The following is a 55,314-nucleotide window of genomic DNA, read 5'->3' as shown; positions in this document are numbered from 1 at the left end:
GTCGCCGACCTGCTTGGGCGCCTTGCCCGCGAACGCGCGCGCGTGCGTGCCCTCCAGCACGATGCCGAGCTTGAAGCAGGCGAGCACCGTGTACCACGGGACGGCGCTGAGGTCGCGGTCGGAGAACTGCCCGTAGTGGGCGACCATCTCCTCCGGCGTCGGCAGCCCGCCGACGGCGCCGAGCTTGCCGATCAGCGCGGCGCCGGTGGTGCCGGGCTCCGGCCGGGTCGCGATCTGCCAGCCCAGATCGAGCAGCGGATCGCCGATGGTGGACATCTCCCAGTCGACCATGGCCGCGACCTGCGGGCCGTCGTAGGAGAACATCATGTTCGCTAGGTGGCAGTCGCCGTGCAGGATGCCCGGGGTCCACTGTGTGGGCCGGTGCCGATCCAGCCACTCGCCGGTCTGCTCGACGCCGGGAATCTGCGGCCCGGGGTAGCCCTCGTTGGCCGCGTACGACTCGAGCTCGCCGAGCCAGCGCGGGACCTGACGCTCGAGGAAGCCGTCGGGCTTGCCGTAGTCGGACAGCCCGAGGGCCTCGTAGTCGAGCGCGCCGAGCCGGGCGATGGCCTCGACCGCCGACAACCCCATTCCCTTGCGTATCGCCGGATCGCCCGCGTGCAACTCCGGCAGCTCGTTGGACGGGTTGAAGCCGGTGATCGGCTCCATCAGATAGAACACCGCGCCGATCACCGACTCGTCGGGGCAGGCGGCGATCACCCGCGGCGCGCGCACATCGGTGCCGTTGATCGCGCCGAGCAGGCGGGCCTCGCGCCGGATCACGTCGTTGCTCTTGGCGCGCAGATGCTTCGGCCCGCGACGCAGCACGTAGTCGGTGCCGCCGCGGCGGAACCGCAGCATGACGTTCTGCGTTCCGCCGCCGAGCGAGCTCACATCCTCGAATTCGCCTGGGGGCAGGCCCTGTTCATCCATCCACCCGCCGACGAGGGCGAAGTCGACGAGTTCACGATCCACGCCTACCGGCTGCGCAACAGACATCCCCACATTGTGCACCACCCGCCGCACCCAACTGACGGCGCTAGACAACAGTTGGGGCCGAACCGGCGCGGCGTAGGGTTTCGGGCACCATGCGCACGTTGTTGATCGACAATTACGACTCGTTCACCTACAACCTGTATCAGCTGATCAGCGAGGTGAACGGCATCGAGCCGACCGTCGTGCGCAATGACGAGGCCGGCGAGCTCGAACTGGCCCGCTTCGACAACATCGTCATCTCGCCCGGACCGGGCAGACCGGACGTCGCCCGCGATGTGGGCATCTCCGCGGCGGTGATCGCCGAGACGGATCTGCCGCTGCTCGGCGTGTGCCTCGGGCACCAGCGCATCGTGGTCGCCGAGGGCGGGACGGTCGACGTCGCGCCGGCCGCGCGGCACGGTTACCTCGACCGAATCGGGCACGACGACCGGGACCTGTTCGCCGGGCTCCCGCAGCGCTTCACCGCCGTCCGCTACCACTCCCTCTGCGCGCAGCGGCCGCTGCCCGACAGCCTGGAGATCACCGCGACGGCCGCCGACGGGGTGATCATGGGGGTGCGCCATCGCACCCGGCCGCAGTGGGGCGTGCAGTTCCATCCCGAGTCGATCGCCAGCGAGTTCGGCACCGCGCTGCTGCGCAACTTCGCGAGACTCACTGCGGCGCACCGGACCAGGGCCACCGGACGCGACACGACGGCGCGGCGAGCTGACCCGGTGACGATGCGGCTGCGGCCCGTCACCGTCACCCGGCCCCGAACACGTTCGGCGCCAACGCCATCGACCACCTCCACGCTGGCCCACGAGCAATTCCCCGCGCTGGTCGAGCAATTCGGCGCGCAGAGCACCGGCCCGTTCAGCGAGGTCGCGCGCACGGGCGTGCCGGATCGCGACCCGCCTCGGCATTGGCAGTTGCGGCACACCGTGATCGAGCGCGCGATCGACACCGAGAGCGCGTTCGTCCGGCTGTACGGCAACTCCCCCACCGCCTTCTGGCTCGACAGCGAGCACGTCGAGCCGGGCCTCGACCGGTTCTCCTTCCTCGGCGACGCGAGCGGGCCACTGGCGGAGGTGGTGCGCTACCGGGTCGGCACGGGCGAGGTGACCGTCGAGTCGTCGGACGGGAACCGCCGCCTGGTCGCCGGCGGGGTGCTCGACTACCTGGCCGCCCAGCTCCGGCTGCGCGAACTCGAAACACCCGACCTGCCATTCGATTTCGCGGGCGGGTACGTCGGTTATCTGGGCTACGAGATCAAGGCCGACTGCGGCGGGCAGACTGTCCATCGGGCGCCGACCCCGGACGCGCAGTGGATCTTCGCCGACCGCATCGTGGTGGTCGACCACGTCGCCGGCCGCACTTACCTACTGTCGCTGACGGATTCGACCGCCGAGTCGCTGCGCGCGGGCGCCGACTGGCTCCGCGACACCGGCGAGACCCTGGAAACCCTTCCGACATGGGCGAATCCGCCGACGCTCGACATACCGTCGGACGGCGACGCCGTCGAACCGCTGCTGAGCAGGGGCCGGGAACGCTACCTCGCCGACATCGCGGTGTGCCGGGAGCGGCTGCTCGCCGGCGAGTCCTACGAGATCTGCCTGACCGACGGCGTGACCGTGCCCGCCGTCGAGGACGGCGGACTCGACTTCTATCGCACCCTGCGGCGGTGCAATCCGGCGCCCTACGCGGCGTACCTGCGCTTCGACGACCTCGAGATCGCCTGCTCCTCCCCGGAGCGCTTCCTGAAGATCGACCGGAGCCGCACGGTGGAGAGCAAGCCGATCAAGGGCACCGCGCCGCGCGGCGCGACTCCCGCCGAGGACGAGCGGCTCGCCCGTGAACTGGCCGACAGCCCGAAGACCAGGGCCGAGAACCTGATGATCGTCGACCTGCTGCGCAACGACCTCGGCCGGGTCTGCGAGATCGGCAGCGTGCACGTGCCGAAGCTGATGGCCATCGAGTCGTATATGACCATGCACCAACTGGTCTCGACCGTGCGCGGCACGCTGCGCCCCGGCGTCGGCGTGATCGACTGCCTGCGTGCGTGTTTCCCCGGCGGCTCGATGACCGGCGCGCCGAAGCTGCGCACCATGGAGATCATCGACGAGTTGGAGACCGAGGCGCGCGGAATCTACTCCGGCGCCATCGGTTTCCTCGGGCTCGGCGGCACCGCCGACCTCAATATCGTCATCCGGACCGCCGTGCGCTACGGCGGCCGCTGGCGGATCGGCGCGGGCGGGGCCATCGTGCTCGACTCCGATCCCGAGGACGAGTACCACGAGATGGTGCTGAAGGCCGCCGCCACCCTTCGCGCGGCGACCGACCGCGTCACCGGCTGAGGAGTTCCCGCGGACGGCGCGGCTTGCCGAGTAAAGGGGTCGGCGGAGTCGGCGTGTCGGTGGGGCGTGGCATAGTTCGAGCACGATGAAACTCAGCAAAGGCGCCAACGCGGGAGTACCGACATCCCTTCTTGCCGTGGTTGTTTCGTGGCGGTCGGACCATGCGGTAGACGCGCACGCCCTCCTGCTCGGCGAGTCCGGCACGGTGCGCACGGACCGCGATCTCGTGTTCTACAACGCGCCGCGCCACGTCTCCCAGGCGGTGACGATCGATCAGGAGCCCGCGCCGCGGACCGCCCGGCTCAGCGTCTCGCTGCCGCGCACGGAGCAGGACGTGCACCGGATCGTGATCACCGGCTCGGTGGACGACGGCACCTTCGCCGACCTCACCGGCCTGTCGCTCACCATCCACGACGCGCACGGGCCGATGCACGGCTTCACCATCGAGGACGCCGACCCGGTCACCGCGCTCATGTTCGGCGAGTTCTACCGCAGGGACGGGCAGTGGCGGTTTCGGGCCATCGCGCAGGGCTGGTCCACCGGATTGGCCGGGCTGGTCACCGAGTTCGGGGTGAGCGTCGACGAGCAGCCGCGCACGCCGCACCCCGCGGACCCGTTCGGCGACGGGCGCGCGCCGCTCGTTCCGGCCGGCGACCCGTACCGGAGCGACCCGGCGGAGGACGCGAATCCGGCTCTGTCCCACACGGATCTGCTCGACCAGCCGCCCGCGCCCCGCTCGAACGGGCGGCCGGTCGACCTGGGCCGCCGCCCGGCAGACCCGGCTCCCCCGCCGCCCCCGCCGCCGAATCCCGAACTGGCCGACTGGCATTCGGACCCCGAGAATCCGGCCGGGCTGCGCTGGTGGGACGGCAACGAGTGGACCGGCGCCACCCGCCGTCGGCCGCCGCCGGGCGAGCGGCACTGCGCACGGTGCGGAAACCCGCGCCGCCGCAAGCTGTTCGGCGGACTCGCACCGTGTCATCCGTGCGCGACGGAGACCGAGGAGTTCCTGACGCACTGGCACACCCAGGCGTGGCGGGTGCTCACCGCCAACGGCCCGCGCGGCCCGGAGTGGGCGGCACTGTGGGCGTCGCTGCGGTATCAGCGCATCGATGAGAACGCGGGGCGCGAGGCGCTGCGCGACGCCGCCCTGAGCTACGTGGAGCGGCTGGTCGCGTTCACCTTCGCCGACGGCGAGGTCGAGCACGACGAGCTGGCGGCGTTCGAGCACGCCGTCAAGGAGTTGGCTCTGGCGGGCCCGCTGATCGAGGACCTGCGCCGCCGAATGCACCGGGGCCGCACGCTGTCCCGGCTGCGGTCGGGTGATCTGCCGGTGATCCGCACGCCCGGCCTGCACCTGGACCCCGAGGAGAAGGTGCACCTCGATCTGCCCGCCGTGCACGTGCGCCAGCTGGCCCGCGGTCCTCGGCTCACCGAGGGCAGGCTGATCGTCAGCAACAAGAAGCTGCGCTTCGTCGGCGACGGCACCGGCACCGAATTGCCTTGGTCCCGCGTGGTTTCCGTGCAGACCGAGCAGGACACGGTGGTACTCGCGGCGACCTCGGCCCGCGGCGGCGCCACCTTCACCGTCGGCGACCCGGACTACGTCGCCGCCGCCCTCGAGGGCGCGCTGCGGGTGGCCAAACGCCTCATCCTCACCCCCGGCCAGCGCGACACCCGCAGCATCCCGCAGGAGGTGAAAGCCGAAGTGTGGCAACGCGACGGCGGCAAATGCGTCGAGTGCGGCGACAGCCACTACCTCGAGTTCGACCACATCATCCCGCTCAGCCGCGGCGGCGCCACCAGCGCCACGAACCTCCAGATCCTCTGCCGCGCCTGCAATCGCGCGAAGGGAGCGCGCATCTGAACGAGCCACACCCTCGCAGCGGCGGATTCAAGAGGCGTGCGGCTCCTCGCTCAGCAGGCCCGCCGCGCGGCCGAGATCGACCAGCATGGCGTCGAAGAGGATCTCGGGATTGGACAGCGGGATAGGGTAATTGCCGAAGACCTCCAGGGTGACGTGGCCGTACAGGCGCGCCCACATCTGGATCATGAGGTACACGACGCCGAGGTCGAGTTTCTCGGCGGGGAACTTCTGGCCCGACTCCGACAGTGCCGCAAGCAGTTCGGTTTGGAAGTGCACGAGATCCTCGCGCAGTTCGGGCGGGATGACGTCGGTCGGCGGGGTGACGATGTCGTAATTGGCGAGCAGCCGGCCCGCGGCGGCGAGGAAGATCCGGCCGAACGGCTCGTCGAAGCGGCGCAGCGCGCGGGCCTCGCCGCCGCCGGGCGAGGCGAACACCAGGGTGAACTCCCTGGTGTGCGCCAGCGCCCAGCGCCGAAAACCCTTGCAGATGGCGAAGAACTGCACCACCCCGTCGTCGGGCAGCGTCGCGATCTCGGCGGCCAACTCGCCGGCGAGCTCGGCGCAGAACTCCAGCCGCAGCCGCTCCAGCAGGTCGTCCAGCGACCCGTAGTAGCGGTACAGCGCGGGTGCGGTGATGCCGAGTTCGCGCGCGATCGCGCGCAGACTCACCGCAGCCTGTCCATGGTCGACAAGCAGGGTCCTGGCCACCCGCCGGATCTCAGCGTCGGTCACGATCGGCGAGCGCCCCCGGGGTTTGGGGTTACTCATAGGCTGATTCAAGCGTATTCGACATCCCAGCGCTTGATGCCGTTCAACCACCCGGAACGCAGCCGCACCGGCTCGGCGACCTGGCGCAGGTTCGGCATCGCGTCGGCGATGGCGTTGAACATCAGATCGATCTGCAGGCGGGCCAGGTTAGCGCCGACGCAGTAGTGCGTGCCGGTGCCGCCGAACCCGACGTGCGGATTCGGGTTGCGCAGCACGTCGAAGCTGAACGGATCCTTGAACGCCTCCTCGTCGAAGTTCGCCGAGCCGTAGAACAAGCCGAGCCGCTGGCCCTTCTTGATCTGCTGGCCGCCGAGCTCGAGATCCTGGGTCGCGGTGCGCTGGAAGGCGTTCACCGGGGTGGCCCAGCGGACGATCTCGTCGGGCGCGGTGCGCGGGCGCTGCTCCTTGTAGAGCTCCCACTGGTCCGGGTTGTCCACGAAGGCCTTCATGCCGTGGGTGATCGAGTTGCGGGTGGTCTCGTTGCCGGCCACCGACAGCAGGATGACGAAGAAGGCGAACTCGTCGGAGGCCAGGCCCTCGCCGTCGATGTCGGCGTTGACCAGCTGGGTCACGATATCGTCGGCCGGACACTTGCGGCGGTCCTCGGCCATGTTCCACGCGTAGCCCATCACCTCGGCCGTCGCCACCTGGTGATCGCCCTCGAACTCCGGATCGTCGTAGGAGATCATTTGGTTGGACCAGTCGAAGATCTTCTTGCGATCCTCCTGCGGGATGCCGATGAGTTCGGCGATGGCCTGCAGCGGCAGTTCGCACGCGACCTGTTCGACGAAGTCGCCGCTGCCGTTCTTCTTGGCCTCGTGCACGATCTTGGCGGCCCGCTCGGTGAGCGCGGCGCGCAGGCTCTCGATCGCGCGCGGCGTGAAGCCCTTCGAGACGATCCGGCGGACCTTGGTGTGCTTGGGCGGATCGAGGTTGATCAGCAGCATGTCGTTGAGCATGCCGATCTGCTCCGGGGAGACGTCCTCGTTGAACCGGATGATCGAGCCCTTCTCGTGCGAGGAGAACAGCTCCGGCTGCTTCGAGATCTGCTTGATGTGGTCGAGCTTCGACACGACCCAGTAGCCCCCGTCGTCGAACCCGCTGGCCCGCCCGGACTGCTCGCACCACCACACGGGCGCGGTCCGCCGCAGCTCGGCGAACTCCTGGACGGGCAGTCGGCTGGCGAGCACATCGGGATCGGTGAAGTCGAATCCCGCGGGAATCGCGGGCGTGGTCACGGTCACGGCTATCTCCTACCGGTCTGAACTGCAGACCTCACAACACTGTGTGGAACACGTTCCACAAGCATGGAACCACAGACCCCCACCCAGTGAACAGTGTTTAGTAAAACCCGTTTACTGAATTTTTCGCCCCGCACCCCACGCCGAACGAGCGCAGCCACCGGCAGAGCAGCGCGATCTCGGCGCGGCAGTCAACCGCACACTCGACCGACTGCTGCGCGCTCATACCCGCTCGGCGCGTAACCGATCCGGCGCGCCGCGACACACGCGTGCATGACACTTGATCCGCAGCGGCCTTCAGGACACCGGGGTCAGCGGTGGGGGCTGCCAATGGCCTTGGATGGCTTCGTCTTTCGGGGCGTACAGGCGCATGGTGAGGGAGAATTGGCCGGAGGCGGGGATGGGGAGCCAGTTGCCGAGGGGCACCGCGGGGCCGGGGTCGTCGTGTTGGATGGCGAGGTCGACGGAGCCGTCGGGGTTGGGCACCACGGGCGTCTGGTGGCCGATGGCGTAGATGCCCGCGGGGTTGGGCATCAGGTAGCTGTCGGCGTCGTAGGCGGTCAGGGACCAGAAGGCGGCTACGGGCGGGGTTTGGCCGGGCGGGAAGTGCAGGCGGAAGCGGCCCGTGGTGCCGTTGGCGCCCGCGGTGGCGAAGAGGGTGGGATAGATGGCGTCCTCGGGCAGGTTGGCGCCGAGGCCCTTCCACGCGACGGTGGCGCGCTGGAGGTAGGTGGTGCCGTAGGTGCCGATGGCGGGGTCGAAGGTCCAGCCGTTCTCGTTGATGGACTTGGGATCGAGGTAGACGGGAATCTGCTGGCGCGCGGTGTCGACGGCGGCGGCCAGTTCGCCCTCGGACAGGCCGACGACCTCGCCGCCGGGCGTGATCCCGATCGTCGCAAAGCGTTTCATGGCCGGCGCGTCGTCGGGGGCGGGCGGGTTGGTCGCCATCAGCGCGCACATCCGATCGAAGAAGTCCCGCGCGCCCAGTTCGGCGACCTGCTTGGCCGGCGGGGTCGAATCCCCTTGCGGCGCGGGCGAAGCGGTGGGTGCCTGCCGCCCCGCGGTCCAGTCGCTCAGCGGAGCCAGCCGCAACTGCTGCTGGATCGCGCGCACCGCGGGCAGGTCCGCCGCGCCGTCGACCTGGATCCGCCCGACCAGCCACACGGTCGGCGTCGGCACCGGCAGCGGCGTGACACCGTCGGGCAGCGTCCCGGACCAGCCGGGCCCGACGACCGCGTAGGTGTACGGCGCGCCCGACTTCGCCTGCGGCCGAACGCTACTCGGATTGTGCACGGTGTTCGTCCAGGCATCCATGAACTGCATCAGCCAATACCGGCCGTCCATGGCGGGCACCTGCAACACCATCGGCTCGGCCCGCACGTCGAGCCACGCGGCCGAGTACAGCGTGTCGAGGTTGAGCCGCACAACATCCCGGCGCTGCGGCGTCGGCAGCGCCGCGGCGTGCTGGAACCGATTCGCCGGCGTGGCCGCCTCGGCCGCGGCCCTGGTGACGTCCATGAGGACCAGCGGGAAGCCGAAGATGTAGGCGTCCTTGGCGATCGCCTCGGCCTCGCTCGGCGCGGCGGTGTCGGGTCCGGACGAGGCGTCGTCGGATCTGCCGCACGCCGACAGTCCGACCGCCACGGTCGCCGCCAACCCGAACACGCTGCGGCGGGACAGTCCGCCCTCGGTACCGCCCATAGGCCTTTCCCCTGCTCCCGATCGGACATTTGCAAGAGATCCGGGCAGGAGTATAGCCAAGCGGTTGCCGAACAATGGCTAAGTGCCGAGCACCGCGTTCATGATGGTGCCCGCGCTCGTCGCGACGACACCGCCGAGCATGGCGCCCGCGATCATCTTCGGCGATTGCAGCGCCCCACCCTGCCACTTCTCCCAGGCGAACTTGCCGCCGGCGAAGATGATGGCGAGGATCCCCGACAGCAGCGCGAACCAGGTGAGGTACCGGACCATCTGTAACAGCTTGTCCGACAACGGCGGCGCCTCCGGCGTCGGGTTGCTGACCTGCGCCAGCGTCGTGAAACCATCCCCGATCGACGTCAGAATGATGCTCACCGTCTACTCCCTACGCTCCACTACAACTTTGCCGCCGCCGAGCTGCCACGCGAAAGCTGTTCAACCGCCGATGGATTCGATCTTGTACGAGGATACGGGCAGGCCGGTGATCGCGTGGCCGCCGCGTGGGGGGCCGACCACGATCGCGAGCTCACGCTCCGCGGCGCCACCTGCGCAATCGCCCCCAAGCGGTAGTAAGCGACAACCCGCCGACCTCGATCGGCGGTGCGCGGCGACCGGGTCTTCGAGCACCCCGCCCCTCCCATCATCCCGACCATCAGCAACCCCGGCAAGTGCGTGGCGACGCCGAACTCCACTGCGCCGCACCCGACCCGACTGCATTACAGCGAACAAACCGATACCATCGCAGTCAGCGAATCTCACCCCGTCCCGAATCCAGAATGAGCTGACCACGATGATCCTGCTCGCCGTGCACGACACACTGCTTGCTCAGATCGGCAATCCCAGCCCCGAGGCTCCGCCGGTCTCCGACAAGTTCCTCCAACTGGTCCGCTACTTCACCTGGTTCGTCCTGCTGGCGGGCATCACCGCGATCATCTACGCGGGCGGCAAGTTCGCCTGGGAGAAATGGACCGGTGGCGGACTCGACTCCCCGAAGATGGTGGCGGGCGCCATGATCGGCGGTGTCGTCGCCACCAGCGCGGGCACAATCATGAACGCCGTCATCGGCTGATCCCCGCCCACACCCAGAACCCCGCTCCCCCATCACCTCTCCGGCCGCACGCTCCGTCGTCGGCGCGTGCGGGAAATTCACCCTTGAATCCGACGCTACGTCAGGTTCTAGCGTGAATTACGCGCACCGAGAGGAGGGCCGATGGGCGAGACGCAGCGCAGCTGGCGGATCGGTGAACTGGCAAGGGAAACCGGGATCACCGTCCGGACACTGCATCACTACGACCGGCTAGGCCTGTTGTCGCCGTCGAACCGCACGTCCGGCGGGCATCGCTGCTACACCGAGGCCGACGTCCGGCGGCTGCACCGGGTGATCGCCCTGCGCAGCTTCGGTTTCGCGCTGGACACGATCGGCGCGGTGCTCGACACCGCCGATCAGGACCCGCGCACGCTGATCCTCGACCAGTTGACGCTGGTCGAGGAGCGGATCGGGCAGGCCATCGCCTTACGCACCCGCCTCCTCGGTGTGCTCGACGGACTCGACCGCCTGGTCGAACCGTCGGCCACGCAGTTCCTACGGTTGATCGAGGAGACGATAACCATGAACCAGCCGCTGACCCCCGAACAGTTCGCGGAACTCGCCGAATCACGGCGCACGGCAATGGCTCAGCTCAGCGCCGACGAACTCGCGGCGCTCACGCGCGGCCGCGAACAAGCCTTCGCCGCGCTGAGCCCACAGGAACAACAGCGCATGCGTGAACAGCGACGCGCCCTGTGGCCGCTGGAATCCTGACCCACTAGCGGGCCGTCGCCGGAGCACACTCCGGCGACGGCACCCGAATCACCGGTCGGCGAGCCAACTTCCGTGGAACCCGAACGGAACCCGCCGCGGCAGGTGCACGGTGGCGAGCGGCGCGGCGGCCAGGTCGGTGGCGTCCAGGATCGCCAGCTCGCTGCCGTCGGTCGCGGCGTCGTAGACGAACGTCATGAGATAGCCGTCGCCGCCGGGCTTCTCGTCGGCAGGCGCGAACACCGCCTCGCCGGGGATTCGGCCGGGCCCGAACTCGTGCGCGCTGCTCGCGCCGGTGTGCAGGTCGTAGCGCAGCAGCGCGCCCGAATCACCGGCCACCGCCGCGTGACCGATGCGCGAATCCAGCCCCACCAGACGATCGTCCACCCGGGGGAACTCGGCGACCCGATCGTCGAGCTGCTCCTCGGCCACGGTGCCCGCGGCGAGATCGATGGTCCAGCGCCACAGCGTCGACTTCTCGAAGGTGTGGGACTCGTCGCGCCACAACTGCGGATAGCGCATCACGTACAGCACGATCCTGCCCGGCTCGTCGTGCGCGTTGAGCGTGTGGAAGACGTAGCAGGGTTCGATCGGGAACCAGCGCACCGCGCCGTGCGGATCGTCGCGGCGCAGCACGCCGAGCCGCGCCGGATAACTGTCGCTCCAGCGGAACGGCATTCCCGTGCCCGCGATAGCGGCGGCCACGTCGAAAACGACCGGCAGGTCCATGAATACGACGTGCTCGGCGGTGAGGTTGAAGTCGTGCTGCATGGTCGCGGCGGGCACGTCGATCGGGCGGCTGAGCAGCAGATTGCCCTGAGCGTCGGCGCGGTGATAGGTCAGGAACGGCGCGACGGTCAGCTCGTAACCGAAGAAGTGCAGCTCACCGGTGACCGGGCAGGTCTTGGGGTGCGCGGTCATCGCGGTGCGCAGAGCACCGTCGAAGTCGTAGGGTCCGACGGTGTCCAGGTCGCAGGTCAGTTCATAGGGGTAGGACGACTCGACCAGCGCGAGCGTGCGCCCGGCATGCCGGATGACGTGGGTGTTGGCGACGCCCGCGGCCAGGTTGTGGTGGCCCGACTCGTCGTAGGTTCGCACGCCGTCGGTGAAGGTGGCGGTGCGCACCCAGCGATTGCGATAGGAGACGGCGCGGCCGTTCTCGATGCGGATCCCGTGCACCATGCCGTCCCCGACGAACCAGTGGCGGGAGGCGGCGGCCTGCGGATTCGGGCCGTTGCGCAGATACCAGCCGGTGAGTTCGGCCGGGATCCGCCCGGTGACCGGGAGGTCGACGGCGGTGAGCTCGTCGGTGACCGGGGCGTAGTTGCCGGTGAGGTGTGGCGCGGATGTGGTCATGGCAGACAACCGATCTGGTCGAAGGTCAGCCCTCGGCGCGGGCGGGCGCCTTGGCCTGGATATAGGCGACATAGCGGACGGTGAAGACGATCGGGATCACGAAGGCCGCGATCTGCGCGATGGTCCGCGGGGTCGAGCCCGCGTGCGCCAGCGCGACGAGCACGACGCAGCCGAGGGTAAAGCTCGCCGCCCAGACCGTGGTGAGCACGTAGGCGGTGCGGACGAACACCGGATGATCCCAGAGTTCTTTCGGCGCAGACTGTTTCGCGATGCCGAGGGTGAAGGGCTTGCGCACCGCCAGCGACGCTATCGCGATCAGCGCGAGCACCCCGGACGACAGCGCGGGACCGTAGGGGTGCAGGGCGGTATCCGGATCGGCGAAGGCGAGCACGGTCAGCGCCGCGAAGAAGACCAGCGAGCCCACATCGATCAGCAGGGCGTCGAGCGTGCGGCCGGCCCGGAGCTGACGGGCCACCTCCACCGCCGACAGCAGCAGCGCGGCCAGCGCGGCCCACTGCCACTGCGCGGAGGGAATCACGGCGTAAACGATCCAGGGGGCGAAGGTGCGCAGGTACGACATGTTCGAGAAGCTCCTCGGCTCGCGTTGCCGCGATATTCCTATTGTGACATGTCGAAACTAGAGACTGCGATGTCGACCTGTCAAGACTGGAATGTAGAGTGAGGGCATGAGTCTGCGGTACGCGATGCTCGGGTTGCTGGCCGACCACCCCGCCAGCGGGTACGACCTGCTGCAGCGGTTCAAGTACTCGCTGGCCAATATCTGGTCCGCCACGCAGAGCCAGATCTATACCGAACTCACCAAACTCGCCGAAGCCGAACTCGTCACCGTGTCGGACGAGGGCCCGCGCGGCCGCAAGGAGTACTCGATCACCGAGGCCGGCCTGTCCGATTTGCGACACTGGCTCACCGAGACCGAGCCGAAGCAGACCAACCGCAACGAACTGCTCCTGCGCGTCTTCTTCCTCGGCGTGATCCCGCGCGCGCGGGCCGAGGAGTACCTGACCGGCATCGCGACCTGGGCCGCCGAGGGTCACGCCGAGCTGATCTCGCTCGAGGAGTCGATCGACTGGGACGACGACGAATTCTCCCGCAACGGCCACCTCGCCCTGGAGTGGGGCAAACGCTTCTTCGCCATGAACAAGGAGTGGGCCGAGTGGGCCAAGAAGCAAAAACCCTACCGCTGAAGCGGTTTCAGCGCAGGATGCCCGCCGCCTCGGCCGCCCGCAGCCACGCCGGGAACTCGCCGAGCAGCCGCGCGTACAGCTCGCCGTCGTCCACCTGATCGATGTCGTCCAGCGCGAAAAACCCGGCGTTGTCGACGATTCGGCCGGTCATCTCGTCGAGCGAGCGCAGCAGGCCGTAGTTGGCGCGGCCGAGGCCGATGAACTGCCAGAAGGCGGGCAGCCGGGACGCCTCGCGCATGAGCGCGCCGATATCCCGCTTGTTCGCGAAGCCGCCGTCGGTGAAGAACAGGACCAACGTCGGGCCGTCACCGGGACGCAGCGAGGCGATGATGTCGCGCATGACCGGCAATTCGTCGTTGCGGCCGCCGATTTCGCCGTAGTCGATGCCCTCGTGGACGCCGCCGAGATGCAGGAAGGTCCGCGTCCACTCCTCGCTGCGCGCGACCGTGATGTCGGGCAGCTTGGCGAACGAGAGGGCATAGAGGTAGGCCTCGAGCGAGCCGTCGTCGTCCAGTTGCGTCGCCACCGGAATCATCCGCTGCACCACCCGATGCACGACCTCGGTGCGGTACTGCTTGTGCATGCTGCCGGTCTTGTCGATCACCAGCACGACGCGCGCTCGAATTCCCCAGGCGCCCTTGTCGATCAGCACCTTGGCCACAGCGCGCTTGCGCATGTCCAGCCGTTCGCGCTTCTCGAACGAGAGCGCCGCCTCGCCCGGGACGGTACGCACGCGCTCCGCCGACCGTTCGAGAGGCTGGGCGGCGGGCGGATCGTCCACGCGCACACCATGATCGGTCACCAGCGCGGCGAACCCGCCCGCGTAACCCTGGCCGACGGCCCGCACCTTCCACCCACCGCCGCGCCGATACAGCTCGAGCGCGATGACCACGGACTCCGTGTCGAGACCCTCGATTCGATACTCGTACACCACGTTTCCGAGCGAATCGGTCACCGTCGCCACCGGCGCGGCATATCGGCCGAACACCGCGCCGGGATCGTCCAGGGTGACGACCGCTCGCAGCTGATCGATCTCCTCGGGCACCTCGTCGAACGAAACCTCCAGCGCCGCACTGTCGTCGGCGCGCAGCACGACACCGGGCGCGGCGGGCTGGTTGAAGAAGACGAAGTCGGCGTCCGAGCGCACCGTGCCCGCCGCCGTGACGAGCAACGCGGATAGATCCACGGCCGCCTCGGTCCGCACCGACACCACGACCCGTGACTGAGCCAGCGAACCGTTCTGCCCCTTCACGAGCGCAGCACCCACCGAGACTCCTACCTCGAACCGACGAACCGTAGTCAGGGTAGGGCAGCCGCTACTCGGCCGTGGTCGGGTTCGACCAGCCGGTGAGCGCGACGACCTGCGCCGCGACCTCCTCGGGCGAGCGGTCGGTGGTGTCGACGACGTGCACCCAGCTCGGCGCCGCGGCGGACAGCTCGCGCGACATCGCCATGCTGCGCTCGATATGCCGCCGCAACTCGATGCCGTTCTCGCGCTGCGCGAGTCGCGCGCGAGCGGTGCGATCGTCACAGGTGAGCAATACCGCAGTGACCGAGGGCGTATCCCCCATCGCGGCGGTGAGCTCGCCGATGACCTCGGGCAGCACGCTGGCGGTGTTGGTGTAGACGAGCCGCCGGTAGCCGAGCGCGCGATAGTTCTGCCACATGGCCGCCAGATTCAGCTCGGCGAGTCCGTACTCCCACGTCGGCGGGTAGGCCATGTCGAGATTGTCCCCCTCGATCAGCGCGTGCCGCACCTTCGCCTCGGCCAGCAGCGCGTGCACCGCGAGGCCGACCCGGCTCTTACCCACACCCGAACGCCCACCGAGGAACAGCGCCGCAGATCCCGAGATCACCCGTCCAGCATGCCAACCCGACGGGTGCGACGCAGATCACAACCCTTGCATCCGGAACTGTTGTGATTTAACAATAGTTGTGTGACTACAACTGTCCAGGGGATGTCGGCCCGTCGCAAGACGCTCGTGCTGACCACGTGCTGCCTGAGCCTGCTGATCGTTTCCATGGACGCGACCATCGTGAACGTCGCGATCCCCACCATCCGGACGGACCTGCACGCGCCGCTGTCGCGGCTGCAGTGGATCGTCGACATCTACACCCTCACCCTGGCCAGCCTGCTGATGCTGGCGGGCGGCGCGGCCGACCGGTTCGGCCGGCGCCGGGTGTTCCGAATCGGCTTGATCACCTTCGCGATCGGCTCGCTGCTGTGCAGCCTCGCGCCGACCATCGAGTTCCTGATCGGCGCCCGGTTCGTGCAGGCGATCGGCGGCTCGATGCTCAATCCGGTGGCGATGTCGATCATCACCACGGTGTTCACCGGCAGAATGGAGCGCGCCCGCGCGATCGGCGTGTGGGGCGCGGTGGTCGGCATCGCGATGGCGCTCGGCCCGACCGCCGGCGGCATTCTCATCGAGGCGTTCGGCTGGCAGTCGGTGTTCTGGATCAATCTGCCCATCGTCGCGGTGGCGCTGGTGTTCACGGCCACCTTCGTGCCCGAGACGAAGTCGGCGACGGTGCGCGGCATCGATCCGGCCGGGCAGCTGCTCGCCATGGTGTTCCTGTTCTCCACGGTGTTCGGGCTGATCGAGCGCAGGCCGGAGATCTTCGTGATCTCGGTGATCGCGCTCGCCGCCTTCATGTTCTGCGAGTCACGCCACGCCGACCCCTTTATCGATCTGCGGTTCTTCCGCAGCATCCCGTTCGCGTCGGCGACGGTCATCGCCGTCTTCGCCTTCGCCGCGCTCGGCGCGTTCCTGTTCAGCTGCTCGCTGTATCTGCAAGGGGTGCGGCACTACTCGGCCGTGCACACCGGTGTGCTGTATTTGGCGCAGGCCATCGCGGTGATGATCTTCTCGCCGCTGTCCGGCCGGCTGGTGGGCCGGGTCGGCACCAAACCGTCGCTGATCGCGGCGGGCGTGCTGATGACGATCGCCGCGCTGCTGCTCACCAGGCTCGACGCGAACACCCCGGTATGGGCGCTGGTGATCATGTTCGCGCTGTTCGGGATCGGTTTCGGCATGGTCAACGCGCCGATCACCAACACCGCGGTCAGCGGGATGCCGCTGGATCGGGCGGGCGCGGCGTCCGCGGTCGCCTCGACCAGCCGGCAGATCGGGGTGAGTGTCGGCGTGGCGCTGTGCGGCGCGCTGTCGGGCGCGGCACTGTGGTGGGTGATCGCCGTGCTGACCCTCGGCGTCGCCATACTCGGCATCGTCGCCAATACCCCGTCGGCGAAGCGGTCCAGTGACCGCGTCGCCCCGCTGCTGGAACAGAAGGTGCCCGTTCATGTCGGATGAGAACCCAACACCCGATGAGGTGTGGGCGCTGCTCACCCGGGTCGTCCTGTACTCCCGCGACCCGTGGCGGCGCGCGGCGGTGGAGCGGACCGGCTTGTCGTTCAGTCGCATCCGGGTGCTGCGCCGGCTGCGCGCCGAGCCCATGACCGTCAAGGAGCTGGCCTACGCCGCGGCGATGGACGCGCCCGCCACCACCGTCGCGGTCAATCAGCTGGAGGAGCTAGGTTACGTCGTCCGCGAGGTCGATCCGACCAACCGGCGCAAGAAGCTCGTCACCATCACCGCGGCCGGCCGGGCCGTGCTCGCCAAGGCCCTGGCGACGCCGGATCCCGCACCCGACTCGGTCAACGCCCTGCCCGCCGACGATCTGCGGACGCTACGCGACATCCTCAACAGGATCGAGCACTGAGCCGTATCGAGCACTGAGCCGAAAGGCCCTCAGCCGCCGACGAACTCGCGATCGCCGTACTGCACGCTCGCCGCGTCCCACACGCCGCCGAGCCCGGCGACGAAGCGCTGCGCCAACTCCAGGTCGGCGACGTCGACCACCAGGATCAAGGTGTTCGCCTCGGTGACCGATCCGCCGACGAGCCGTTCGCGGGCCACCGGATCGGCCACGAGCCCGTCGCGGAACCGCCGGACGTCGACCCCCGCGATCGTCACCGTAAAAGCGTCCACCCCAGGCGAACTCGGTGCGAGTCGCTGGAAGGTCAGCACCGATTCCTGCTGGAACCGCGCGCGCACTCGATCGGCTATGCGGTGCAGATCGGCGGCGTCGACACAGGCCAGATGGAACTCGCGGGACCGCTCGTAGGTCGCCTGCTTGCGCTCATCCGACCAGAACACGCCGCTGACGAGCGTGGAACCGACCGGTAAACCGATGTGCTGCACCGCGATTCCGTCGACCGCCAGCTCGAAGCCCTCTAGCCGACCGCGCAGCCGTTGATCCTCCGGGTCGGTGATGGTAGCGGTGTTGTCGGTGGCGAACAGTTCCGCGGTGGGCTGCAACGGATTTCCCGCCGCGCACGCCGTCGGCCCCGCCGCGGCAGGCCGCACACCACCCAATAACCCCGCGCCGACGAACACCGACGCGACAACAGCGACCATCCGTGCCGCGATCATCCCGATCCTTTCGAGCCGTCGATCAAAGCGCTGGACCACCGCACTTTATCGCCGGACGCACCACGATCGAGACATTTTCGGCAGGACTCCCCCGGACATGGGCGAGCGGGTGGCGCCCGATAGGGCACGCACCCGCTCCTGGACAGCGACCGGTGTGCCGGTCTACTTGAAGGCGTCCTTGATCTTCTCGCCTGCGTCCTTGAGGTTGGACTTGATCTGGTCGCCCTTGCCCTCGTTCTTCAGGTCCTGGTCGTCGGTGGCCTCACCGAACTTCTCCTTCGCCTGACCGCCGAGGTCCTCGGCCTTGTTCTTGGCCTTGTCAGCTGTGCTCATTGTCTAACCCCTTTCGCGTCGGGCTCGACCGACCTGCCTTTCGGGCCAGTCGTAGGTCGGATAACCGGGCCGGCGACAGGCAAACCCCCGTCGGCCGTCGCCACGGTCACACCAGTGCGCCGTCAGGCTCTCCACCAGGGCTAACGCCGCGAAACGTACCGGTAAGTCCGTCCGAGGAACCGCGCCCCGGCGACCGCTCGCCGCGCGCCCGCGCGAAACCGGACCGCGGTAGCTCCGCACACGGTGGGGCGGCTGCCCGGCGGGGACCCGCAATGGCGTTACCCTGATTCCGTGCACCTCACGGCCGGTCCGCGACCATGACCACCGATGACCAATACGCCGTCGTCGCCATGACCTCGTCGGCGGGCGGGATCACGGCACTGTTCAAGGTCCTGGGCGCCCTTCCCGCCACGTTGCCGGTGCCCGTCCTCGTCGTTCAGCATCTCGACCCCCGGCACAAGACGGTGCTGGCCGAATTGCTCGCGCGCCGAACCGAATTGCACGTGAAACTGGCGGAGGCGGGCGAGACGATACAGCCCGGAACCGTCTACATCGCCCCGCCGGACTACCACCTGCTGGTCGAGCCGCGCGGCGCCCTCACGCTGATCCGCAGCGAGCTCGTCCACTTCGTTCGCCCCTCGGCCGACCTGCTGTTCGAATCGGTGGCGGGCGCTTACGGACGCCGCGCCATCGCGTGTGTGCTGACCGGCTCCGGCGGCGACGGCGCGACCGGCGTGCGCGCGATCAAGGCCCGTGGCGGCACGGTGATCGCGCAGGATCCAGACGACGCGGAGTTCAAGGGCATGCCGAGCGCCGCCGTGGCCACCGGCGACGTCGACCTTGTTCTGCCCCTTGACGAGATCGCCGACGTCATCCGTGCCCTCCTCACGGAGAGCACGTCGTGACCGAACCCAGCGAGGAGACGATGACGACACCGGATGAAGACAGCGACACCGTCGACCGTGAGCTCGAGGATCTGCTGCTGTTCATTCGCGACTCGCGCGGATTCGATTTCACCGGGTACAAGCGCTCGTCGCTGACCAGGCGTATCCGCAAGCGAATGCACGAGATTCAGATCACCGACTATCTCGACTACCGAGATCTGCTGGAGAGCAACGCCGAAGAGTTCGGCCACCTGTTCAACACGATCCTGATCAATGTCACCAGCTTCTTCCGCGACGTGGAGGCCTGGCAGTACCTTCAGCGCGAGGTACTGCCGGAACTGATCGCCAACAGCAACGACGAGATCCGGATCTGGAGCGCGGGCTGCTCCAGCGGCGAGGAGACCTATTCGCTCGCGATCGCGTTCGCCGAGGCACTCGGCGTCGAAGAATGCGCGAAACGGGTCAAGCTGTACGGCACCGATGTCGACGAGGAAGCGCTGCGCGAGGCGCGGGCGGGCGCCTATCCGGCGAAGGCGCTCGCGCCGCTGTCGCGTGAACTGCGGGACCGGTATTTCGAGCCGATCGGCGACCGCTTCGTCTTCCGGGCGGACCTGCGGCGGCGGGTGATATTCGGTCGCCACGACATCACGCGCGACGCGCCCATCTCCCGCCTCGATCTGCTGGTGTGCCGGAATACGTTGATGTATTTCAACGCCGAGGCGCAGTCGCACATCCTGGACCGGTTCCGTTTCGCGTTGCGGGAGGGCGGATTCCTGTTCCTCGGCAAGGCCGAACTGCTGCTCTCCGACGGCGAACGATTCGGGGTGGCCGGTATGCGCCAGCGCATCTTCCGGCGCCGGGCGGGCGAGGCCAAGCCGCCGATCCAGCCGAGCCCGACGCGGCTCGACGTCGACCTCGGCCTGGAGGTACAGGGCCTGGTCAAGAAGCGTCAGCTCAGCGAGCTCGCACTGGAGGCGGCCCCGATCGGGGTGCTCGGTCTGGACACCGAGAGCAAGATCTCCATCGTCAACCATCAGATGCGCAGCCAATTCGGCCTGACGCACCACGATATCGGCAGGCCGCTGAGCGAACTGGAGATCTCCTATCGGCCGGTCGAACTGCGCTCGCTGATCGATCAGGCCACGTCCGAACGTCGCACCCTTCGGGTCGCCGCGGCCGAACGCAAACTCGGCCCGGACAATACCCAGTATTTCGACGTGCACGTCCAGCCGCTCTACGGCGGCGACGGCGTGTACGTCGGCGTCGTAGTGCATTTCATCGACACCACGGTGCCGACCCGGCTCTCGCTGGAGATAAAGATAAAGAGGGAGGAGCTCGAAACCGCCTACGAGGAGCTCCAATCCACCAACGAAGAGCTGGAAACCACGAACGAAGAGCTCCAGTCCAGCATCGAGGAACTGGAGACGACGAACGAAGAACTGCAATCGACCAACGAGGAACTCGAGGCCACCAACGAGGAACTCCAGTCGGGCAACGAAGAACTCGAAACCATGAACGAGGAGATGCGGATCCGGACCGACGAATTGAACGAGACCCGTACGTTCGTCGAGGGCGTGCTCTCCAGCGTTGCGGCGGCGGTAGTCGTGCTCGATGCCGAGTTCCGGGTGAAGAGCTGGAACCGGGGCGCGGAGGAAATGTGGGGGCTGCGGGCGGACGAGGTCCAGCAACAAATGTTCTTCACGCTCGACTTCGGCCTGCCCACCGGGCGGCTGCACGACAGCGTCCAGCGCTGCCTCAAAACGGGCCGCCGCGTCGGCCCGGTGGAGGTCCCGGCCGTCAACCGAATCGGACGCTCGATCGTGTGTGCGGTTACCTGCTCGCCGCTGGACGGCACACGCGACGGTGTGGTGTTGCTCCTGGAGGAAATTTCCCCGACACACGGTGCGAAGTAGGACGGTCGGACCGCTGATATCGCGTCGAGCGCGTACCCTGGAGGCGTGCGGTCGCATTCGGACGCTCACGAAGAAGTCGCCCGCGAGTGGCAGCAATTCGCCGTCGGGCAAGAACGCGCGGCTCGGGCGGGGGCGTTGGCCGCGAAATACGAGGTGCAGGCCACCCAGCCACCCGAATCCATGCAGCCTTTCCGGCGCCGCATGGCGGAGCTGCATCGACGAATCGAGGAGCGACACCTCGCCAGTGCGCGGCTGCATCGATTACACGCCCTGCGCCTACAGCGGTGGCACATCGAGGATCGGGTCACGACGCGGCCGGTCTTCATGGCTTCGGTGGCCCAGCATCTCGACATGGACAGCGCCGCGGTCACCCTGGTTGGCCCGACGGGCGACGATCTGCTGGTCGCCGCCTCGGACACCACCGCGCGGGCCGCGCAGGATCTCGAGCAGCGGATCGGTCAGGGCCCGGCCCGCGACGTACTCGACGGCCAGGACTTCGTCACCGCGGCCGGCGCGGAATTGTTCACTCGCTGGCCGCAATACGGGCCGGCTCTCACCGAACTGGGCGTGCGGTCGGTGATCGCGGTCCCCCTGCGCTCCTCCCACCTGCTCGGTTCCCTGTGCGTCTTCACCAGCCGCGCCGCGCTGCGCACCGACCTCGCTCCGGCCGCCGAGAACGTGGCCGACGCGCTCGCGACCACGGTGCTGCTCTCGTACGGCACCGACGACGACGGCGCGCCGCGAGGCACGCTGTTCGACGACGCCGACTACCTCGCCGTCGTGCACCAGGCGGTCGGCATGGTGGCGGTGCGGTGCGAATGCGATCTCGATGCCGCGCTGGCCTTACTGCGCGCACGCGCCTTCTCCGACGGCACGGCCGTCTCGGAGGTGGCTCGCCGCGTTCTCGAGGACGGATACGAATTATGTTGAGCCCCAGGATGTCTCATGGCTGATGACCTGGCTTTGGGGATGTCGGATCTGACGGCGCTGTTGTTGACCGGCGCCGAGGTCGACGACTCGCTGTGCGCCGTCGCCGAAATCGTCACGCGGATGCTACCGGGTCATCCGATGACCGGGATGACGCTCACCTATGAGCAGGGGGACAAGGTCGGCGGTTCGAGCGACGCACACGCGATGCTGGTGAAGGAGGCCGAATGTAGCGACGGGTACGACCCCAGCCTGCAGGCGATCGTTACGGCGCAAGAGATTTCGGTGCCGGACGTCGCGCAAGAGCAGCGCTGGGACGGCTATCGAGCCCGCATGCTGGGCAACGGTGTCCACTCCATCTACTCGCTGCCGATCTCGGTGGACGGCGCGGTGGTCGGCGCGATGACCCTGTACTCGCCGAAACCGCGCAACTTCACCGCACGCGTCCGGCGGGCCGCGTCCCTCACCGCCGAGCACCTCGGTGTGCTGTTCGGCGTCGCGACCGAGACCACCCGGCAGTCCAAGCTGACCGAGCAACTGCGCGAGACGCTGGCCTCTCGATCCACCATCGATCAGGCGCTCGGCATCCTGATGGCGGAGCTGCGCTGCGACCGTGACGCGGCCTTCGCCGTGCTGCGGAGCAAGTCCCAGCGGCAGAATGTCCGCGTCGCGGACCTGGCCGTCGAAATGATCGAGCGGGTCACGGGCGGGGCGCCCTCCCCGCCGCATTTCGCCGAGCCGCAAGAGCCGAAGCGGTCCCGTCGCCGGGCGTGAGGCGTCCACTCAGCCAAGATATTTCACGCGTGACGTGAATCTGCACGTCAACCGATGGCGGTGCTCGTACCGCCGAGTAGAATAGACGTATATCTCCTGCTGAGTCCCGAAGTGCGGCTGGCGGATCGTGCCCAGTCGAGACTCGGTGATCGGTATGAACAATCCGGCTTTATTCAGCGACCCCGCCGATGATCGCGCCACCGCGCGCTCGGGGTTCGATGATCGTTCCGACGCGGGCCGCCGCCTCGCCGGTCGATTGCAGGCCTTCCGCGGTTCGGACGTCGTAGTCCTCGGCGTGCCCCGCGGCGGCGTCACGGTGGCGTATGAGATAGCCGCTCGCTTGCGGCTACCGCTCGACACCCTCGTCGTCCACAAGCTTCCCGTCCCCTACCGGCCTGACCTGGCCTTCGGCGCCATCGGCGAGGGCGTCCGGATCATCGACGAGGTCACCGTCCGCAGCGCCTTGCTGACCACAAGGGAACTCCTCGACACCGAGGCGCATCAGCTCGACCGGCTGCGGCGCCGGTCCGAGCGATTCCGCCGACATCGACCCCCCGCGACCTTGGCCGGGCGCACGGCGCTGGTCGTCGATGACGGCGTCGTCACGGGCATGACCGCGCGGGCGGCGTGCCAAGCCGCGTATCGGCGCGGCGCGATCCGGGTCGTGCTCGCCGTGCCGATCGCGCCGCATCGCATCCTGCGGACGCTGTCGTTCCACGCCGACAAAATCGTGTGCTTGGAAACGCCTATTCGCGCCCGTCCGATCAGCGATGCGTACCTGCGATTCGACTCGATCACCGACGCGGACGTCGACCAGTTGCTCAGCGGTCACGCGCCGAGACTTCGACGAATTCGCCTGGCGGGTAACGGAAGCGGCGCAGGGTAGAACGAGTACCCTGTCCCGGCGCGCCCGAAAACCCGATGTGGGCACTTTCAATGCATACGCGGCCCGCGATCGGTATACGATCTGCGGGCGGCGGGCGGTCCAACAAAAGGCTGGCCGCTGTATCTTTCGAGCACACGAGTCCGCTGTGTGTGGGGATGGACCGGAGGCGGCATTGTCCGAGATGTCGATTACCGCTGTCACGGCGGACACCAATTCCAACGGTGTCAGCGAGGGTCTGCTCTCCGAGCTGGTCGAGCATTTGCGGCAGAACCGCACCGTGCTGCGCGAGGAGTGGGCGCGCCGGATCACCGAGGCGCAGTTGCTGACCGCGATGACGCCCGACGAGATGTTCTCCGAGGCGACCTCCGTCTACGACAACTACGTCGCCGTGCTGGAGACCGGTTCAGTCGAGGCGTTGCAGGACTACGCGCGCGACCTGTCCGAACGCATCATCCCGAGAGGCGTCGAGACCGACGAGGTCCTGGGCATCGTGCTGCTGCTGCGCGACGTGCTCGCCCGCTCGCTGTTCGAGAAGTATCAGGCCGACTTCCAGCTGCTCAACGCCGTGCTCGACGCGTATGAACCGGCCGCGAACCGCATCGCCAACACCGTCGGCGTGTCGTTCGTCGAGGAGCGCGAGCGGATCATCCGGCAGCAGCAGGAGGCGATCCGCGAGCTGTCCACGCCGGTGCTCCAGGTGCGTGAGCAGCTGCTGATCCTGCCCATCATCGGTGTGCTGGACGGTCAGCGCGCGCGTCAGCTCACCGAGCAGTTGCTGCGGGCGATCCGCGCCAACCGCGCCAAGGTGGTCGTCATCGACATCACCGGCGTGCCGACCATCGACTCCACCGTGGCCAATCACCTGGTGCAGACCGTCGACGCGTCCGGGCTGATGGGCGCGAACGTGATCATCACCGGCCTCTCCTCGGAGATCGCGTTGACGCTGGTCACCATCGGTCTCGATCTCTCCAAGATGAACGCGGTCGGCGACCTCCAGGGCGGGATCGAGGAGGCCGAACGTCTGCTCGGCTACGAGGTCAGTCGCAGCGGCACCGGCGAGACCACGCGGCGGCCGGAGGCCTGAAGGCCGCGCTAGTCCGGGTGCTCGTGCACCGTCAGCAGCAGATGGTCGAAGGCGGTCTGCACCTGGGGCGACGCGGGCGGCAGCGCGTCGAGTTCGGCGATCAGCCGGGCGGCCAGCGTACGCAGCTTCACGTTGGTGTCCTGCGAGCGCCACTGCAGGACGCGGAAGGCCTGCTCGGCGTCGAGGCGGTACACCCGCATCAGCACGCCCTTGGCCTGTTCGATCACGGCCCGCGCCGCCACCAGCTCGGGCAGCGTGCCGGTGAGCAACTCCTGGCGCTGCTCGTCGAGGACCTCGGTCAGGTCGACGTAGTAGCCGGTGGTGCCGACGACCACGTCGCCCTCGGTCATGGTGTGGCCGAAGACGAGGACGTGGCGAGTCCGGCCCTCGGTATCCAGGATGCGGTGGCGACTGCAGAACGGCTCCGCATCGCGCAACGACTTGGCTATCGCGTCCGCGACGTGCGCGCGGTCGTCGGGATGCTTGTGCGAGAGTAGGAGTTCCGTGGTCGGGGTCACCGAGCCCGGCTCGTATCCGTGCATCGCGGCGACCTCGTCGGACCACACCCAACGCTGATCGGCGAACCGGAATCCGAAGGTCCCCGTCGCCTGAGGGGCGCCACCGACCACCTGGACGACCGTGTCGGTCGCCGCGTCCGAAGTCGCCGCGCCTGTCTCCACCACCCGGCCAGTATGCGCCCCACCTGCGGTTTCTGTGCGTCCCGGGGGCCTGCTCGTTCGTGTCGAAACGATATTGAAACACCGCACGGTCACTGAGCGCGCCGTCCGTTCGGTCGGGTAAGGCCGGTCACACCGCCCGGTCGGGATTGCCGACCGCCGGGTTGGCGCGGCGCGGCGCGGGTATGGCCGGAGTGAATCGTTGGGAGGCGGTGAAAACGATGAAGGTGGTTTCCAAGACAGCGACACCACAGCAGACGGCCGTGGTGGCCCACCGGGTGGCTCTCGAGCTGGCCGCGGAGCCGCACGAGCTGGGAATGCTGCGTGCGCTCACCGACACCACATGCATGATGGCCGACGTCACGCTCGACGCGATCCCCGATATCCGGCTGGTGCTCAGCGAGGCGGCGACCGCGCTGATGCTCGACGCGGTGCCCGGCTCGACGCTGCGGTGCGCGTTCACCTACAACAAGCGGCGGCTGAGCGTGCGGATCAGCGCGACGACCACGCGCGATGTCGAGGTCAGCCGCGATCCGCTGAGCTGGCAGCTGGTGCAGGTGCTCACCGACTCGGCCGAACTGATCCAGGACCCTTTTGATCCGGACGCGGGTGGGTATCCGACGGCCATCGAATTCAGTTGGGAGCGAGGAATATCCGATGCGACGTGAGTTCACCACGGACCGAGCCGACACACCGCGGCGCACTAGTTCCCGCGGTGACAGCTACGACAACATCGAACCCTGGTTCGAGAAGATGGCGGCGCTGCCGGCGACCGATCCGCACCGGAACTCGCTGCGCGAGAAGGTGATCGAGCTCAGTCTGCCGTTGGCCGAGCACATCGCGCGCAAGTTCGCCGGGCGTGGTGAGGCTTTCGACGATCTGCACCAAATCGCCAGGGTGGGTTTGGTTCTCGCGGTCGACCGGTTCGACGTCTCGCGTGGCAGTTCGTTCCTGTCGTTCGCCGTTCCGACGATCATGGGCGAGGTTCGCAGGCACTTCCGGGACCGCACCTGGGCGGTGCGAGTCCCGCGCAGGCTCAAGGAGATTCAGCAGCTGATCGGTCCCGCGACCGAGACCCTGTCGAACCGGCTCGGCCGCGTGCCCACCGCCAGGGAGATCGCCGCCGAGCTGGACGTGGAGCTCACCGAGATCACCCAGGCGTTGATCGCGCGCAACGGTTACCAGACCAACTCGATCGAGGGCATCACCCGCGACGACGGCGAGAACTCGGCGCTGCCCGTCGCCGCCGGACTCGGCGCGGAGGAGCCGTGCTACGAGCTGCTCGAGCAGTCGATGACGGTACGTCCGTTGATCGCGGCGCTGCCCGAGCGGGAGCGGCGCGTGCTGATCATGCGGTTCTTCGAGTCGCTGACCCAGGCGCAGATCGCGGAGCAGCTCGGCGTGTCGCAGATGCAGGTGTCGCGCATTCTGTCCAAGACGTTGCACACCCTGCGCGAGCAGGCTATGGACGAGCAACCGGCCGAGGTCGCCTGACCGGCGTCAAGCCTGGTGGCCGGGTTTCAAGCCGGCGACGGAGTTGTATCGCAACGCCTCGGTGGGCGGCGGCGCGGAGGCGTCCCGCGGTTCGATGATCAGGCCCACGTGATCGCCCAGATCGTGGCGTTCGAGGATGGGGCCGGCGAACCAGCCCGCGGCGGCGGTGAGGATGGGTAGCTCGGCGGGACCGGGCTGCCATTTGCAGTGCGCGAACTTGTTGATGTCGTCGCCGGTCTCCGCGCCGAACAGCGCCGCCAGCGAGGATTGTTCCCGGCCGAGCAGGTGCACGGCGAGGTGCTCGGCGGCCATCGCCACGCCGAAGGTGAAATTGGCCTTGGAGATGCCGACCAGAAAGCGCCGTGGCTCGATGCTCACCTGCGTGGTGAAGCCGACCAGGCATCCGGCTTGGCGGTCGCCCGAGCGGGTGGTGACCACGAACACCGGGTAGTCGGCGGCCGCGATCACCGCGTCGAAATCGGAACGATCTGCTGTGGCGTTGTCCGACATTGTCCTCGCGCTCGGCTCCGGGCCTGACCTGCGCCGCGGGTTCGGCGAGAATCAAGGCAAGTGGGCAGTCCATGCACCACAGTACGGACGTCGCGGGCAATTCGGTTGCCCGATCGCGGTGCCCGCCGGTCAGGAGGCGGTCGCGATCTCGTTACGGAGTTTGCCGAGGCTGGCCTTTTCGGTGCGGAGTCGCTCGATGCCCGCGTCCAGCTGACGGGCGCGCTCGTCGAGTTGCGCGAGCACCTCGGCGCGGTCGGCGTCGGTGGCGCTCTGCGGCGCGGTGCAGGCGATGTGGATGAGGGCGGCGGCCTCGGTCAGGGAGAGACCGCAGGCGAGCAGGCAGCGGATGTCGTGCACGGTTTTGACGTCCGCCTCGCCGTACTGCCGGTAGCCGTTGGGGTCGCGGCGCGGGGTGAGCACGCCCGCGTTCTCGTAGTGGCGCAGCATGCGCGGGCTCGCGCCGGTGCGCTCGCTCAAATCCTTGATCCGCATTCGCCGGTCCTCCATCCGTGCCTTGACATTGACGTTAGTGTCATACTTTAGCTTGGTCGTATGACCAACGAACGGAGTCGGCCGAACGTACTGCTCGTGGTGTCCCACCCGGATCACGAGTCCGCCACCTGGGCCGTGGCGCGCGCGGTCGAGCAGGGAATTCGAGCCGACGGCGGAACCGTCGCCACCACGCACGATCTGACCGCGTCGGGGTTCGATCCGGTCTTCACCGCGGCGGACCTGGCGGTGCATCGACTGCTCGGCGAGGTCCCCGACGATGTGCGACGCGAGCAGCAGTTGATCGAAGCGGCCGACGTCGTGGCCCTGCTGTTCCCGGTCTACTGGTGGTCGCTGCCGGCCCTGGCCAAGGGGTGGATCGATCGTGTGTTCAGCCGCGGCTGGGCCTATGAGAACAGCTCGCCCGAGGGGCCGAGCGCGGTGCGGGAACTGCACTTCATCGCGCTGGCGGGGGTCAATCAGGCCAGTTTCGATCGCCGGGGTTACAAGGACTCGCTGACGCTGCAACTCAAAACGGGCATCGGTGATTACTCGGAGATCGCGGAGTCGGCCGTCGAGATTCTCTACGGGACCGAGACCACCGATGCGGGAGTGCATGCGGAGCTGGCGGCGCAGGGTTACAAGGTCGGCGCGGACCTGGCTCAGCGTGCCCAAGCGGTCTTCGACCGGCAGACAGCGGGGAGTTGATCGGCGGCTCCAAGACCTCGCTTCACATCTGGTTCTGCTGCGCGACAATGGCTTTCGGCGTCCGACGTCCGGCCGCACGGAACGCCGTCAGCCCCGGTTCGCGCATCCGGCCCGCGGCGATCAGTACCTTCGCCTTTTCGATATTCACCTGGGACCAAGGGCTTTTCGCGCGTCGCGGCGAATAGCGCTGGAGGAAATGGTCTTCGTCCAGCCTTCTACGATGGCTGTCGATCCAGCCGTAGCACAGGGCGACGTCGAGGGCCTCGCCGATCGTGAGTCCCGGTGAGGACGCGCTCTTTTTGGCGATCACGAGCCAGACCTCCGCCGAGTCGTACCGCTCGGCCAGCCATGACTCCCAGTGCGCCGCATCGGGAAAGCGAATCGGGGTGGTGTCGATGGTCTCCATGAACCCATCATCCGCGTTGAAGTGCGCACCGAATGAGCACTTTTCAAGCTCATCCGAAGAAGTCACGCGGCCGGGTCGAGCCAGCCGGTGACCTCGCGGACCTCGGCGATCATCCTGGCGACCAACGCGTGCGGCGCGTCGGCCGTCCAGACCAGCGCCAAATCCGAACGCGGAGCGTCGATTACCGGAAGCCAGCGGAGGGTGGACACGGGGATCCAGCGGCTCAGCGGCTCCGGCGCCAGCCACACGCCCTTGCCACGGGCTACCAACATCAGGCAGTCCTGGACCTGCTCCACGACCGGGCCGAGCGGCGCGGCGGAGCCGTCCGGGCGCGGGTCGGCGACCCAGTGGCAAAGGTTCTCCTCCGACAGGAAGATGTCGGGCCGGATGACCGGCTCGTCCGCCAGGTCCGCGCGGGTCACCGATTCACGGTCGGCCAGTCGGTGGCCGGGCGGCAGCGCGACGACCCGCGCATCGCTGCGCACCGGGACGTGGCCGAACCGCGCGTCGCCGAGCGGTAGCCACATGAACGCGGCGTCGACCTCCCCGGCGAGCAACGGTGCGCGCTCTGCCGGCGGGGTGCGCACGGTCGTCAGCTCGAGCCCGGGCACCGCCGACTCCATCGCGTCGGCGACCTCAATCGCGAAAAGCGCTGTCGCGTAAGGGAAACAGGCTACTCGAAGCTGTTTGAGCCTGCCCCGGTCCGTGGCGCGCACCCGATCGATGAGCTCGCCGAGTTCCGCCGTGACCGCGTTGCCGCCGCGCTCGAGCTCGAGTCCCGCCGGGGCGAGCAGAACGCCGCGCGAGGTGCGGACCAGCAGCGTCACCCCGAGCGCTCGCTCGAGCTGCTGGATCTGCGTGGACAGCGTCTGCTGGCTGACGTGCAGCCGGGCCGACGCGCGGGTGATGTTCAGCTCCCGGGCCACCACCAGGAACGATGGCAACTGGCGGATATCCAGGTCGATCGCGGGACCACCGTAGCCGACCGAGCGGTCTGCACGGGAACAGGGAAGCTCGGTGGCTGTCACCGCGATCTTCTGTTTCCGCCGACGGGGGCAGGCACAGCAGGCTGGAGGCCCACCGACTCCAGAAAGCGACGTTCCCGATGACTCCCCCACCTCCCGGCCTCACAGGCAAGGTCGCCTTGATCGTCGGCGGTAGCCGGAATCAGGGGCGGCGTGCGCCGAACTGCTTGCGGCACAGGGGGCTTCCACCGTGATCAGCTACGCCACCGGCGAGCACGCCGCGGCCAGAATGCTCGCGTCGCTCGGGCCGAGCGCCGAGGCCATTCACTCGGACGCGACCCGCTCCGCCGACGTGGCGACCCTGTTCAGCGGCGTGGTTGCCCGGCACGGCCGCCTCGACATCGTGGTGCACGCGGTAGGGGCCGCGGCCCCGAGTTCACAGCTCGACCACACCGACGACGAGTTCGACCGGTTGATCGACCGCAACATCCGCAGCGCGTTCAATACCTTGCGCGCTGCGGCACGTCACCTCGCCGACCACGGTCGCTACGTGATGCAGACCGGCGCTGAGCCGCAGCGCACTTTCGGGTTTCGGGCCTGTTCGCGGCCACCGAGGCGGCAGCCGAACGCCTAGTGCAGGCGGGCGCCGACGAGTTGGCCGGCCGCGACATCACGGTCAACGCCGTCGCTCCCGGCCCGGTGACGGACTCCTTCGGCGCGGACTCCGTGCGGCTCTGGCCGACCCGGCCCGCGGTCGACTCGGTCAGCCGGAAGACGTGGCGGCGGTGGTCGGGTGGCTGGTCAGCGCGGGTGCGGACTGGGTTTCCGGCCAGACCATCCGCGTCGACGGCGGCGCTGTCCGTAGCGCGGAATAAAGCTTAGCGCTCAGCTACTTAACGTTCATGTTCTTAGTGAGGAGATTGACATGATGACCGTTGCCGACTCAACGGCGGCCGCCGACGCATCCGAGAGGGTGCCGCTGCGACGATGGTTCGGCGTCGCCGCGGTGGCGCTCGGGACCTTCTCGGTGGTGACCTCCGAGCAGCTGCCGGTGGGCCTGCTCACCTCCGTCGGCGGCTCGCTCGACGTATCCGAGGGGACCGCAGGCCTGATGGTGACCGTGCCGGGCCTGGTGGCTTCGGCGACCGCCCCGCTGCTGCCCGTGGCGATCGGGCGACTGGATCGGCGGGTCGTCCTGCTCGGCCTGATCACCCTCATGGTCGCGGCGAACGTGATGTCCGCCGCCGCACCGAATTTCGCGATCCTGCTGGCGTCGCGGTTCCTCGTCGGCGTCGCCATCGGCGGTTTCTGGGCGCTGGCCGCCGGGATCGCCGTGCGGATGGTGCCGGCGAAGTTCGTCCCGCAGGCCACCGCCCTCGCCTTCGGCGGGGCCACCGCCGCCAACGTGCTCGGCATTCCGGCCGGGACGCTGATCGGCGAACTCACCGACTGGCGCATCGCCTTCGGCGTCCTCGGCGGGCTCGGACTCGTGGTCGTCGTCGCCCTGCTGCTGTTGCTGCCGCAGATGCCCGCCACCGGGCCGGTGCGGCTGCGCACGCTCGGCGAGCAGTTCCGCAATCCGGTGGTGCGCGCCGGTGTCCTCGTGACATTCCTGCTGGTGAGCGGGCATTACGCCGCCTTCACCTTCGTCAGCCCGATCCTGCAGTCCGTGGTCGGCATCGACAAGACCATGGTCGGTCTGGTGCTGCTCGCCTTCGGCGTCGCCGGTATCGCGGGCAACTTCATCACCGGCGCGGCCGCCGGGCGCGACATCCGCCTCGCCCTCGTCACCATCAGCGCGGCGCTCGCCGCGGTCCTCGTGCTCGTCGCCCTCGTCGGCGGCACACCGATCACCGGCGTGGCCCTATTGGTCCTGTGGGGCTTGGCTTTCGGCGGCATCCCCGTCGGCGTGCAGACCTGGATCCTGCGGGCCGCGCCCGACTCCACCGAGGCCGCCACCGCGCTGAACACCGCCATGTTCAACCTCGCCATCGCGTTGGGCGCGTTGTTCGGCGGGATCATCGCCGACAATGTGGCCCTCACGGCCGTGCTCTGGTTCGGCGCGGCGCTGAGTGTGCTTGCCTCGCTGGCCGTTTGGCGCACGCCGAGCACTCGTTCCTGAATCGATCTCGAAGTGCTGGTCCGCCGCGAATGGGCGACGGACCAGCACAATTCGCTTCGCAGTCCTGACTCGCCACCGCCCGACGCGATTCGACTACACAGGGTTCCTCTTCCATCGGAATTCGGGCTTGTCGCGACGATCATCGAAGCCGGCTCCACACCCCGCGGCCCGGACGGCATCCGCTGTCGCGTACCAGCAAACGTGCCTCGAGACGACCTTTACCCTGCCCTGAGGGTCCGCGCTGTAATCGGGCGCCGGCGACTCGAGGGTGTAGTTCGTCTCGATCGCCACATTGCCGGAGGTGCCGACGGAGTCGACCCAGTCTCTGGCGGTACCCGCACCGCACGGCCGGGTGTTCAGCGCGAAATCGTTTCCGACCGGAGGAAAGGTAACGCATCGCTGGGTGGCGACGCTCTGTATGAGGTTGCTGCCGAATCCTTCCACGGTGGCGTGAAAGTAACGCCACTGCTGGCGTTTCGAGTCGGGCTGGCAGTCAGCGAGACCAAGGTTTTCGTCGCCAACCACGACACACTTCTTCTCGCTGACGCTGGTGATGGTGAACGGCGCGCTCGGCGGGTCGGGTTCGGTCTTCTTCGGCACCAGGTTCGACTTGGCGCCGCCGCCGATCTTCTCGATGTCCGGCGTTGCCTCCTTCACGACGTCGCCTCCCTCGAAGTGGCAGATCAGGCGGACCGTGATCATGTCCGGTTCGACACCATCGGGCAGAGCGCCCTGGTCGCGGGCGAACACGTTGGTGTCGCTCCACCCGGCGTACGGATCGGTACCGTGCGAGGAGAAGCCGTTGCTCTCGGCGACGGGCTGCACTATCAGCGGCTCACCGGATTTCCTCGAGTAGCTCATCTCCATGAGCGCGCCGGCCGAAGGATCCTTTTTGCCTTGGCAGATACCCACGGCTTTGAGGTACGGCGGTCGATCTTTCGATATCGAGAACTTGGTGAAGAGTTGCGCGGAACCTTGCGGTGCCGCCGTGGCCACACCCGCGGGACTGACGATCGCTAGCGCGGTACCGACAAGGATCGTCCATCGCCCGAACTTTCCTCTGCGGTGCCGACCACAATCCGAACGCATATCCACACGACCTCCGATGCACGGCTGATGTGGCTGCGAATTGCAGCCCGCGATGTATTCGTCGCGAACTGGTGCATGGCTGGGTCAAACTTGCTGCGCAATTGCCGTCGAGTCGACAGCGGACGGGTCACACCATCGCGGCACGGGGAATCACTACCCCGTGATCGCCGCCGCGAACCCTCTGCGCGGCCCCGCCTATGACGCCGCAGCCCTGCGCAGTCTTGCCAACGGCATCGACGGCCCGGTCGTTCCCGTCGAGCATTCCTACGGCGGATCCGTCATCGGCGCCGCCGCGGACGTCCCCGCCGACCAAGCCGCCGCCCAGCGACCGATCGCCAAGCCGCCCTCGAGGAGAAAGCCACCGCCGCCGCCTTCCACCCGGTCGCCGTCTCCCACCCCGAAGCCGTGACCGACGTAATCCAGCAGGCCGCCACGAACATTCAGTGACACGCAGAGCGGGCGGCATGCCTGGCGGGAGCAGCACTCAGGTGCCGGCGTCTTCGCTATCCGCCCGTCGCGAAGCGTCCCACTGCCGACGGGTCTCGGCTATATTCCGGTCGATCTCGGCTTGTTCCATGCTCCCTCGTGCCTCGCTTTGCAGCAGCGCGGCCGCGCTGCGATCCAGCCGCAGAGAACTCGACACATGCAGCGCCCGCGCCCGTTCGATAGCCTCCCGCGAGGTCTGCGCGAGGGAACTGCCATCAGGCCGACGCCGCGGCCTGGCATTGAGCCGCGCTTCCCGGGCGTCCGCCGCAGCCTCACGCCGGTCGGCGGCCTGCTCACGGTCATCCGCCGCCACATCTCGCCGATCCGCGGCCGCCTCACGGGCGTCCGCAGTCTCCTCGCGCCAGTCCGCGGCCTCCTCACGCGCATCCGCCAACTCCTCGCGCTGAGCCAACGCCTGCTCGCCCTGCCGCAATCGCGCTACCCGCTTCGCGACTTCCGTCTCATCAGACAATTCCGGTCCTGCGCCGGCAGCGTCGGCTGCCGCACTGTCATGCTGGCCGTCCTCAGCTTTCACACCATCTATGTTCGCACTTTCCGCAGTCGATCGCGGGGCGTGACCACCTTCGCCGCGCCCCGGACTGCCCGGCCGTACAGGCCAGGTGTCCCGCGGGCAGATGTGCCGACTCAAGTGCGCGGGCAGGTGGCGGTCACTCGGGCTCGGGCAGGCAGATTTTCGGTCGCGCGATCGAGCAGCGAACACACGTCGGCATCGGTCACCGGCGCGAAGTCCAGATACCAGGGCCGGATCGATCCGAACAGCTGCCGCGATTGCAGGCAGAGGACGTGGTCAGCGACCCGGGACAGTACCCGCAGCGGACGAGTCGCGCCGACGGGAACGGCGAACACCACCCGCTTCGCCCCGCGCATGCGGGCGTTCGCACACGCCGCGTGGGCGCTGGCGCCCGTGGCAAGGGCGTCATCGATGATCACCGCGGTGGCGCCGTCCAACGGCAGGCGCGCACGATCGCGGCGGTAGCGGGCGGCGGAGTGGCGCAGCCGGTGTTGCTGCTCTCGGGTCACCGCCAGCCGTTCGGGCTCGGAAACCGCAGCGTGCGCCACCATGTCGTCGTCGATGATGCGCACGTCGTCCTCGCTGACGGCACCGAAGGTCAGCCACGGCCGATCCGGCACGGTGAGTTTGCCGACCAGCACGACGTCGAGGGGCGCGCCGAGCACGGTCGCGACCTCGTAGGCGACCGGCACCCCGCCGCGCGGTAGGCCCAGCACCACCACCTCGGGTTCGGACAACGTCTCGAGGTGTTCGGCGATTCGACATCCCGCGTCAGAGCGATCGATAAAAACCATGGCTTGCTCCCGAGTCAGTAGTCCACATCGAAGCGAGCCGCACTGCCGGACTCGGAGAAGCGCACAGAACTCTACACCGCGATGGACAAGGCAGCCACATGGTTGCTCGACGAGTCGAATACTCACCCGCCGTGGTGGATTCGTTTCTCAATATGACATAACCGCTGGTCACATAGTCCTCGATGTTTCACCGGCGAGGCCTGCCCGGGGCGACGCGGCAGAACCAGACGGTTGCCCAGACCCAGGGCGGCATCCACCCTGCGCGAGGCATGCGCATTGGACTGTTACGGCGCAACGGTTTTCGGGTCGCGGCCCTGGAATCCGCTCGGGCTCGGGTTCGTGAAATCGTCTTCTGCGGATTCGTCGGCGCCCACTGATCAAACCTGTGCGGTTCCAGAACGTCCCGCCGCACCCGGAGCTGTCACCTTGCCCCGACCCGATCCGAGTGGCACCGAGAACCATTGGCTCGCACCGCGTGTCGGCGAGCTAGCAGCTCGTCCGCCCGGCGGCTCCGAACGGACCCATGGGCATTCCTCGGCCACTGAGTAGTCCCACAATGCCGAAAGGCTCTGCAAGTCAGCAGTATTGGCGGAATGAACATGGAGCAGAGTCATATGGTCGCCAAACGATCTTGGGCAGCGACCATATGACTCTGCTCGCCAAGCCTCTGCGGCGGGGTGCACCCGTCGACCCTGCGTGTGCGGGCATGGGACGCCGAAGGTGGGCACCATCCGTGCACGGTCGGACCCTTGGCGCCTGCTCCGGTAGGGCGCGAAGATCACCTGTCGCGGTAGTCCGGCGGCATGGATCCGGTGCAGCATGCTGGTTGACCATGACGTGGCGTGAGGGCGCATGGTGAGGGAGTGGATAACTCTGGAGGCTGGACAGTCGGACCGCTTGCCGAGGCGAGTGGCGTGACGGTGCGGACGTTGCATCATTGGGATGCGATCGGCGTCCTGAGTCCGTCGCGGCGCACGTCGAATGGGTACCGGGAGTACACCGACGACGATCTTGTTCGTCTGTATCAGGTGCTGGCGCTGCGTAGTTTGGGCTTGAGCCTGGAGACGATCATCGTCTGTCTGGATTCGGGGATCGACCTGGACCGGGTGGTCGGTGACCATCTGCGTAGTGTCGAGGCGTCGTTGGCGGCGCTGGAAGCCGTGCGGCAAAAACTGGTGCGGCTCGGTGCCGAATTGGCGACCGGACAGGGCGCGACGTCCGAGGCGCTGTTGGAGGCGCTCCAAGCGATCGGCGGTGCGGGTTCGGCGAGCGAGCAGGTACTGCGCCGACATCTGGACACCGATCAGCAACAACGGCTCGGTAACCAGGCGACGGCGCTCGGGCCCGCGAAACACTATCTGCTCGAGATCGAATGGCCGGAGCTCTATCGCAAGGCTGAACGGCTCCGGCAGGCAGGGGTGGACCCCACCGACGACCGAGTTCGGCGGCTGGCGCGCCGCCTGGACGAGTTGAGCACGCTGTTCACCGGCGACGACGCCGGGATCTCGGCAGGAGTGCGGAACGCCTGGCGTGACGACCCGGCCGCTATGTCCGGCGATCCCGCCGCGCCCGCCGATGAATGGCGCGCACTGGCGGACTTCCTCGACCAAGCCCGCGCCTGACTTCGATCGCTGCCACCGAATCACCTGATGGAAAGGGTTCACCATGCAACACCGCGCTCGTCTACTTGTCGCCATCGCTTCCACCCTGCCGCTGGGGCTGAGCATCATCGTCTGCTGGCTGCTGGTCACTGCCGGATCCGCACCCAGCAGTGTGTTGTCGGCCCTGGCAACCGCGGTCATAGCGCAGGGCGTCTTCACATATCTCCGGCTACGCCGGACAACGCCCACTACTCGGCTGGGACGAGCCAGTGCTGAGAGCACCAATCCGTGAAAAGAACAAAGGCCGGTTCCCAAGACGCGACAAGTTAGCCCGTTGCCCTAACAGCCCGCCGAGACCTGCTCGTCAGGCATACCTTCGACCATTGATGCGGAGGCGTAGAACAACACCAGAACGACAGCGACAACGGCGTCCAGTCCGGAGAAGACGCGCGTCCTGCAGACCGCGGTTCCATCGGAAATCGCTGGGCGCGTTGAAAAATCACACGAATCTCGGCATGAAACTCTCGGCAACCGCCGGACCGCCGCCTGTCTTCAACCGATGCCGGTGTAACCGACGCGGAGGGCAAGCGGAGTTCGGCCATCCCCGACGCGGGTGATGTCCGGCGCCATGGTCGGAAGCTCACGCTCCTCGAGGTATGCCGCGAAGTACCTGATCCGGGTGAGGTAGCCGTCAATGGCCTGCTTGCTCCGGTTCTTGCGGCGCAGCTCCGTGGCCGCAAGCTCTCGGATGTCGTCCAGATCCAGCCCCATGTCCGGACCCTACCGGCGAAATACATTGCCGGCGGAGCGTTGTTCTGCACCAACTCGGCTGTCGAGTTCACAGTTTTCGCAGCTCAGAAGGTATTTGTGGGGCGGGCGGGGCTCGAACCCGCGACCAATGGATTCGCAATCCACGGCTTATTCTGGGGTTCGGCCCGATTCGCCTTTAGCCGATTCTATACGTCTACCAGGAAAGTTACAAAACCTCGATGCAACCTAGGATGCGTTGACCTTCTATCGATTTCGCTTAGCTTCGCATGAAAATAGAGAATAGATAGAGACCTGATCAGTCTCGGTGCCCCCATCGGACCGTTGACCGATCTTCCCACACCACCGACGCGCCCTACACATAGCAAACACCCCGACAACCGCGCCGGTCGGTTTGCTACCGAGGATGTGAACCGTTCGAACTGAGAGCGCGGGTCACCTTCGAACCGCTTTCATTGCCCGGACATGGCGGGACAATGGTGGGATGGCCCGTCGGTCCGGCCCTCGCATGTGCCTCGCCTGTCAGGCGCTGCTTCCGCACAACGCTCATCCGCGGCGCTTGTACTGTTCTCCGGCCTGCGTTGCCAGGGGCTATCGGGTACGTAAGAAGTTCGGCGCTGTCGGCGACCTTGGGGCTGGTGTCGTATGTCCGGGTTGTGGTCGACGAATCTTTCCAGGTAGCCGCGCCTTGCGCGCTGATGCTCAACATTGCTCGCCGACCTGCCGACAACGCCACTACCGCCGCCGCAGACGCGAAAAAAGTTCTTGATCATGACGGTAAGCCGTGACACTGTCACGGCTGTCGTCATGATCACTGCGGATTGTGTCGGTGTCCCCTTCCACACTGTGCCGAAACCAATTCCTCGACCCGGCGCTACGCGCGTTGGAATACGAAAGGGGACTATAGATGTCGGCACGCGCCTGGGTGGAACGCGCGATAGCACCTGGAACCACGACCACACCGGAGCTTTATGCATATCTGCCGTTCGAGGGGACAACGAACCGCACCTGGCTCAGAGCGACGCTGGGAAAACGCGTCAAACTCACACGAGTGCAGCGCAATAACCGCACTGCATGGAAGATCAGCCCGCAACACTTGTTGCCCTTGGCCTCGGCGATGGCTGACCGGTTCGGTGAGATCGAGATGCTATTCGAGATATCCAAGACGATGCAGTGCGACGCCAAATGCCAAAACGCCAACCCTTACACGGTGTGGCGGTGTGTTTGCGCCTGCGCCGGCGAGAACCACGGCGGGGTGGGCCACTATCACGACTGGTACCGCACCGGCCGGAGCACGCTTATCCGGCATGAAAAGACCCAGATCGAGCAGGTGATCATTTCGCGCGGCCAGATCAAGCTGCCCAAGAAGGACACAGGGAAGACGGCCACACCGCTTGTGAGGCCCTGCTCCGCAGCGCCGCGCCCGCTCCCCCAGCCATCGCCGCCGCCCATCGCCGTGCCGACACCACCTCCGGCTACAGCGCTACCCATCACACCGGCACAGCCGGATCCCCTGCCGCGCACAGTGATACCTGCTGCCGATCGCTTCCATGTGCCCCGCCCGGCATCGTCGCCGATACCTCTGCCTACTCCGACCGTGCCGGCCCAGCGACGAGGCAGGCGCCTGCTATACGCGGCTGCGGGCGGAGCTATCGTAATTGCGATCGGGCTCGCACTGGCTACCAAGCCGCATCAGCCAGCAGCCCGGCCGGATACGACCCAGCAGCCAGACCCGGCCTCGGCCAGCCAGGAACAGTTGCCGCCTACACCGGCGGATGAGCCCGAGCAGACGAAACAAGCTCCAGCTCAGCGGGTTCCGGCGGGCTGCTTTCCATTTCAATCCGGCTGTTGAAAGGAAATGGACTGATGGGAGGTCGACGTCGCAGGCGTAGACAGGCGCAAAGTTCGGCTGCGGTGGTGTTCATGGCAGGAGTGGCGGCGCTCGCAGTCATACCGGGAATCGCCCGTTTCGTTGCAGAGCACACCGCCGCGCTGGTAGTGGCTGTGGTGTGCGTGGCAGTGGCCGCGGCCGCGGCCGGTGCTGCGGCGCTGGCGGTGCGGCACCGGCGAGTGGTTCGAACTCGTGACGACGCGCGTGTGCTGTCGGCGCTGCGACAGAATGCGCTGAGTCCTAGAGAGTTCGAACAGGCGCTGGCGGCTCTGTGCCGACGCGATGGCTGCACACAGGTCGAGGTGGTCGATGGTTCCGGTGATCTGGGTGCCGATGTGATCGCTCGAGCGCCCGACGGGCGCCGTATCGTGTTGCAAGCCAAGCGATACGGCCACGCACGTAGCGTGGGCAGCCAGGACGTTCAGCGTTTCGGCGGCACCGCGCGCACCATCCACAGCGCCGATGTCGCAGCGGTGGTGACGACCGCGCACGCATTCACGCCACACGCACGGGCTTATGCCCAAAAGGCCGGAATCCTGCTCGTGGCAGCGAAGGGACTCTCGGCATGGGACTCTCGGACAGGCCCAGCACCGTGGGACTGAGATCGACACAGTGATCTGCCGCGCGGTCACCGTCTGCTAGGACTGTCGACAGCGACCTCGAGTTGTCGTAGGATCGACGCGGGCTGCACGTAGTAGTGAACTCATGAACCTCGAATCTCCCGGCGCTAAACGTAACTGAATCTTGTTAGAGCGAACTAGCTCTCCTCATATGAATATTCAGCCGGATCTCACACATACCTCTTTTGTCGAATAGCGCAGTCTCGCAACGGCCTTCCTGTGCGCGCTTGTCGCTGCCGGGACGGCGTCGACTATTCGAGAAGGGTGTTCGAGGTGCGTTCCTACGACAACCTCACCGTCGCGCTCGACCTTGCGCGGCACGAGTATCTTTGTGCACCAACCGATCCTGCCGATCCGCGCATGGCCGAAGTGCGGGCCAAGAGCTACGCCGGCGACCAGACATTGGTGTGCGCGTTGTGTTACGCGGGCATCGGTGCACCGCCAGCGAGCAGAGCGGCGGCGGTGGTGAAAGGCCGGGTCGGTGGTGCGCGCCGACCGCATTTCGCGCATCCACCGGGCCAGGGCCCGGCTGGTGGTCAGCATGATCCGGACTCGGAGTGGCATTTGATGAGCAAGATGTCGCTCGCCGCATGGGCTCGGACACAGCCGGGTGTCGTCGATGTCGGTACCGAGGTGTGGCTGCCGAACCGCAGGCGACGAGCCGACGTACGCGTCAGGTTCGACGATGGCAGCCAGGTCGGGCTAGAGGCCCAGGGCTATCGCATGCCGGATGCCGACTGGATCCGGCGTCATCGTGACTATGCGCGTGAGGGTGTGGTGGACGTGTGGCTGTGGCACCCGCAGAGCCCGACCGCCTGGATAGTTCTCGGCAGCGCTGAGCCCGCGCAGCAGTTGTGGACGCTGGATCCGTGGAAGGAGGTCGTGACGGTCATGGTCGGCGCGCCGCATCGCCACCAGTTCGGAGCATCCGACCACGACATTGATATGCGCGTGCAGCATCTCCCACCCTGCGTCGGCGATGAGCTTGTTGCACACCAGTACCCGTTGACTCAGCTTGAACTGACGCCGCACGGCATTTCGATTCCCGCCGAACTACAGTCTCAGCTGGCCGGGCAGCAAGAACAGCAACGACGTCACATTCAAACCGTCGAGAAGGTGCTCGACCGGCTTCGTTCACGGCAGCGCCGTCCTACCAGCACACCTCAAGCTCCAGCATCAACCCCGCCGACCGTGCAGGCCACCGACCGCGAGAAGCCCTGCGCTGCACAGAACATCTTCGATACTGCCGCTCAAAAACACTTGAAATGGATTGCCCTGCAAAACGCGCTGCACGCCGCCGGCCACATCATCGACTACCGCGATGCGCCTAGCCTGCCTCTCCCGCGAACCAAGCCGCGACCGGCGCACTGCACCGGGTGCCGCCAAGCATTCCCGGCTGAGCTGGATCCGAGGACTGTCCAACGCTGTCAACCGTCGAAGAGCGTGGGCTAACTCCGGCTGGATGTCGGTACGGCGGGCTAACTCGGATTCGGCGGACCCGTCCAGCCAACTCAGCAGCGGACTGGTCAGGAGGGGATGCGTCCAACAAGATCCTTTGCGCCCATATGGGTCATTCGGGCGCCCATATGGGTACCTGCGGTGCCCATATGGGCAAGTTGCTCGTACGATGGTGACGCCGGTTGGTTACAGCACGTAGCCGACCCAGGATCGAACAGCCTCTCGGAGGCTGTGGAACGGGTAGCCCTCGCGCCAACGAGAACTACCCGTCCTAGTGGTCACATGAAGAACTGCCCTAACCAGAGCAGTAGCAGCAACCGGATCACACAACTGACAAGGGCCTCGGGGTATACCGCAAAGTAGACCGGGGCCTTTGCCTTGTCTCGATGCTTCTTCCGCTTCTTCGGCATCGACCTATCAACCTCCTCTCCCAGGACGCGGCTTCAGGTCGTCCGAACAACGCACTGAATTGATGCCGCGTCCCACGGCGAGGATGCGCACCGACCCCAAACCACGAGCGGGGAACCGGTTCGCGGGCAAGCGTATCCGATTCCCGCCCATCCGAATCAGACAAGCGGTGTAGCGACGACCCGACTGTTGATGGAGCGGACTGCATGGTCCCAATTTCACCCGCGAAGCTCCCAGGCAATATCCAGGGTCGTCTAGGAACGTGGACCGGAAGTCCATCGGTCACGCCAGCACGCGGTCCCCTTACCTTCGTGTCGCACATCACAAGTTGCGATCGCGTCGTTTCCCACAGCCGACGCGGCACACGGCACTACGGACCCGCTCTCGCAGACGGCCCTGGTCGCCAGTAAGGGCCGATTACCAGGCAGGCAATCCGCCCCCCAGGCCGAATAGGCGATCGGCATGACTCAGGCGATGTGGTCGCATTCGGCGGGTCTGCGATTCCCTTCGGCTGAAAAGTGTGAGTAAACGTGCAGCGAGGAAGGATGCTCAACCTCCGAAGCCCTCGGCCGTTCAGCCTGACGGTACCGGCGAAGTCAACCTGTCCAGCCATGCCGGTTTCGCCGCTTGAAGTAGGGGTCATCGGCTGCCTGAATCTACCGACACGAAGTGAGCTACAACCAGCAGGGGCTCGGGACGCGCGGCAAGACAGTGGTGCGCGACGCTCACGGCGTCATCGTCGAACGAGATACGCTTGCGCGCTATGAGTGCCGCTGGCCCTTTTTGGAATCCCCGCACTGAGGACGAACTGCGCCGCGCTGTCGCGGACGGGCTGCTCGAGGAAACCCACACCCTCGACATCAAACGCGAACTCGAGCGCGGAAAATCCGCGAATAAGAAGCTTGGCTGCGACATCGCGGCGTTCTCGCTAGACGGCGGCATCATCGTCATCGGAGTCGACGAGGACACCGACCCACCCTGCATGTGGCCGGTCGAGCTCGACGGCCTGGCCGAACGCATCGAGAACATCGCCGCAACCCTCGTGCGCGAGCCAGTTCACGTCCGAACCACTGCCATCCCTGCGCACGGCCAGCCCGGCAAGGGGTACCTACTCGTCCACATAGCGCCTTCACCGCGCGCACCGCACATGGTCGACGGCCGCTACTACGGCCGCGGCGACAAGACCAACATCGTGCTCGACTACGCCGATGTGCTGCGCCTGCACGAACATCAGCTCGCGAAGCAGAAGGACATCCTGCCCGAAATCCACCAAGCCATAACCAACCTCGGCGAACGCAAGAGACTCAACTCAATCCTGGGCATCCTCGCCGAGCCCCTCGGCGCACCCCGAGACCTGCTGCTGCCGGTCACCGAGGACCGCAATTGGTCGACCACAATCGGCGACCTGGTCCGTAGCACCTCTGTGCAACACAACCGTGACTACTCCCCAAATTTCTACGACGCCTCCAGCTTCGAGCGCACCGCCAACGGCGTCGCGGTGAAAACCATGTACGAGGGCCAGGGTTGGAACGGGGACGGACGTACGGCGCTGCTCGAGTTTCACGAAACCGGTCGCCTGTTCATGGCTTCCGAAGGCGCCGTGTTTCCTGCCGACCAACGCCACGACAGCAACATGGTGTTCGAGACGCTCATTCTCGGTCACACCGATCTCCTCGTGCGACTGGCAGCCGCGATCTCCCAGACCTACGGCCTCGCCGGCACATGGCGATTCGGATTGGTATTGACCGGGCTGCGCACCGCGCGGTCCTACACCTTGGCGCTCAGCATCGGCGGCCGCGGACCCGCCTATACCGAAAGCGTTTACGAGCAGGCGACCGACGCCGCCTTACTCGACCTCGCGAACGACCACACTGAAACCGTCAAAGCACTCGTCGGACGACTGCTTCGGGGCCTCGGATCACACCACCGCTGCGAATCATTCTTGGCCGCCCAATAAGTCGGGAAGATGACCTCGACTCGAGGCGCGGAAAATACGACGCCGTGCCCGCACTGGGGACGCGTAGCGTCGGCGTACATGACACGGTCAGTCTGTGTGTCTTGCGGTGCACCGCAAGACTCGCGCGAGGATGTCACCCCCGCTGGCTGCTGGGATGGTGGAACGGCCAAAATCCGTTCTCCGTCTAGATCAACGGCGAGACCGTACTGACGTGTGCCAGCCGTCCTATCTCGGCGAGACCAGGATGTGGTTGGCGGCCGGTGCTGTGGCACGAGCGGACTTGGTGGTGGATCACAACTTCGGTGTCACATCTTTCGACTGCAACAGTCGTGTCCCCCAGCAGCGGAGTCCCGCTGAGTGGCCAGGCTGAAATCGCTTGAGCGACGAGAGCGGCCGGCGGCAGAGTATGTGGGCGAGTAAGCGACACTGAGCCCCAGGGCAGCGTTACCTCAGTTCACCACCGAGGGGATCCGATCAGCATGAGTAAGCGCCTGACCGACGATCAGTTCGTCGAGATCACCACGGCTATTAACGCCGGATACGGGGTCGATGTCGAACCGCCAAACTTGAGCCCCGTAGCGAAGAAATTCCTGGGGCCCGACGGCGGGATACTGTCGCTGCTCGCCGCACTCCGGTCAGAACACGAGCGCACTGCTAGTCATCCGTGTCCGCCGCCGACCACCATCGACAATGCTGGCGCGTACTGGAACCAAATTCCTAACACCCAGATTGCCGCGCGCCGCGGCCCCGAAGACCAACAACATTTCATCGTTGCGGTGGATCGTAACGCTGACACCAAGCTCACTCCCGAGCAAGGTCGACTACTCGCGGCGTGTATTCATGCCGCCAACGAAGCTGCCGACGGCAAACCTGTCGAATGGAGGCAATATCGTGTGGCCGAGCCTCGCGAGCTCGGAGCGATCTGGACCAACGGCTCGTTCAGCCTCGAACGGATCGAGGCCTACCGCGCCGAGAAGATCCTTGAAGGTGCGGTCCTCATAGTTCAGCACCGAGTGTTCAATACCCTGGCCGACGCGGTCGCCGCCGATGACGATAGCGGGTGGGTGATCTCAGAGTTGGACGGCGGTTCTGTGCCGTAATTGATCCACACAGGTGTCAGCAACGAGGGGGCGGATCGGCTCTCGGTGGGTATTCGAGAAGTTCCCTCACCACGAACCCGGTCTGACCATGAGTGTTGCGAACCTTCACCCAAACTGACGAGTCTTGCACGATCGCCTCGCAGAGCGCGACGACCTTCTCGTTCGTCTTGACCACTCCGTAGCTCGTCCGCGAGTCATAGCCGGGGCCGGACTGCAATACGCCACTTAGGCCTAACTTGCCGATATCCAGGATGGTCGCGTCGATCGACGTTTGAGCTGGCGGGCCATCGGCCTGTGTCGGAAACCACCACGCGCCCAGACCAATGATGACTCCCAGAACGGCACACACGCCGCCAATCACTTCCCAGTTCGCTCGCGAAGGTGATTGTCCCACTATGTTCTCCGGTTGTGGAAGCGGTATGATCGACATCGTATCCGCACATGAATAGCCACGCCTAGACCGAAACTCGTCCCACGTCAGCACTCGTTTCTCGCTACTGCCGCGGCTCTTCGGGGCTTGCCGCCTGATTCCGTCTGCGCGGATTCTTCCATCCAGCCATGTCTTCGCCATGCAGCTAATGAACTGTCGCGCTCGCTGTTTCGACATCGTTCTCTTTGAAGTGTCTTCGCGTGCCTACCCGTCAGTCGGAACAAGTCCGGTTGCGGCCGACACCATCCACCACCAGGTGAACTGGCTAGTTCCGTCGGCCGGCGCCGGCTCGGCGCGCGTCCGGTTCCTGCGGCTACTTAGCGGGCGAGGAGGTCGGCGGGTGAATAGCGTTCCGTAGTTTTCCGGCGGCTCGCTGGTGGGCCGCCAGCGCAGCTGTGAGACCACCGGCGATCACGCCCGCGAAAACTCGATCTACGATCACGGGACGGTCCATCAGCATATTCACCAGCGCCCCAGCGGCAGAGATCGTCGCGAGCAGCAGCGCCGCCGCAATGTCGAAGCGCTGGCCGAGGAGATAGCTTTCGACGCCGGGTCGAATGTCGTCGGCGAACCCGCCCGGTTTGAGGATTTGAGCGGCGCGCCACACGGCCAGTGCCGCAATGATGCAGAACACGGTGAAGGCGCAGAACCAGGCGGTCATTACCGGTACCGGACTGGACAAAGTGGTGAGTTTGTTGGCCAAGATGCCAAACAGCAGGAATTCAAGCATTCCGAGTACCAGCGGGATCACCACGTCGACCACACCCGGAACCAGCGGCGGCAACAACACCGAACCGACCACGGCGCCTGCGTACGCGGTCGCGACCGCGAGCAGGCTCGCGACCCACAAAACCCAGAAGCTGGCCTGATAGTCGCGGTACTCGGCTGGTTGACTGATGAGGCTGGCAGCCGCGAGACCTGCAGTTCCCAGCGCGAGGCCAACCAGAATGTTGTGCAGGTTCAGGTATCGATCGATGAGGTAGGTGTTCAAGCGGGCTTGGAGTGCGACCCTGTTGATCTGTGCCATTCGCGATCCGACCTTTCCCGCGCGGGCCAAGCCAAGGCTAGACCTGTTCGCGCAGTAGAAAACCGGGTTCCGAAGTCTTCGGCGGATGCAGGCGCGCGCACCGGTCCAGATACAGCGAGTTCGACTCTGTTCTCGCGGCCGGGTCGAGCTCGGGCGTGGACCCAGACGTTGGTAGCGGCGTATGCCGGTGGCCCACCGGATCCGCGTGGCATGGGCGACGCGCCGTCGCTGGGCATCAATCTCTTCTGTTGGCGGAGGGTTTGTCGGACAATGGCTGCACATTGTTCAGGGGGATCGAATGGATCGAACACCGATACTCGCTGCGGGGGCGATCATCGCGTGCTGGCTGACCGCGTGTGCTCCAGCCGATACGCCGGCGACAGTCACATCCAGTGTGACCGGATCGCCCGACTCCGCGACCGCTCCATCGGCCGGAACATCCACTGCCGGAGCGCCTTCCGAGAGCACCGGAGCACCGCAGTCGTCACCGCCGCGGGTGTCGGACCGTGTGCCGATATCGGTGATCGCGACCACCAGTGAACCGCCTCCGCTGATCCCGTCCACCGTGCCGATCGACCCGGCCGTCGCCGGTTCGGGTGTCCGCATAACGACCTCCCCACCGGTGATTCCGCCGACCACGCCGATCTTGCCTGGCCGCTCGGCCGATGACGGTTTCGGCATCGTGACCGAGCCACCGACGTACCAGGAACTGCCGCCGCCGACCGAGGCGGCACCGCGCCCGAGCGCGAACCCCGGCAAATGAGCCGGGAAGCGGGCGACCCGCCTGGGGTTCGCCGCGCGTTCACTGCCGCGGGAACGATCGCGTCCCAAGGCGCGGTGGTCGGCGCGGTCCTGTACTACTTCGGTGTGGTTTATACCCGCGCCTGGTACGGGTACTTCGGCGTGGATGTCGGGATGCTCGGGCTGTCGGTGCCCGAGTACCTGATAGGCAGCCTCACCAGCAGCTACTGGCCCGCCGTAGTGGGCTTGCTGATCGTGCTCGCCTGCTATGGCCTGCGCGGTGTCCCGATGCTCGTCGCCGTCCGCACACGACGGCCGCGCACCATGCTGCGCCGGTGGACCAGCACGGTCGCCGCTACGGGCACGGCGCTGGCGATCATCGTGGGATTCTCGGTCCTCCGGCGAGACGACCTGCCGCAATGGATGGGGACCTATCTGCCGATCATGCTCATCATCTCGGTCGCGCTTATCGGCTACGCCATCGCGCTGCGCGAAACCTACCCCGGCCTGCTCAGCATCCGCCGGAGCCGGCGACGTCCTCGATCCACCCCGTGGTTGCCGATCCTGGCGTTGCTGGCACTGGGGTTCCTGGCCGTGTTCTGGTCGGTCGGCTCCTACGCCCGGCATCGCGCCGTGGTGGAGGCGGAAAACGAGATGAACACCGGATTCGGAAGTCGCCCGGTCGTTCTGCTACTCAGCGTGGACCCCTTGCTGATCGAAGGCGGCGGGGCCACGGTCCGCCCCATCACCGCCCCCGACCAGAAATTCCGTTACTCCTACAGCGGTCTGCTCCTGCTGGCCCGCACCCCGGACCGCTACTTCCTGATCGGCCACCAATGGCGAAAACCGCAACGCCATCGCGTCTTCATCATCAGCAACAACGACAGCATCCGCGTCGACCTATCTCCGCACCCATGACACCGGGACCGCTGGCGCCAGAGCCGGATCTCGGGGCCGAGCTCGGCGGCCGGGAAGGCTAGCACGGGCCGATCAGTGGTCGCGAGTCGTTGGCCGAGGCCGGTCGGCTGCCGAGGTTTGTTTGCGAGGCGGCTGTTATTCGAAGTCGCGTGATTTCATCGTGCTGAGCCGCCAGCCGGGAAATGGACAGGGTCTTGAATGTGGTCAGCTCCTCGATGGCGGAGTCTTTCTCCGCGATCCTGACTCGCAGCCGCGTGTTCTCGTGCTGGAGCCGGGAGATTTCGGTATCGCGTGAGTCAGGGCCGTGGGTGTTGTTGTGTTCGTGTAGTTCTCGGCGGCGGTTGAACTCGGTGGCGAGATGTTGGTAGGGGCCGTCTACTCCGTTCTTGGGGTAGAAGCCGGTCCTGCTCACTCCGGCTTGTGCGGCGAGGGTTTTCAGATCGAGCTTTCCGCCGGGGGGATCTCACCGCGCAACAGCCTGTCCATCGCCGCTTGGATCCGGTATTCGGCTTGCCGGCGCTGCCGATCGGTAACTCTCACGGCTTCCTCCTTTCCTGTCAATTAGGTTGCAGCTGAGTCGATCTCGTCGAGGACGTGCTGAGCTCGGTCCCGTTCTGCGCTCAGGCGTTCTCGCTCGGCGCGCTGACCGCGGTGCGGCCACGGGTATTTGGATGAATATCGCGCCTACGGTATGCGCGGATCGTCTTACGTTGAGGGAGTGCTTGCCTTACCGGGGCGCAGAGCGTCCAGCCGTGTTGCGAGAAAATGTGACCCACCTAACAATTCGGGGTGCCTTCGCTCGGCCGCTGACACGTCATGTTCTGCCTAACGGCGCTATGACCTCCGGCTATGTTCCAAGCGGCGGAGTTCGGATACATGTATCTTAACTCCGCTGTTAGGAAAGCGGTTTCGGCGGCTTTTTGGTGTTCACGCAGTAGTTGGGTGCGCCCATCGGATAGCCTGGTCGCGACCTCGAACTCAGCGCTATGCGAAGTCGAGATCCACAGTTCCTCTTGTGGGAGCGGAGTGCGATTCGACACCCGGTTGGATCGTAGCCGCAGTCCTAGAAGAGGAGTTGTGTTCGATGCCGAACAAGTCAGACAAGGTATCGGAGAAGACCTCGGCAGCCACGGATCTGGCTGCCGAGGTCTCGATTCGTTGTTCAGGTCCGCTGATCATCCTGCTGCTGATCATATTGCTGCACTGAGGTGATCTGGGGGTTGGTCGCTGTTGGAGCAGCGGCCGCCCCCGCTTCCTGACGGTCCCACTGTATCGAACAATACAGTTTCGTGTATTGCCTAGCATGCAGACTATGGGGCCTGACATGCGGCTACGACCCCTAGCGCTCATGACGCCGGCGATTTGTGTAGTCCATAAGCTAGGACATGGTGCGCGCTACGGCGTCTCGGCAGCCTTACCTGGCGCCGACCCGTCGAGGTGTGGCTGCTCGGGTCGCGCGGGTGCTACGGGAATGCGCGTACGGCGTGCTGGAGCTCGGGGAGCTGGGGCGGCAACCACGTTGACGGTCGGCGGGGCGGCATGAGGGATGGGCTCGGCCTTACGCAGGGACATCAACCTCCATCCCGGGTGTGCTGAGGGCGGCGAGCGCGCTCGGTGCGGACACGCGTGGACATCAAGCCGCCCGCCTGGGACCGCGCTCATCTAACTTGGTCATGAGTTATCGATTTCGGGACGCGGTCGAAGCCGTGGGTGGTCGCCTCTGACGACTTGCGCGCACAGCTCGGATAGGCATGCGTGCGCGCGGCTACAGCCCTCGGCGACTATCTGAACGGTCGCGGTAGTCACCGTTTCCCGAGGTCTATTCGCGGTTCGCCCTCAAAGCTTCCGGCACATTCGCCACCTGGCTATTCGCGGACTATCGGTCCGCGGAACCAGCAATAGGGCAACCGTGTGCCTGGATAGTTGAGGTAGAGGTTGTAGTTCGCGTGGGTGCGGACGGCGACATCTTCGGTGTGTTGAGGTTCGATGAGGTAGTCGACGACGGTCCCGCTGATGGTGGTCGCGGTCCATGTGGTGAGCAGTTCGTCGTCGCTGTCGTAGATGTCGATCCAGGAGGTTGTCCCATTCGGTAGCGGGGTGCCGGTGACCTCGAAGCGCTGAGTGAATGCCGCAGAGCGGCTGAGGATGATCGTGGATTTGTTGGGGCGATATCCGAGGTAGTCAACCATGCGATCTCCAAGCGACGGAGTGGGCTGTGCGGTACGGAATTCGGCGTGGCGTGGGTAAGTCGTAGGGAACCCAACGGGTTCGGCCGACGTCATTGGGCCCTACGCAGCCAAAGGGCACATCGGCGAAGTGGATACCGGAGGCAAGGTCGCCGCTGTCCGCGAGCCGGTCCACCAGCGAACGGCGATGGAACACAGCTTCGTGTTGGTCGTAGTCGGAGCCGGAAACCCAGTCGGGTTGGGTTACCTGCACCGGTGAGTGCAGAGCTTCGCCGAAAACGACCATGCGGCGTCCCCAGGCCCGGATCACCTATGCGGTGTGGCCGGTGGAGTGTCCGGGGATCATCATCGTCCGAACGCCGGGGAAGATCCTGGAGCCGTGGGTGATCGGGGGGCTGGCCTGCGATGGTGTCGAGGACCTGCCGGTTAAGGAACCTGCCATTCGCTCAGCCGGGGAAGGTGTCATCATCGCCGGGGTCAGTGAGCGCCACCAGCTCCATTCGTATTCGCCGATATGGATGAGCGCGTTGTGGAATGGCGGGCGGTCATTGCCGGGGTCCGGCCGAGGTGGTCGAAGTGCAGGTGGGTTATGGCGATGCGTCGATGCGTCCGAGCCGACGACGCCGGCGAGGTTGTCGAGCACACTGCCGGAGATCGTGGCGCCGGTCATCGGGTTGGCAGGGTTTTCTGGCAAGGTGATCGGCCCGGCTCCGGCGTCGATGAGCGGGGCACGGCGGCCGCGCTGTACGAGTAGGCCACCGAGCCCGGCGACGAGGTGCCGTTCGCGTCGAGATATTCGGCGTTGGCGGTCCAGTCCTCGTCAATGGTCTCGGGTAAGGAGTCACGGGGTCTGAGGCCGACGTGACCGTCGGGGATGTCGGTGAGCCGGTAGCAGCCGAATCGGATGGTGCGTAGCCGCGGTGGCTGGTGGAGTCGTTCGGTGTCATCGGTTGTGGTGGAGAGTGTTTCGGGCATGTGCGCCTTCCAGGTGTGCGGGTTGGGTGGGCGGTCAGCCGAGGAGGAACCAGGGCCACCAGTGGTTGGTGCCGAGGTGAGCTGCGCTGATGAATGGTGGCGGGAATGGGAGGCCGGGGCCGTTGCCGCCGCCGTTGTAGCCGCGGGTCCAGTAGTAGGGGTGGGCGGGCTGGGTTCCCCAGGGCTGGTTGATGATCCAGCGGGCGACGGTGGCGAGTTGGTAACCGATGCCGAGGTAGTTGGCGAGGAATCCGACGCCGTAGACCTCGCCTTGGCGGGCGTTGATGGTGGGGATGTCCCAGCGGTATTGGGTGGAGGCGTAGTTGAGGACGGTTTTGATGTCGCCGCTGTCCCAGATCAGCGACAGGTCGCCGTTGTCTTGGTTGAGGCGGTAGACGGCGACGAAGGCGCTGTTGACGAATGACCATCCGGCGGGGCCGATGATGAGTCCGACTTGGCGGTATTCGCGGTCGCGGGTGGCGCGGATCATGCCGAGTTCGAGTGCGCCGGTGGCGGGTTGGTAGAAGGGAGGCTCGGTGAGTTTGCCGTCTACGTTGGGTTGGCGGGTGAGCAGTGCGAGGGGGAAGGTGGTGTCGTCGGTGGCGGTGAGGTTGGCCCACAGGGGGATGTCGGTGGGGATTTCGTCGTAGGTGGGACGGGCTTGGATGGGTTGGCGGACTTCGCGGCGGTGGGTGTTCTGCGCGCCGGTGTAGGCGCCGATGACTCCGGCGCGGATGGCGGCTTTGGCGTCCTCGGGTGATTGGTCCTGGAATCGGCGGAAGGCGCCGAGGTTCCAGGATCCATCGGGTGTGGGCTGGTTGGGTGTGGTCATAGTTCGGTGGCGAGCCACTCCGGGATGACCGGTGGTTCGGGCGCTTTCACGTCCGGGGCGAGCAGGCCGGTGAGTTCGGCACGGTGATGCAGCAGGGCGCGGATGAGGCGCACCATGGTGCGGAAGCGTTCGATGTCGGTGCCGTCCTGGGTTTCCAGTTCGGTGACGCGGTAGCGGAGTTTGCGGACCTGTGCGGCTTGGCGGGCGGTGAACGCACCGATCACGGTGGCCAGCGCCACGCCGAATGCTTGGACGAGGTCGGCGTTGAGCCATCCCATCGCCTTACTCCGGCTTCTGGGCGCGGTGACGGCCGACGTAGGGGTCGGAGTCCAGAGTTTCGAGGATGACCTGGATCTTGTCCTGTACCTGGGCGAGCACGGTGGTGACGGCGTCGATCTTGTCGTGCGCGGCAGCGACCGAGTCCACGACGGATTTGCCGTCGAGCTGGGGCCAGCCGGTGGGGTCCAGGCCGGGGCCGCGCTGGTGACGCGAGTCGGGGCCGGCGAGCTGATCGACGGCCCAGGAGGCGTGCATGTCGATGGAGGCGAGCAGGTCGGCGAGGGTGACGGGGTTGCCGTCTTTGTTGATGATGATGTCGGTGAGCTGCATATCGGGGTCCTGTCTGAATAGGTGGGCGAGTTGGTCTCGGCCGCCGCGGATGGCGTTGACGTCGATGCGTTGTCCGCCGATGGCGGCGGTGGAGGAGAACTGGAGGATGGCGATGTCTTTGCCGCCCATCGGTTCCCAGCCGGGATGAGCGTCGCCGGGGTAGAGCTGGGCGGGGGTGCCGACGCCGGTGACGTAGTGGCTGTTCCAGATCGGCACTGGCAGACCCGACAGGTCGGGTGCGCCCATGTGGTCGCGCCAGTGCCAGCGCGGCAGGTAGATCGGTAGCAGCGTGAACCCGCGTACGGTGAGGGCGTCGACGCGGGCGAGCAGGTCGGTGATGGTGAGTGTGCCGTTGGGGTCTTCGTAGTCGATCTGGATCGGGATGGTGGTGTCGCCGAGGTAGCCCAGGGCGGCGTCGGCCTCAGCGTCGGGGGTGGTGTCCAGGCGGCAGTAGATGTAGCCGCCCCAGAATTCGAAGTGCGCACCCATCTGCTCGCGGGCTCTGGGCCACAACGGATCTCGCCATGTGCTTTGACAGATCTTGTGGGTGGCGAAGCTCATGCCTTCGGCGGCCGCGCGAGCGAAGTCGAACTCGCCTTGATGGTTGCTGATGTCGATACCGAACGCGGTCAATAGGTCTCCTTGTACGGGTGGATAGGCCGCTCCGTCGAGCTGCGGCACAGGGTCCATGCGGTCGGGGCCAGGCGGGCTGAGTACGCTGCGGTGCCATTCGAGGTGCAGGTGCGGGGCGACATTGCCGTTGCGGGTGCGGTCGGGTTCGATCTCGGCGATCGACTGCCCGGCTTCGACGCGCTCACCGACCGCGACGTGTGGGCGGACGTGGCCGTAGACGGTGGTTCCTGCTCCGTCGGCCTCAGGGTGGTCGATCACTACCCACTGGCCGAATCCTCGTGCCGGGCCGGCGTGGACGACGGTGCCGCCCTGGCAGGCGTAGACCGGTAACCCTGCCGAGCCCCCCCGGCCAGCCGAAGTCGGCACCGAAATGCCAGCCGTCCTCGCGTGGCCCAAACGGTGAGGACACGATGTGACCTCGCGGGAGCGGCCAATAGCGTGCAGACATGCGAACACCTTTCTCGGCTAGTCGTTTTCAGTCACGCGCGCTGGTAGCGCGACAGGATTGCCGGACGGGCCTTGCCGAGGTGTGTCTCGATGGCCAGCACTCGTTCGCGTTCGTCTGGTTCGGCGGTGCGCAGGTAGGCCAGGACGGTTTTGACGCTGCGCCGGGTCGGGTCGAAAGGTGGCGGTGCGTCGTTGGAGGCGCTGGCTTCGGTGGTGACCGGGTAGGTGACCGGCAGCATCGGCGCGGGCGGTGGCTCCTCGGGCACGGTGCCGGTCAACCCGAGGGCGGCGGCGAACTGTTGGCGTTGCCGTAGCGGAAGTTCGGCGACGAATCTTCGGACGTCGAAGACGTCTTCGGGGTCGGGCTCGTCGATGTCGGCCCACGTGCCGGGTGAGAGCAGCCAGTGCGGGTCACCGGCGCGCGGTGGCCGGTACTTGATGATGGGTTCTTCGACCGGGCGTGCACCGCAGTCCCACAGCCGGCGCGAGACCGCCCGCAGGTGTTGAACCGGCAGCAGCAGTGGCGCGCCCTTGAGTCCGGGAAGCCCGACGAGCATCCACAAGAAGGCTTCTTCGGGATTGGCAGGGTCGCAGTTGCCTCGAATTGGGAACTGTCCGTCGGAGGACATGGTTTCATCACCTGACCTCTATGGCCTTGAGACAACGTCGCCTGCACCCTGTTGGTGTCTGCCAATCAGCAGCGTTGAGCTAGGAGGACTCGCTCGAGTTGTTTAGCGCGCACGATGATGTCTTGTCCCCATCGAGCTGCTCGGTATCGCGCGTACTATTCGGCTCAGCGTCGCGACGTGCCGCCGATGCTTCCGACAGCGTCGGCTGGTGAGGGGAGACAACACGATGTATTCGTTGACTCAAGCCATTTTTGCTCTCGATCCGTCGATCGCCCCGACTCCGGTGCCTACTCAGGGCTCCGCAACACAGAATCCTTGGATGCCGATCGCGACGCTGATCGCAGCTATCATTGCGGCCCTAGTGGCGGGCATTGGGGTGTGGTTACAACGCAAGTCTGGACGCGAATCCGCTGCCGCCGCAGAGCGATCGGCGAAAGCAGCAGAGCGCTCCGCCGATGCCGCGACAGCAGCAGTTCGTGTCAACGAACAAACTTCCATCACAGTCGCCAATCGGGCTGCCGCTGACGCACTTGCCAAGCGCTACCAGGACGCGGCGGCGCTCCTTGGTCACGACCGCGCAGCCGTACGCCGTGCTGGTGTATATGCGATGGCGCGATTGGCCGACGACTGGCCCGAGCAACGGCAAGTATGCGTCGATGTGCTGTGCGGCTATTTGAAGATGCCGCCCGTCAACGAGAAGTCCGAACCGGAGGTTCGTGCAGCCATAACTGACGTGCTAGCAGCCCATCTACGCCGCGATACGACCGAAGTGAGTTGGTCAGACCTTCGAATCGACCTGTCCTACGCCCATCTCGACCAGCTCGACTTCTCCGACACGGTGTTTCGGCGCAGAGTGAACTTCAGGGAAGCGATGTTTGCCCGCACATGTCTGATGGACAAGGCCGAATTCGCTGAGGGCGCCGATTTCGATCAGGCCAGGATCGGGGACGGCGGCCTGTTGCGGATCGAGCATTGTGTACTCGGCGGCAAGACGACCTTCGACGAGTTCGTGATCGAGGACGAGGCGCATCTAGTGCTAATGCAGGCGGCAGGCGGGAGGATTTCCGGGCTTCGAATCGATATCCGCGGAAGGCTTTTCATCGTCCTCAACATGGAACACAGTGGCGAGTCTTACGACCTGACAGGAGCGTGGATCGGGGCCGAAGGGCGATTGCAGATCCAGCCATCGTCCCTTGCATCGGCTCTGACGCCGGGCAGAAGAGTTGCGCTGAGTGGAGTTCATATCGATGCCGTCGGCGCTGATAGTCGGATAGATATTGCCCAGATTTTGATAGATGCGCAAGTGGTGTACT

General features: G+C 66.4%; 62 protein-coding genes, 1 tRNA gene and 1 pseudogene (2 of these 64 cut by a window edge). 32 read left to right on the top strand and 32 right to left on the bottom strand.

Annotated elements, in window-relative coordinates; all coding sequences use genetic code 11:
* Positions 1–999, bottom strand: the 5' portion of a protein-coding gene (locus tag ON39_RS10105) for a phosphotransferase family protein (protein ID WP_040733187.1). The gene continues 57 nt to the left of window position 1, outside the view; the window shows 999 of its 1,056 coding nt (coding positions 1–999); its start codon is at positions 997–999; the stop codon falls past the left edge of the window.
* An 89-nt stretch (positions 1,000–1,088) separates the two neighbouring features.
* On the opposite strand from ON39_RS10105, the gene pabB reads away from it, so the two are divergent.
* Both pabB and ON39_RS10095 read left to right on the top strand, forming a co-directional pair.
* Entirely contained in the window at positions 1,089–3,329 is a 2,241-nt protein-coding gene (gene pabB / locus ON39_RS10100) for an aminodeoxychorismate synthase component I (RefSeq protein ID WP_040733130.1), read from the top strand.
* 85 nt (positions 3,330–3,414) lie between these two features.
* Entirely contained in the window at positions 3,415–5,196 is a 1,782-nt protein-coding gene (locus ON39_RS10095) for a TerD family protein (protein ID WP_040733129.1), read from the top strand.
* Between the two features lie 27 nt (positions 5,197–5,223).
* On the opposite strand, the gene ON39_RS10090 is transcribed toward ON39_RS10095, so the two are convergent.
* From ON39_RS10090 to ON39_RS10075, 4 genes are all read right to left on the bottom strand, one after another.
* Positions 5,224–5,964 (bottom strand): TetR/AcrR family transcriptional regulator, encoded by a 741-nt coding sequence (locus tag ON39_RS10090; protein ID WP_040733128.1) that lies wholly within the window; start codon positions 5,962–5,964, stop codon positions 5,224–5,226.
* A gap of 8 nt (positions 5,965–5,972) precedes the next feature.
* A complete protein-coding gene (locus tag ON39_RS10085; protein WP_040733186.1) occupies positions 5,973–7,202 on the bottom strand; it encodes a cytochrome P450 in 1,230 nt (409 codons plus the stop codon).
* 300 nt (positions 7,203–7,502) lie between these two features.
* On the bottom strand, positions 7,503–8,906 hold the full coding sequence (locus ON39_RS10080) for a DUF1254 domain-containing protein (RefSeq protein WP_040733127.1): 1,404 nt from the start codon (positions 8,904–8,906) through the stop codon (positions 7,503–7,505).
* Between the two features lie 78 nt (positions 8,907–8,984).
* Positions 8,985–9,278, bottom strand: coding sequence for a hypothetical protein (locus ON39_RS10075; RefSeq protein WP_040733126.1), 294 nt, complete (start codon positions 9,276–9,278; stop codon positions 8,985–8,987).
* Between the two features lie 415 nt (positions 9,279–9,693).
* On the opposite strand from ON39_RS10075, the gene ON39_RS10070 reads away from it, so the two are divergent.
* Positions 9,694–9,972, top strand: coding sequence for a hypothetical protein (locus ON39_RS10070; protein ID WP_040733125.1), 279 nt, complete (start codon positions 9,694–9,696; stop codon positions 9,970–9,972).
* A gap of 141 nt (positions 9,973–10,113) precedes the next feature.
* Positions 10,114–10,704 (top strand): MerR family transcriptional regulator, encoded by a 591-nt coding sequence (locus tag ON39_RS10065; protein ID WP_040733124.1) that lies wholly within the window; start codon positions 10,114–10,116, stop codon positions 10,702–10,704.
* A 48-nt stretch (positions 10,705–10,752) separates the two neighbouring features.
* Here the strand turns inward: ON39_RS10065 and ON39_RS10060 are convergent, their stop codons facing one another.
* Positions 10,753–12,057: a carotenoid oxygenase family protein gene (locus tag ON39_RS10060; RefSeq protein ID WP_040733123.1), complete on the bottom strand. Its 1,305-nt coding sequence runs from the start codon at positions 12,055–12,057 to the stop codon at positions 10,753–10,755.
* A gap of 25 nt (positions 12,058–12,082) precedes the next feature.
* Positions 12,083–12,637 carry a DUF3159 domain-containing protein gene (locus ON39_RS10055; protein WP_040733122.1) on the bottom strand — a complete coding sequence of 185 codons (555 nt, stop codon included), beginning with the start codon at positions 12,635–12,637 and terminating at the stop codon, positions 12,083–12,085.
* A 106-nt stretch (positions 12,638–12,743) separates the two neighbouring features.
* Here ON39_RS10055 and ON39_RS10050 point away from each other — a divergent pair, with 106 nt between their 5' ends.
* On the top strand, positions 12,744–13,262 hold the full coding sequence (locus tag ON39_RS10050) for a PadR family transcriptional regulator (RefSeq protein ID WP_040733121.1): 519 nt from the start codon (positions 12,744–12,746) through the stop codon (positions 13,260–13,262).
* Positions 13,263–13,269: 7 nt separating this feature from the next.
* Here the strand turns inward: ON39_RS10050 and ON39_RS10045 are convergent, their stop codons facing one another.
* Both ON39_RS10045 and ON39_RS10040 read right to left on the bottom strand, forming a co-directional pair.
* Positions 13,270–14,529, bottom strand: coding sequence for a vWA domain-containing protein (locus ON39_RS10045; protein WP_040733120.1), 1,260 nt, complete (start codon positions 14,527–14,529; stop codon positions 13,270–13,272).
* Positions 14,530–14,578: 49 nt separating this feature from the next.
* Entirely contained in the window at positions 14,579–15,118 is a 540-nt protein-coding gene (locus ON39_RS10040) for a hypothetical protein (protein WP_051186475.1), read from the bottom strand.
* Between the two features lie 81 nt (positions 15,119–15,199).
* On the opposite strand from ON39_RS10040, the gene ON39_RS10035 reads away from it, so the two are divergent.
* Positions 15,200–16,576 (top strand): MFS transporter, encoded by a 1,377-nt coding sequence (locus tag ON39_RS10035; protein WP_040733119.1) that lies wholly within the window; start codon positions 15,200–15,202, stop codon positions 16,574–16,576.
* Positions 16,566–16,985 carry a MarR family winged helix-turn-helix transcriptional regulator gene (locus ON39_RS10030; RefSeq protein ID WP_040733118.1) on the top strand — a complete coding sequence of 140 codons (420 nt, stop codon included), beginning with the start codon at positions 16,566–16,568 and terminating at the stop codon, positions 16,983–16,985. The genes ON39_RS10035 and ON39_RS10030 overlap by 11 nt, the downstream gene beginning before the upstream one ends.
* 29 nt (positions 16,986–17,014) lie before the next feature.
* Here ON39_RS10030 and ON39_RS10025 read toward each other — a convergent pair whose 3' ends face one another.
* Positions 17,015–17,698, bottom strand: a complete 684-nt coding sequence (locus ON39_RS10025; RefSeq protein WP_040733115.1) for a hypothetical protein — start codon at positions 17,696–17,698, stop codon at positions 17,015–17,017.
* A 162-nt stretch (positions 17,699–17,860) separates the two neighbouring features.
* Positions 17,861–18,031: a CsbD family protein gene (locus ON39_RS10020; protein ID WP_040733113.1), complete on the bottom strand. Its 171-nt coding sequence runs from the start codon at positions 18,029–18,031 to the stop codon at positions 17,861–17,863.
* A gap of 317 nt (positions 18,032–18,348) precedes the next feature.
* On the opposite strand from ON39_RS10020, the gene ON39_RS10015 reads away from it, so the two are divergent.
* The 6 genes from ON39_RS10015 to ON39_RS09990 all read left to right on the top strand — a co-directional run bounded on the left by ON39_RS10015 (position 18,349) and on the right by ON39_RS09990 (position 24,499).
* Positions 18,349–18,936, top strand: coding sequence for a chemotaxis protein CheB (locus ON39_RS10015; RefSeq protein ID WP_040733109.1), 588 nt, complete (start codon positions 18,349–18,351; stop codon positions 18,934–18,936).
* Positions 18,933–20,828 (top strand): CheR family methyltransferase, encoded by a 1,896-nt coding sequence (locus ON39_RS10010; protein ID WP_211336407.1) that lies wholly within the window; start codon positions 18,933–18,935, stop codon positions 20,826–20,828. The genes ON39_RS10015 and ON39_RS10010 overlap by 4 nt, the downstream gene beginning before the upstream one ends.
* A gap of 45 nt (positions 20,829–20,873) precedes the next feature.
* Positions 20,874–21,758, top strand: a complete 885-nt coding sequence (locus ON39_RS10005; protein WP_040733108.1) for a GAF domain-containing protein — start codon at positions 20,874–20,876, stop codon at positions 21,756–21,758.
* 15 nt (positions 21,759–21,773) lie between these two features.
* Entirely contained in the window at positions 21,774–22,529 is a 756-nt protein-coding gene (locus ON39_RS10000; protein ID WP_083894359.1) for a GAF and ANTAR domain-containing protein, read from the top strand.
* Between the two features lie 154 nt (positions 22,530–22,683).
* Positions 22,684–23,415, top strand: coding sequence for a phosphoribosyltransferase (locus ON39_RS09995; RefSeq protein WP_051186473.1), 732 nt, complete (start codon positions 22,684–22,686; stop codon positions 23,413–23,415).
* Between the two features lie 181 nt (positions 23,416–23,596).
* Complete coding sequence (locus ON39_RS09990) at positions 23,597–24,499, top strand: STAS domain-containing protein (RefSeq protein WP_040733107.1); 903 nt, start codon at positions 23,597–23,599, stop codon at positions 24,497–24,499.
* An 8-nt stretch (positions 24,500–24,507) separates the two neighbouring features.
* Here the strand turns inward: ON39_RS09990 and ON39_RS09985 are convergent, their stop codons facing one another.
* Entirely contained in the window at positions 24,508–25,182 is a 675-nt protein-coding gene (locus tag ON39_RS09985; protein WP_040733104.1) for a PAS and ANTAR domain-containing protein, read from the bottom strand.
* Between the two features lie 215 nt (positions 25,183–25,397).
* Here ON39_RS09985 and ON39_RS09980 point away from each other — a divergent pair, with 215 nt between their 5' ends.
* Together ON39_RS09980 and ON39_RS09975 are read left to right on the top strand one after the other, a co-directional pair.
* Positions 25,398–25,844 (top strand): hypothetical protein, encoded by a 447-nt coding sequence (locus ON39_RS09980; protein WP_063713331.1) that lies wholly within the window; start codon positions 25,398–25,400, stop codon positions 25,842–25,844.
* Positions 25,834–26,670: an RNA polymerase sigma factor SigF gene (locus ON39_RS09975; protein ID WP_040733103.1), complete on the top strand. Its 837-nt coding sequence runs from the start codon at positions 25,834–25,836 to the stop codon at positions 26,668–26,670. Before ON39_RS09980 ends, ON39_RS09975 begins: the two co-directional genes overlap by 11 nt.
* A 6-nt stretch (positions 26,671–26,676) precedes the next feature.
* On the opposite strand, the gene ON39_RS09970 is transcribed toward ON39_RS09975, so the two are convergent.
* Together ON39_RS09970 and ON39_RS09965 are read right to left on the bottom strand one after the other, a co-directional pair.
* Positions 26,677–27,180 carry a flavin reductase family protein gene (locus ON39_RS09970; protein ID WP_040733102.1) on the bottom strand — a complete coding sequence of 168 codons (504 nt, stop codon included), beginning with the start codon at positions 27,178–27,180 and terminating at the stop codon, positions 26,677–26,679.
* Between the two features lie 129 nt (positions 27,181–27,309).
* Positions 27,310–27,672, bottom strand: a complete 363-nt coding sequence (locus ON39_RS09965) for a MerR family transcriptional regulator (RefSeq protein WP_040733179.1) — start codon at positions 27,670–27,672, stop codon at positions 27,310–27,312.
* A 60-nt stretch (positions 27,673–27,732) separates the two neighbouring features.
* Between ON39_RS09965 and ON39_RS09960 the strand changes: the two genes are divergently transcribed.
* The gene (locus tag ON39_RS09960; RefSeq protein ID WP_040733099.1) at positions 27,733–28,377 is read left to right on the top strand and encodes an NAD(P)H-dependent oxidoreductase; all 645 of its coding nucleotides are present in this window, start codon (positions 27,733–27,735) and stop codon (positions 28,375–28,377) included.
* 22 nt (positions 28,378–28,399) lie between these two features.
* On the opposite strand, the gene ON39_RS09955 is transcribed toward ON39_RS09960, so the two are convergent.
* A complete protein-coding gene (locus ON39_RS09955; RefSeq protein ID WP_051186470.1) occupies positions 28,400–28,783 on the bottom strand; it encodes a YdeI/OmpD-associated family protein in 384 nt (127 codons plus the stop codon).
* A gap of 62 nt (positions 28,784–28,845) precedes the next feature.
* On the bottom strand, positions 28,846–29,811 hold the full coding sequence (locus ON39_RS09950) for a LysR family transcriptional regulator (protein ID WP_211336406.1): 966 nt from the start codon (positions 29,809–29,811) through the stop codon (positions 28,846–28,848).
* Positions 29,812–29,965: 154 nt separating this feature from the next.
* On the opposite strand from ON39_RS09950, the pseudogene ON39_RS09945 reads away from it, so the two are divergent.
* The 3 genes and pseudogenes from ON39_RS09945 to ON39_RS09940 form a co-directional block, all read left to right on the top strand.
* Positions 29,966–30,382: pseudogene (locus ON39_RS09945) on the top strand (SDR family NAD(P)-dependent oxidoreductase); the annotation flags it as partial.
* Positions 30,315–30,623 (top strand): SDR family oxidoreductase, encoded by a 309-nt coding sequence (locus tag ON39_RS51270; RefSeq protein WP_083894357.1) that lies wholly within the window; start codon positions 30,315–30,317, stop codon positions 30,621–30,623. The pseudogene ON39_RS09945 and the gene ON39_RS51270, both read left to right, overlap by 68 nt.
* A 50-nt stretch (positions 30,624–30,673) precedes the next feature.
* Positions 30,674–31,870 (top strand): MFS transporter, encoded by a 1,197-nt coding sequence (locus tag ON39_RS09940; protein ID WP_211336405.1) that lies wholly within the window; start codon positions 30,674–30,676, stop codon positions 31,868–31,870.
* A 93-nt stretch (positions 31,871–31,963) separates the two neighbouring features.
* Here ON39_RS09940 and ON39_RS09935 read toward each other — a convergent pair whose 3' ends face one another.
* Positions 31,964–32,866 carry a ricin-type beta-trefoil lectin domain protein gene (locus ON39_RS09935; protein ID WP_040733097.1) on the bottom strand — a complete coding sequence of 301 codons (903 nt, stop codon included), beginning with the start codon at positions 32,864–32,866 and terminating at the stop codon, positions 31,964–31,966.
* 253 nt (positions 32,867–33,119) lie between these two features.
* Between ON39_RS09935 and ON39_RS51405 the strand changes: the two genes are divergently transcribed.
* Complete coding sequence (locus ON39_RS51405) at positions 33,120–33,368, top strand: hypothetical protein (RefSeq protein ID WP_040733096.1); 249 nt, start codon at positions 33,120–33,122, stop codon at positions 33,366–33,368.
* A gap of 75 nt (positions 33,369–33,443) precedes the next feature.
* On the opposite strand, the gene ON39_RS45765 is transcribed toward ON39_RS51405, so the two are convergent.
* Complete coding sequence (locus ON39_RS45765) at positions 33,444–33,980, bottom strand: hypothetical protein (protein WP_051186469.1); 537 nt, start codon at positions 33,978–33,980, stop codon at positions 33,444–33,446.
* A 110-nt stretch (positions 33,981–34,090) separates the two neighbouring features.
* Positions 34,091–34,771, bottom strand: a complete 681-nt coding sequence (locus tag ON39_RS09920) for a phosphoribosyltransferase (RefSeq protein ID WP_051186468.1) — start codon at positions 34,769–34,771, stop codon at positions 34,091–34,093.
* Between the two features lie 842 nt (positions 34,772–35,613).
* On the opposite strand from ON39_RS09920, the gene ON39_RS09915 reads away from it, so the two are divergent.
* Entirely contained in the window at positions 35,614–36,393 is a 780-nt protein-coding gene (locus ON39_RS09915; RefSeq protein WP_051186467.1) for a MerR family transcriptional regulator, read from the top strand.
* A 531-nt stretch (positions 36,394–36,924) separates the two neighbouring features.
* Here ON39_RS09915 and ON39_RS09910 read toward each other — a convergent pair.
* The gene (locus ON39_RS09910; RefSeq protein WP_040733094.1) at positions 36,925–37,143 is read right to left on the bottom strand and encodes a hypothetical protein; all 219 of its coding nucleotides are present in this window, start codon (positions 37,141–37,143) and stop codon (positions 36,925–36,927) included.
* Between the two features lie 97 nt (positions 37,144–37,240).
* Positions 37,241–37,324 (bottom strand) — tRNA-Arg (locus ON39_RS48625).
* Between the two features lie 472 nt (positions 37,325–37,796).
* Here ON39_RS48625 and ON39_RS50470 point away from each other — a divergent pair.
* The 7 genes from ON39_RS50470 to ON39_RS48615 all read left to right on the top strand — a co-directional run bounded on the left by ON39_RS50470 (position 37,797) and on the right by ON39_RS48615 (position 44,574).
* Positions 37,797–37,928 (top strand): hypothetical protein, encoded by a 132-nt coding sequence (locus tag ON39_RS50470; RefSeq protein WP_255219249.1) that lies wholly within the window; start codon positions 37,797–37,799, stop codon positions 37,926–37,928.
* A gap of 119 nt (positions 37,929–38,047) precedes the next feature.
* On the top strand, positions 38,048–38,992 hold the full coding sequence (locus ON39_RS48620; RefSeq protein ID WP_146251261.1) for a hypothetical protein: 945 nt from the start codon (positions 38,048–38,050) through the stop codon (positions 38,990–38,992).
* Between the two features lie 71 nt (positions 38,993–39,063).
* Entirely contained in the window at positions 39,064–39,633 is a 570-nt protein-coding gene (locus ON39_RS47165) for a restriction endonuclease (protein ID WP_211336403.1), read from the top strand.
* 291 nt (positions 39,634–39,924) lie between these two features.
* The gene (locus ON39_RS45760; RefSeq protein ID WP_146251260.1) at positions 39,925–41,103 is read left to right on the top strand and encodes a competence protein CoiA family protein; all 1,179 of its coding nucleotides are present in this window, start codon (positions 39,925–39,927) and stop codon (positions 41,101–41,103) included.
* A gap of 1,083 nt (positions 41,104–42,186) precedes the next feature.
* Positions 42,187–42,318, top strand: a complete 132-nt coding sequence (locus ON39_RS50465) for a hypothetical protein (RefSeq protein ID WP_255219248.1) — start codon at positions 42,187–42,189, stop codon at positions 42,316–42,318.
* Positions 42,281–43,474, top strand: a complete 1,194-nt coding sequence (locus ON39_RS09890; RefSeq protein ID WP_040733091.1) for an AlbA family DNA-binding domain-containing protein — start codon at positions 42,281–42,283, stop codon at positions 43,472–43,474. The genes ON39_RS50465 and ON39_RS09890 overlap by 38 nt, the downstream gene beginning before the upstream one ends.
* A gap of 479 nt (positions 43,475–43,953) precedes the next feature.
* A complete protein-coding gene (locus ON39_RS48615; protein ID WP_146251259.1) occupies positions 43,954–44,574 on the top strand; it encodes a hypothetical protein in 621 nt (206 codons plus the stop codon).
* A 16-nt stretch (positions 44,575–44,590) separates the two neighbouring features.
* On the opposite strand, the gene ON39_RS48610 is transcribed toward ON39_RS48615, so the two are convergent.
* The 3 genes from ON39_RS48610 to ON39_RS48605 all read right to left on the bottom strand — a co-directional run bounded on the left by ON39_RS48610 (position 44,591) and on the right by ON39_RS48605 (position 46,595).
* Positions 44,591–45,004 carry an SH3 domain-containing protein gene (locus ON39_RS48610; RefSeq protein ID WP_146251258.1) on the bottom strand — a complete coding sequence of 138 codons (414 nt, stop codon included), beginning with the start codon at positions 45,002–45,004 and terminating at the stop codon, positions 44,591–44,593.
* Positions 45,005–45,317: 313 nt separating this feature from the next.
* The gene (locus ON39_RS09880) at positions 45,318–46,031 is read right to left on the bottom strand and encodes a hypothetical protein (RefSeq protein WP_040733088.1); all 714 of its coding nucleotides are present in this window, start codon (positions 46,029–46,031) and stop codon (positions 45,318–45,320) included.
* A 285-nt stretch (positions 46,032–46,316) separates the two neighbouring features.
* Positions 46,317–46,595, bottom strand: a complete 279-nt coding sequence (locus ON39_RS48605; protein WP_169335874.1) for a hypothetical protein — start codon at positions 46,593–46,595, stop codon at positions 46,317–46,319.
* A 1-nt stretch (position 46,596) separates the two neighbouring features.
* Between ON39_RS48605 and ON39_RS48600 the strand changes: the two genes are divergently transcribed.
* On the top strand, positions 46,597–46,794 hold the full coding sequence (locus ON39_RS48600) for a hypothetical protein (protein ID WP_169335873.1): 198 nt from the start codon (positions 46,597–46,599) through the stop codon (positions 46,792–46,794).
* Positions 46,791–47,690 (top strand): hypothetical protein, encoded by a 900-nt coding sequence (locus tag ON39_RS09870; protein WP_040733086.1) that lies wholly within the window; start codon positions 46,791–46,793, stop codon positions 47,688–47,690. Before ON39_RS48600 ends, ON39_RS09870 begins: the two co-directional genes overlap by 4 nt.
* Before the next feature lie 58 nt (positions 47,691–47,748).
* Here ON39_RS09870 and ON39_RS09865 read toward each other — a convergent pair whose 3' ends face one another.
* The gene (locus ON39_RS09865) at positions 47,749–48,102 is read right to left on the bottom strand and encodes a hypothetical protein (protein ID WP_051186465.1); all 354 of its coding nucleotides are present in this window, start codon (positions 48,100–48,102) and stop codon (positions 47,749–47,751) included.
* 672 nt (positions 48,103–48,774) lie between these two features.
* Between ON39_RS09865 and ON39_RS50460 the strand changes: the two genes are divergently transcribed.
* On the top strand, positions 48,775–48,897 hold the full coding sequence (locus ON39_RS50460; RefSeq protein ID WP_255219247.1) for a hypothetical protein: 123 nt from the start codon (positions 48,775–48,777) through the stop codon (positions 48,895–48,897).
* Between the two features lie 658 nt (positions 48,898–49,555).
* Here ON39_RS50460 and ON39_RS09860 read toward each other — a convergent pair.
* From ON39_RS09860 to ON39_RS46735, 7 genes are all read right to left on the bottom strand, one after another.
* Entirely contained in the window at positions 49,556–49,879 is a 324-nt protein-coding gene (locus ON39_RS09860) for an LtfC-like domain-containing protein (protein WP_040733085.1), read from the bottom strand.
* A 307-nt stretch (positions 49,880–50,186) separates the two neighbouring features.
* Positions 50,187–50,546 carry an MBL fold metallo-hydrolase gene (locus tag ON39_RS48595; protein WP_146251256.1) on the bottom strand — a complete coding sequence of 120 codons (360 nt, stop codon included), beginning with the start codon at positions 50,544–50,546 and terminating at the stop codon, positions 50,187–50,189.
* Positions 50,543–50,851: a hypothetical protein gene (locus ON39_RS45755; RefSeq protein ID WP_051186464.1), complete on the bottom strand. Its 309-nt coding sequence runs from the start codon at positions 50,849–50,851 to the stop codon at positions 50,543–50,545. The genes ON39_RS48595 and ON39_RS45755 overlap by 4 nt, the downstream gene beginning before the upstream one ends.
* Before the next feature lie 34 nt (positions 50,852–50,885).
* A complete protein-coding gene (locus tag ON39_RS09850; protein WP_040733084.1) occupies positions 50,886–51,683 on the bottom strand; it encodes a hypothetical protein in 798 nt (265 codons plus the stop codon).
* Complete coding sequence (locus ON39_RS09845; protein WP_040733083.1) at positions 51,680–51,961, bottom strand: hypothetical protein; 282 nt, start codon at positions 51,959–51,961, stop codon at positions 51,680–51,682. The genes ON39_RS09850 and ON39_RS09845 overlap by 4 nt, the downstream gene beginning before the upstream one ends.
* A 4-nt stretch (positions 51,962–51,965) precedes the next feature.
* A complete protein-coding gene (locus tag ON39_RS50020; RefSeq protein ID WP_246003069.1) occupies positions 51,966–53,291 on the bottom strand; it encodes a peptidoglycan DD-metalloendopeptidase family protein in 1,326 nt (441 codons plus the stop codon).
* A gap of 113 nt (positions 53,292–53,404) precedes the next feature.
* Positions 53,405–54,001, bottom strand: coding sequence for a phage gene 29 protein family protein (locus ON39_RS46735; protein ID WP_083894353.1), 597 nt, complete (start codon positions 53,999–54,001; stop codon positions 53,405–53,407).
* A gap of 319 nt (positions 54,002–54,320) precedes the next feature.
* On the opposite strand from ON39_RS46735, the gene ON39_RS45745 reads away from it, so the two are divergent.
* Positions 54,321–55,314, top strand: the 5' portion of a protein-coding gene (locus ON39_RS45745) for a pentapeptide repeat-containing protein (RefSeq protein WP_146251255.1). Its footprint extends 104 nt past the window's final position; 994 of the gene's 1,098 nt are visible here — the first part of the coding sequence; the start codon lies at positions 54,321–54,323; its stop codon lies beyond the right edge, outside the window.

Origin of the sequence: Nocardia tenerifensis NBRC 101015 (assembly GCF_000308715.1) — a bacterium.
Classification (GTDB): Bacteria; Actinomycetota; Actinomycetes; order Mycobacteriales; family Mycobacteriaceae; genus Nocardia; species Nocardia tenerifensis.
Note: the sequence above shows the minus strand (reverse complement) of the source record. Positions and strands in the feature narration are given on the sequence as shown.

Bases quoted from the DNA above. Each gene is read 5' to 3' on its own strand.
- pabB (WP_040733130.1), top strand. From the start codon at position 1,089: ATGCGCACGTTGTTGATCGACAATTACGACTCGTTCACCTACAACCTG.
- ON39_RS10095 (WP_040733129.1), top strand. From the start codon at position 3,415: ATGAAACTCAGCAAAGGCGCCAACGCGGGAGTACCGACATCCCTTCTT.
- ON39_RS10090 (WP_040733128.1), bottom strand. From the start codon at position 5,964: ATGAGTAACCCCAAACCCCGGGGGCGCTCGCCGATCGTGACCGACGCT.
- ON39_RS10080 (WP_040733127.1), bottom strand. From the start codon at position 8,906: ATGGGCGGTACCGAGGGCGGACTGTCCCGCCGCAGCGTGTTCGGGTTG.
- ON39_RS10070 (WP_040733125.1), top strand. From the start codon at position 9,694: ATGATCCTGCTCGCCGTGCACGACACACTGCTTGCTCAGATCGGCAAT.
- ON39_RS10065 (WP_040733124.1), top strand. From the start codon at position 10,114: ATGGGCGAGACGCAGCGCAGCTGGCGGATCGGTGAACTGGCAAGGGAA.
- ON39_RS10060 (WP_040733123.1), bottom strand. From the start codon at position 12,057: ATGACCACATCCGCGCCACACCTCACCGGCAACTACGCCCCGGTCACC.
- ON39_RS10055 (WP_040733122.1), bottom strand. From the start codon at position 12,637: ATGTCGTACCTGCGCACCTTCGCCCCCTGGATCGTTTACGCCGTGATT.
- ON39_RS10050 (WP_040733121.1), top strand. From the start codon at position 12,744: ATGAGTCTGCGGTACGCGATGCTCGGGTTGCTGGCCGACCACCCCGCC.
- ON39_RS10030 (WP_040733118.1), top strand. From the start codon at position 16,566: ATGTCGGATGAGAACCCAACACCCGATGAGGTGTGGGCGCTGCTCACC.
- ON39_RS10025 (WP_040733115.1), bottom strand. From the start codon at position 17,698: ATGATCGCGGCACGGATGGTCGCTGTTGTCGCGTCGGTGTTCGTCGGC.
- ON39_RS10020 (WP_040733113.1), bottom strand. From the start codon at position 18,031: ATGAGCACAGCTGACAAGGCCAAGAACAAGGCCGAGGACCTCGGCGGT.
- ON39_RS10015 (WP_040733109.1), top strand. From the start codon at position 18,349: ATGACCACCGATGACCAATACGCCGTCGTCGCCATGACCTCGTCGGCG.
- ON39_RS10000 (WP_083894359.1), top strand. From the start codon at position 21,774: ATGGCTGATGACCTGGCTTTGGGGATGTCGGATCTGACGGCGCTGTTG.
- ON39_RS09995 (WP_051186473.1), top strand. From the start codon at position 22,684: ATGAACAATCCGGCTTTATTCAGCGACCCCGCCGATGATCGCGCCACC.
- ON39_RS09990 (WP_040733107.1), top strand. From the start codon at position 23,597: ATGTCGATTACCGCTGTCACGGCGGACACCAATTCCAACGGTGTCAGC.
- ON39_RS09980 (WP_063713331.1), top strand. From the start codon at position 25,398: ATGAAGGTGGTTTCCAAGACAGCGACACCACAGCAGACGGCCGTGGTG.
- ON39_RS09975 (WP_040733103.1), top strand. From the start codon at position 25,834: ATGCGACGTGAGTTCACCACGGACCGAGCCGACACACCGCGGCGCACT.
- ON39_RS09970 (WP_040733102.1), bottom strand. From the start codon at position 27,180: ATGTCGGACAACGCCACAGCAGATCGTTCCGATTTCGACGCGGTGATC.
- ON39_RS09965 (WP_040733179.1), bottom strand. From the start codon at position 27,672: ATGCGGATCAAGGATTTGAGCGAGCGCACCGGCGCGAGCCCGCGCATG.
- ON39_RS09960 (WP_040733099.1), top strand. From the start codon at position 27,733: ATGACCAACGAACGGAGTCGGCCGAACGTACTGCTCGTGGTGTCCCAC.
- ON39_RS09955 (WP_051186470.1), bottom strand. From the start codon at position 28,783: ATGGAGACCATCGACACCACCCCGATTCGCTTTCCCGATGCGGCGCAC.
- ON39_RS09940 (WP_211336405.1), top strand. From the start codon at position 30,674: ATGATGACCGTTGCCGACTCAACGGCGGCCGCCGACGCATCCGAGAGG.
- ON39_RS09920 (WP_051186468.1), bottom strand. From the start codon at position 34,771: ATGGTTTTTATCGATCGCTCTGACGCGGGATGTCGAATCGCCGAACAC.
- ON39_RS09910 (WP_040733094.1), bottom strand. From the start codon at position 37,143: ATGGGGCTGGATCTGGACGACATCCGAGAGCTTGCGGCCACGGAGCTG.
- ON39_RS48620 (WP_146251261.1), top strand. From the start codon at position 38,048: ATGTCGGCACGCGCCTGGGTGGAACGCGCGATAGCACCTGGAACCACG.
- ON39_RS47165 (WP_211336403.1), top strand. From the start codon at position 39,064: ATGGCAGGAGTGGCGGCGCTCGCAGTCATACCGGGAATCGCCCGTTTC.
- ON39_RS09890 (WP_040733091.1), top strand. From the start codon at position 42,281: ATGAGTGCCGCTGGCCCTTTTTGGAATCCCCGCACTGAGGACGAACTG.
- ON39_RS48615 (WP_146251259.1), top strand. From the start codon at position 43,954: ATGAGTAAGCGCCTGACCGACGATCAGTTCGTCGAGATCACCACGGCT.
- ON39_RS48610 (WP_146251258.1), bottom strand. From the start codon at position 45,004: ATGTCGATCATACCGCTTCCACAACCGGAGAACATAGTGGGACAATCA.
- ON39_RS09880 (WP_040733088.1), bottom strand. From the start codon at position 46,031: ATGGCACAGATCAACAGGGTCGCACTCCAAGCCCGCTTGAACACCTAC.
- ON39_RS09870 (WP_040733086.1), top strand. From the start codon at position 46,791: ATGAGCCGGGAAGCGGGCGACCCGCCTGGGGTTCGCCGCGCGTTCACT.
- ON39_RS50460 (WP_255219247.1), top strand. From the start codon at position 48,775: ATGCCGAACAAGTCAGACAAGGTATCGGAGAAGACCTCGGCAGCCACG.
- ON39_RS09860 (WP_040733085.1), bottom strand. From the start codon at position 49,879: ATGGTTGACTACCTCGGATATCGCCCCAACAAATCCACGATCATCCTC.
- ON39_RS48595 (WP_146251256.1), bottom strand. From the start codon at position 50,546: ATGACCGGCGCCACGATCTCCGGCAGTGTGCTCGACAACCTCGCCGGC.
- ON39_RS45755 (WP_051186464.1), bottom strand. From the start codon at position 50,851: ATGCCCGAAACACTCTCCACCACAACCGATGACACCGAACGACTCCAC.
- ON39_RS09850 (WP_040733084.1), bottom strand. From the start codon at position 51,683: ATGACCACACCCAACCAGCCCACACCCGATGGATCCTGGAACCTCGGC.
- ON39_RS09845 (WP_040733083.1), bottom strand. From the start codon at position 51,961: ATGGGATGGCTCAACGCCGACCTCGTCCAAGCATTCGGCGTGGCGCTG.
- ON39_RS46735 (WP_083894353.1), bottom strand. From the start codon at position 54,001: ATGTCCTCCGACGGACAGTTCCCAATTCGAGGCAACTGCGACCCTGCC.